General features: G+C 43.4%; 43 protein-coding genes, 12 tRNA genes and 4 rRNA genes (2 of these 59 only partly in view). 20 read left to right on the forward strand and 39 right to left on the reverse strand.

Going from position 1 to position 57,671, the window contains the following annotated elements:
• The 21 genes from JSY38_RS00840 to JSY38_RS00940 form a co-directional block, all read right to left on the reverse strand.
• A protein-coding gene (locus JSY38_RS00840) for an AraC family transcriptional regulator (RefSeq protein WP_181858547.1) crosses the window boundary here: on the reverse strand, positions 1–105 show its beginning. Its footprint begins 963 nt before the window's first position; the window shows 105 of its 1,068 coding nt (coding positions 1–105); it begins with the start codon at positions 103–105; its stop codon lies beyond the left edge, outside the window.
• A 128-nt stretch (positions 106–233) separates the two neighbouring features.
• Entirely contained in the window at positions 234–587 is a 354-nt protein-coding gene (locus tag JSY38_RS00845; protein ID WP_114412524.1) for a hypothetical protein, read from the reverse strand.
• Positions 588–648: 61 nt separating this feature from the next.
• Entirely contained in the window at positions 649–1,074 is a 426-nt protein-coding gene (locus JSY38_RS00850) for a cytochrome b562 (RefSeq protein WP_205114785.1), read from the reverse strand.
• A 539-nt stretch (positions 1,075–1,613) separates the two neighbouring features.
• Positions 1,614–4,085, reverse strand: a complete 2,472-nt coding sequence (locus JSY38_RS00855; protein ID WP_205114786.1) for a Lon protease family protein — start codon at positions 4,083–4,085, stop codon at positions 1,614–1,616.
• A 179-nt stretch (positions 4,086–4,264) separates the two neighbouring features.
• Positions 4,265–5,074 carry a TatD family hydrolase gene (locus JSY38_RS00860; RefSeq protein ID WP_205114787.1) on the reverse strand — a complete coding sequence of 270 codons (810 nt, stop codon included), beginning with the start codon at positions 5,072–5,074 and terminating at the stop codon, positions 4,265–4,267.
• Positions 5,075–5,081: 7 nt separating this feature from the next.
• On the reverse strand, positions 5,082–6,020 hold the full coding sequence (gene holB, locus JSY38_RS00865) for a DNA polymerase III subunit delta' (RefSeq protein WP_205114788.1): 939 nt from the start codon (positions 6,018–6,020) through the stop codon (positions 5,082–5,084).
• Positions 6,021–6,659 carry a dTMP kinase gene (gene tmk / locus JSY38_RS00870; protein ID WP_205114789.1) on the reverse strand — a complete coding sequence of 213 codons (639 nt, stop codon included), beginning with the start codon at positions 6,657–6,659 and terminating at the stop codon, positions 6,021–6,023.
• Between the two features lie 12 nt (positions 6,660–6,671).
• On the reverse strand, positions 6,672–7,703 hold the full coding sequence (mltG, locus tag JSY38_RS00875) for an endolytic transglycosylase MltG (protein ID WP_205114791.1): 1,032 nt from the start codon (positions 7,701–7,703) through the stop codon (positions 6,672–6,674).
• Positions 7,690–8,517, reverse strand: coding sequence for an aminodeoxychorismate lyase (pabC, locus tag JSY38_RS00880; protein ID WP_205114793.1), 828 nt, complete (start codon positions 8,515–8,517; stop codon positions 7,690–7,692). Before pabC ends, mltG begins: the two co-directional genes overlap by 14 nt.
• A gap of 48 nt (positions 8,518–8,565) precedes the next feature.
• Positions 8,566–8,641: transfer RNA gene (locus JSY38_RS00885), tRNA-Glu, on the reverse strand.
• A 29-nt stretch (positions 8,642–8,670) separates the two neighbouring features.
• Positions 8,671–8,745 (reverse strand) — tRNA-Gly (locus JSY38_RS00890).
• 15 nt (positions 8,746–8,760) lie between these two features.
• Positions 8,761–8,836, reverse strand: a tRNA-Glu gene (locus tag JSY38_RS00895).
• Positions 8,837–8,883: 47 nt separating this feature from the next.
• Positions 8,884–8,958 (reverse strand) — tRNA-Gly (locus JSY38_RS00900).
• 80 nt (positions 8,959–9,038) lie between these two features.
• Positions 9,039–9,114 (reverse strand) — tRNA-Glu (locus JSY38_RS00905).
• A gap of 54 nt (positions 9,115–9,168) precedes the next feature.
• Positions 9,169–9,244, reverse strand: a tRNA-Glu gene (locus JSY38_RS00910).
• A 47-nt stretch (positions 9,245–9,291) separates the two neighbouring features.
• Positions 9,292–9,366, reverse strand: a tRNA-Gly gene (locus JSY38_RS00915).
• A gap of 80 nt (positions 9,367–9,446) precedes the next feature.
• Positions 9,447–9,522, reverse strand: a tRNA-Glu gene (locus JSY38_RS00920).
• Between the two features lie 48 nt (positions 9,523–9,570).
• Positions 9,571–9,645: transfer RNA gene (locus JSY38_RS00925), tRNA-Gly, on the reverse strand.
• A gap of 99 nt (positions 9,646–9,744) precedes the next feature.
• Positions 9,745–9,820: transfer RNA gene (locus JSY38_RS00930), tRNA-Glu, on the reverse strand.
• A 54-nt stretch (positions 9,821–9,874) separates the two neighbouring features.
• Positions 9,875–9,949: transfer RNA gene (locus tag JSY38_RS00935), tRNA-Gly, on the reverse strand.
• A gap of 60 nt (positions 9,950–10,009) precedes the next feature.
• A tRNA-Glu gene (locus JSY38_RS00940) sits at positions 10,010–10,085 on the reverse strand.
• Positions 10,086–10,216: 131 nt separating this feature from the next.
• On the opposite strand from JSY38_RS00940, the gene JSY38_RS00945 reads away from it, so the two are divergent.
• The 3 genes from JSY38_RS00945 (at position 10,217) to htpX (ending at position 13,126) form a co-directional block, all read left to right on the forward strand.
• Complete coding sequence (locus tag JSY38_RS00945; protein ID WP_114412515.1) at positions 10,217–10,786, forward strand: YajG family lipoprotein; 570 nt, start codon at positions 10,217–10,219, stop codon at positions 10,784–10,786.
• A 176-nt stretch (positions 10,787–10,962) separates the two neighbouring features.
• Positions 10,963–12,180 carry a pyridoxal phosphate-dependent aminotransferase gene (locus JSY38_RS00950; RefSeq protein WP_114412514.1) on the forward strand — a complete coding sequence of 406 codons (1,218 nt, stop codon included), beginning with the start codon at positions 10,963–10,965 and terminating at the stop codon, positions 12,178–12,180.
• 67 nt (positions 12,181–12,247) lie between these two features.
• A complete protein-coding gene (gene htpX / locus JSY38_RS00955) occupies positions 12,248–13,126 on the forward strand; it encodes a protease HtpX (protein ID WP_114412513.1) in 879 nt (292 codons plus the stop codon).
• 55 nt (positions 13,127–13,181) lie between these two features.
• Here htpX and JSY38_RS00960 read toward each other — a convergent pair whose 3' ends face one another.
• The 4 genes from JSY38_RS00960 to gcvT form a co-directional block, all read right to left on the reverse strand.
• The gene (locus JSY38_RS00960) at positions 13,182–13,904 is read right to left on the reverse strand and encodes a flagellar brake protein (protein ID WP_114412512.1); all 723 of its coding nucleotides are present in this window, start codon (positions 13,902–13,904) and stop codon (positions 13,182–13,184) included.
• A 22-nt stretch (positions 13,905–13,926) separates the two neighbouring features.
• Entirely contained in the window at positions 13,927–15,063 is a 1,137-nt protein-coding gene (locus JSY38_RS00965) for a 4-phosphoerythronate dehydrogenase (RefSeq protein ID WP_205114795.1), read from the reverse strand.
• Entirely contained in the window at positions 15,044–15,583 is a 540-nt protein-coding gene (locus tag JSY38_RS00970) for an elongation factor P hydroxylase (protein WP_114412510.1), read from the reverse strand. Before JSY38_RS00970 ends, JSY38_RS00965 begins: the two co-directional genes overlap by 20 nt.
• Before the next feature lie 132 nt (positions 15,584–15,715).
• Complete coding sequence (gcvT, locus tag JSY38_RS00975; protein WP_114412509.1) at positions 15,716–16,816, reverse strand: glycine cleavage system aminomethyltransferase GcvT; 1,101 nt, start codon at positions 16,814–16,816, stop codon at positions 15,716–15,718.
• 372 nt (positions 16,817–17,188) lie between these two features.
• Between gcvT and glyA the strand changes: the two genes are divergently transcribed.
• The 3 genes from glyA to gcvP all read left to right on the forward strand — a co-directional run bounded on the left by glyA (position 17,189) and on the right by gcvP (position 21,848).
• On the forward strand, positions 17,189–18,466 hold the full coding sequence (gene glyA / locus JSY38_RS00980; protein WP_114412508.1) for a serine hydroxymethyltransferase: 1,278 nt from the start codon (positions 17,189–17,191) through the stop codon (positions 18,464–18,466).
• A gap of 58 nt (positions 18,467–18,524) precedes the next feature.
• Positions 18,525–18,908, forward strand: coding sequence for a glycine cleavage system protein GcvH (gene gcvH / locus JSY38_RS00985; protein ID WP_114412507.1), 384 nt, complete (start codon positions 18,525–18,527; stop codon positions 18,906–18,908).
• A gap of 75 nt (positions 18,909–18,983) precedes the next feature.
• Positions 18,984–21,848, forward strand: coding sequence for an aminomethyl-transferring glycine dehydrogenase (gene gcvP, locus JSY38_RS00990; protein ID WP_205114796.1), 2,865 nt, complete (start codon positions 18,984–18,986; stop codon positions 21,846–21,848).
• A gap of 150 nt (positions 21,849–21,998) precedes the next feature.
• On the opposite strand, the gene JSY38_RS00995 is transcribed toward gcvP, so the two are convergent.
• The 3 genes from JSY38_RS00995 to rluC all read right to left on the reverse strand — a co-directional run bounded on the left by JSY38_RS00995 (position 21,999) and on the right by rluC (position 24,570).
• Positions 21,999–22,754, reverse strand: coding sequence for a CLCA_X family protein (locus JSY38_RS00995; RefSeq protein ID WP_205114797.1), 756 nt, complete (start codon positions 22,752–22,754; stop codon positions 21,999–22,001).
• Between the two features lie 46 nt (positions 22,755–22,800).
• A complete protein-coding gene (locus JSY38_RS01000; RefSeq protein ID WP_114412504.1) occupies positions 22,801–23,259 on the reverse strand; it encodes a hypothetical protein in 459 nt (152 codons plus the stop codon).
• Between the two features lie 339 nt (positions 23,260–23,598).
• Positions 23,599–24,570 (reverse strand): 23S rRNA pseudouridine(955/2504/2580) synthase RluC, encoded by a 972-nt coding sequence (rluC, locus tag JSY38_RS01005; protein ID WP_205114798.1) that lies wholly within the window; start codon positions 24,568–24,570, stop codon positions 23,599–23,601.
• 470 nt (positions 24,571–25,040) lie between these two features.
• Here rluC and rne point away from each other — a divergent pair, with 470 nt between their 5' ends.
• Positions 25,041–28,205, forward strand: coding sequence for a ribonuclease E (gene rne / locus JSY38_RS01010; protein WP_205114799.1), 3,165 nt, complete (start codon positions 25,041–25,043; stop codon positions 28,203–28,205).
• 124 nt (positions 28,206–28,329) lie between these two features.
• Positions 28,330–29,982, forward strand: a complete 1,653-nt coding sequence (locus JSY38_RS01015; RefSeq protein WP_114412501.1) for a SulP family inorganic anion transporter — start codon at positions 28,330–28,332, stop codon at positions 29,980–29,982.
• Between the two features lie 85 nt (positions 29,983–30,067).
• Here the strand turns inward: JSY38_RS01015 and aceF are convergent, their stop codons facing one another.
• Both aceF and aceE read right to left on the reverse strand, forming a co-directional pair.
• Entirely contained in the window at positions 30,068–31,990 is a 1,923-nt protein-coding gene (gene aceF / locus JSY38_RS01020; protein ID WP_205114800.1) for a dihydrolipoyllysine-residue acetyltransferase, read from the reverse strand.
• 96 nt (positions 31,991–32,086) lie between these two features.
• Positions 32,087–34,753 carry a pyruvate dehydrogenase (acetyl-transferring), homodimeric type gene (aceE, locus tag JSY38_RS01025; RefSeq protein WP_205114801.1) on the reverse strand — a complete coding sequence of 889 codons (2,667 nt, stop codon included), beginning with the start codon at positions 34,751–34,753 and terminating at the stop codon, positions 32,087–32,089.
• A 950-nt stretch (positions 34,754–35,703) separates the two neighbouring features.
• On the opposite strand from aceE, the gene nadC reads away from it, so the two are divergent.
• The 12 genes from nadC to JSY38_RS01085 all read left to right on the forward strand — a co-directional run bounded on the left by nadC (position 35,704) and on the right by JSY38_RS01085 (position 46,442).
• Positions 35,704–36,552 (forward strand): carboxylating nicotinate-nucleotide diphosphorylase, encoded by an 849-nt coding sequence (gene nadC, locus JSY38_RS01030; protein ID WP_114412498.1) that lies wholly within the window; start codon positions 35,704–35,706, stop codon positions 36,550–36,552.
• A gap of 2 nt (positions 36,553–36,554) precedes the next feature.
• Positions 36,555–37,745 carry an acetate/propionate family kinase gene (locus tag JSY38_RS01035; RefSeq protein ID WP_205114803.1) on the forward strand — a complete coding sequence of 397 codons (1,191 nt, stop codon included), beginning with the start codon at positions 36,555–36,557 and terminating at the stop codon, positions 37,743–37,745.
• A 46-nt stretch (positions 37,746–37,791) separates the two neighbouring features.
• The gene (gene pta / locus JSY38_RS01040) at positions 37,792–39,891 is read left to right on the forward strand and encodes a phosphate acetyltransferase (protein ID WP_205114805.1); all 2,100 of its coding nucleotides are present in this window, start codon (positions 37,792–37,794) and stop codon (positions 39,889–39,891) included.
• A 126-nt stretch (positions 39,892–40,017) separates the two neighbouring features.
• A complete protein-coding gene (locus tag JSY38_RS01045; protein WP_114412495.1) occupies positions 40,018–40,380 on the forward strand; it encodes a hypothetical protein in 363 nt (120 codons plus the stop codon).
• A gap of 69 nt (positions 40,381–40,449) precedes the next feature.
• Positions 40,450–40,902 carry a pilin gene (locus JSY38_RS01050; protein WP_205114807.1) on the forward strand — a complete coding sequence of 151 codons (453 nt, stop codon included), beginning with the start codon at positions 40,450–40,452 and terminating at the stop codon, positions 40,900–40,902.
• Positions 40,899–41,849 carry a GspE/PulE family protein gene (locus tag JSY38_RS01055; protein ID WP_114413733.1) on the forward strand — a complete coding sequence of 317 codons (951 nt, stop codon included), beginning with the start codon at positions 40,899–40,901 and terminating at the stop codon, positions 41,847–41,849. Before JSY38_RS01050 ends, JSY38_RS01055 begins: the two co-directional genes overlap by 4 nt.
• Positions 41,836–42,900, forward strand: coding sequence for a type II secretion system F family protein (locus tag JSY38_RS01060; RefSeq protein WP_205114814.1), 1,065 nt, complete (start codon positions 41,836–41,838; stop codon positions 42,898–42,900). Before JSY38_RS01055 ends, JSY38_RS01060 begins: the two co-directional genes overlap by 14 nt.
• Positions 42,901–43,692 carry a prepilin peptidase gene (locus JSY38_RS01065; protein WP_205114816.1) on the forward strand — a complete coding sequence of 264 codons (792 nt, stop codon included), beginning with the start codon at positions 42,901–42,903 and terminating at the stop codon, positions 43,690–43,692.
• Entirely contained in the window at positions 43,689–44,294 is a 606-nt protein-coding gene (gene coaE, locus JSY38_RS01070; RefSeq protein ID WP_114413735.1) for a dephospho-CoA kinase, read from the forward strand. The genes JSY38_RS01065 and coaE overlap by 4 nt, the downstream gene beginning before the upstream one ends.
• A 16-nt stretch (positions 44,295–44,310) precedes the next feature.
• Entirely contained in the window at positions 44,311–44,535 is a 225-nt protein-coding gene (locus JSY38_RS01075; RefSeq protein ID WP_114413736.1) for a DNA gyrase inhibitor YacG, read from the forward strand.
• A gap of 26 nt (positions 44,536–44,561) precedes the next feature.
• Positions 44,562–45,773 (forward strand): response regulator, encoded by a 1,212-nt coding sequence (locus JSY38_RS01080; RefSeq protein ID WP_114413737.1) that lies wholly within the window; start codon positions 44,562–44,564, stop codon positions 45,771–45,773.
• A 3-nt stretch (positions 45,774–45,776) separates the two neighbouring features.
• Positions 45,777–46,442 carry a sensor histidine kinase gene (locus JSY38_RS01085; protein WP_205114818.1) on the forward strand — a complete coding sequence of 222 codons (666 nt, stop codon included), beginning with the start codon at positions 45,777–45,779 and terminating at the stop codon, positions 46,440–46,442.
• Between the two features lie 3 nt (positions 46,443–46,445).
• Here JSY38_RS01085 and JSY38_RS01090 read toward each other — a convergent pair whose 3' ends face one another.
• The 9 genes from JSY38_RS01090 to JSY38_RS01130 all read right to left on the reverse strand — a co-directional run.
• Complete coding sequence (locus JSY38_RS01090; protein ID WP_205114820.1) at positions 46,446–47,072, reverse strand: GntR family transcriptional regulator; 627 nt, start codon at positions 47,070–47,072, stop codon at positions 46,446–46,448.
• An 11-nt stretch (positions 47,073–47,083) separates the two neighbouring features.
• A complete protein-coding gene (locus JSY38_RS01095; RefSeq protein WP_205114822.1) occupies positions 47,084–48,256 on the reverse strand; it encodes a benzoate/H(+) symporter BenE family transporter in 1,173 nt (390 codons plus the stop codon).
• A 75-nt stretch (positions 48,257–48,331) separates the two neighbouring features.
• Positions 48,332–49,045, reverse strand: a complete 714-nt coding sequence (locus JSY38_RS01100; RefSeq protein ID WP_205114823.1) for a ZIP family metal transporter — start codon at positions 49,043–49,045, stop codon at positions 48,332–48,334.
• 586 nt (positions 49,046–49,631) lie between these two features.
• Positions 49,632–49,746, reverse strand: a 5S ribosomal RNA gene (gene rrf, locus JSY38_RS01105).
• A gap of 84 nt (positions 49,747–49,830) precedes the next feature.
• Positions 49,831–49,945: ribosomal RNA gene (rrf, locus tag JSY38_RS01110) — 5S ribosomal RNA — on the reverse strand.
• A gap of 229 nt (positions 49,946–50,174) precedes the next feature.
• Positions 50,175–53,064, reverse strand: a 23S ribosomal RNA gene (locus JSY38_RS01115).
• Between the two features lie 443 nt (positions 53,065–53,507).
• Positions 53,508–55,047: ribosomal RNA gene (locus JSY38_RS01120) — 16S ribosomal RNA — on the reverse strand.
• Together the 16S, 23S and 5S rRNA genes form the textbook arrangement of a ribosomal RNA operon.
• A 357-nt stretch (positions 55,048–55,404) precedes the next feature.
• The gene (locus JSY38_RS01125) at positions 55,405–56,922 is read right to left on the reverse strand and encodes a fumarate hydratase (protein WP_114413044.1); all 1,518 of its coding nucleotides are present in this window, start codon (positions 56,920–56,922) and stop codon (positions 55,405–55,407) included.
• A 161-nt stretch (positions 56,923–57,083) separates the two neighbouring features.
• On the reverse strand, positions 57,084–57,671 hold the end of the coding sequence (locus JSY38_RS01130; protein WP_114413045.1) for a DUF2786 domain-containing protein. 1,041 nt of this gene lie beyond the right edge of the window; only the last 588 of its 1,629 coding nucleotides appear in the window; the start codon falls outside the window, past its right edge; the stop codon is at positions 57,084–57,086.

The following is a 57,671-nucleotide window of genomic DNA, read 5'->3' on the forward strand; positions in this document are numbered from 1 at the left end:
TATTTCTAAGCTGTCTAGTACTGCTTGGCGATCTAACCCTTGACCTTCAACAGCCTTCAAAAGATAACGAACACTCGACATAGGAACAGAAGCTTTCACACACATCACCTTATTTCACAAATGAACTTAATAAATTTTTATTTTACGGTGTTTTTTTAACATAAAAAAAGGCTGCATCTGCAGCCTTTTTTATTTTACCTTCACTTATTAATTTTTTGCTTCTCTTTATGAGCTTATTTTTTCTCATTAAAGGCTGATAGCAATTCGTCTAATGACAGATCTTCACTATCTGTATCGACATTAGCAGTCTGTTCCAATGCTTCTGCCTGCTCTGCTTTTTCATCAGCAGGCTTAACAAAAACAAAACGACGTGGACGTACAGGTGCCGCCCCAGTTTCTTTTTCTGGTAGCAAACCTAAACGATCAAGTTTTTTGTGCGCTTGTTCTTTGCGCTCCTTGGATTTCTTTGTTACATAACGGCGAGTTGAGGAAGACTTACGAGCTTTATTTTGCTCTTTCATCATCTCTTTTGAACCAGTTTTTCCAAGTTTCCCACGCATACTGCGCGATTTTTTAACACGAGCCATAATATCCTCTCTTTATCGCGCGCATTGTAACAGTGAATTCACGCTAGGTCATCCAACAGTATTAGCAATCTTTAAAAGAACTGTGGCCTAAGTTTCTTTGCTCTCCAATTGCACCAAATAATTCTCTAACCTTGGAGGAGTCACCAGATTGCAAAGCACCTTTTAGGTCTTTCAGTATGGTGATTGTACTATCAACGACTTTTTGGTACTCAGCAGTTTGAATCTTTAACTCTTCACCTTTCAAATCATCATGATTGAATTTATGAGGAACCTCGCTTCGTGATTTCTCAAAATATGTAATAAGGGCTTCAACATGCCCTACTGCAGATTGGCTGTCTCCCGCTTTTACATCAGATGACATTGCACGCATTTCATCTTTGATGTTTATCATGTAGCCATGTAATTCTGTATCACATGAACCATGAGCAAATACGGTAGACGAACAAACCATAGACATAATCGCAGCGGCAAGAAGACTTTTTTTCATAATTACACCCTTTAAAGTTCCTAATTTCTTAAGAAAATGACTTAGTTTAATTGGCTAAACACTGTATTTAAAATAACATGCTTGCTAAAAATAACATCCAAAATATTGTAAACAGCAACCTTCTTTTTTGATTGCACCTACATCGAATGGCACAAAAGCGTTTTGATGTGTATCGTTCAACAATTCGACACCAAATAGTATAGGAGTTCATTATTTTAAAGGTTAAATATCTATTGCTGATAATAGCAGCTTTCTCGATAAGCAGCTTTACTCTAGCAGAATGCAGTGACTTTGATGCGAAATTAGCGGCTGATAAACTGGCTCAGGATTACATTGATGGGAAAACCTTTAAACCCGCTTTGGTTTTAAAAAAACACTTACCCAGCAAAAGGAAAGAGGTCGCCAGCTATGTAAAAACGGACGACCTTTTTTATACAGTATATACTTTGGTTAACTCTAAATGCACAGCACAAGTCATAAAAAGAACCAACGGCAAACACTAATCTTCCGTTGGTTCAATAATTTCTTGTCCGCCTTACTTATTTCTTTTCTTTTTCTACGTCTTTCGTTTTATTTAATTTTTTATCGCCTGTAGATTCTTCCTCGGAGCCATCCTCCTCCTCGTCGTCGTCCTCTTCTTCACCAAGCTTAGAAATTTCTTCAAGTCGCTCAATAACTTTGGCCGACACACTGCCTTCGGGGTATTCACCCTCCTCATTCGCGACACCAGGTTCAATTCCCGTCAGTAAATGCAAGGCTTCATCCGCTGTTGATACAGCATAAATATGGAACATCCCAGCCTTAACCGCGTCAACAATCTCATCGCTTAACATTAAGTTAATAGCGTTGGATTTTGGAATAATAACCCCTTGCGCACCCGTAAGCTCACGAGCCTTACAAACATTAAAAAAGCCTTCGATTTTTTCATTCACACCACCGATAGCTTGAATTTCACCATACTGGTTTAATGAGCCTGTTATAGCAAGATCTTGACGAAGCGGCACCTGAATCAGCGCAGATAACAAACAGCAAAGCTCCGCAGTAGAAGCACTGTCACCATCTATATAGCCATAACTCTGCTCCATCGCAATAGAAGCCGAAATATCCAGCGGGAAGCGCTGAGCGTATTTGTTGCCAAGATAACCAGATAATATCAACACACCTTTAGAGTGGATGTTTTGACCTAGGTTGGACTCTCTCTCAATATCAATGATTCCCTTTCCACCAGGATAAACCGTTGTAGAAATTCGAGCTGGCGCACCAAAACTGCTATCACCTATCTGCATTACTGTTAAGCCATTAATCTTACCAACCGCATACCCATCGCTTTCTAGCAATACAGTACCCTCAATGATCTCTTCAATAATTTTTTCACTAACTCGGCCTGTTCTGTGCTTTTTGGCTTTTAAAGCACGTGCGATGTGTTCAGCAGTAATCTCTGTGTCTTTGGCCATCTGACGAACAAAATCCGCTTCACCCAATAATTCAAATACATCGCCAATCTTTGCTGCCATCTCACGCTGATGCTCAGCCAAACGACTACTGTATTCGATTAAAGCGGCAACACCGTCTCTGGTTACATTAGCGTATTCTTCTTTGTCCACTCTGTCTTTCATGAGGCGAGCAAAAGACAGCTCAGATTCTTTAGAGCGTTTTAGCGTGTCATCAAAATCCACTAGAACACGAAACATTTCTTGAAAATCAGGGTCAGCATCTTGCAACAAGTAATAAATATCACGGGCGCCAATCAACACAACCTTCACCTGCAAAGGCAAATCCTGCGGAGACAAAGTCATGGTATTCATCAACCCCATATCAGCATAAGGGTGCTCAATCTTAATCGTTTTACTTTTAAGTGCGCGTTTTAGGGCTTCCCAAAGATAATGGTCCGTTAACAACTTTTCAGCGTCTAAGATTAAGTACCCGCCATTAGCAGCATGCAAACTACCAGAGCGAATCAAACGATAGTTCGTTACTAGCATACCTTGGTCGCTACTGTGTTCTACTTGACCAAATAGATTGCGGTAGGTTGGGTGCGGCTCATACACAACTGGCTGACCACCATTGGGTTTATGAGTCATCGCAATATTTGGTAAATACAGCTCCTCATAAAACTGACGACGACCAATTTCGTCTCGGTTTTCAGACGCTTTATCATCAGCCATTTGATCAATGATGGTTTTATCTAGATCCTCACGCAACGCATGGAGGTGTGCCGTAATATCTTCATTACTTTCATATTTTTCGAACAAGCCAGACATTAATGGATCCAGCGCTTCTTTGACAGTATCTAGATTTAACTGACGAATTTGTTCGTAGGTTGCACGTTTCCATTGTGGCAAACCCAATAGCTCTTCATTCAACAAACCTTCCAAAGTGGACACACCTTCCTGAAAGGCATCCCGCTCGTCATCAGTCAACGCTGCGAATTCATTTTCCTCTAGCGCTTTACCATCTTTCATAGGAGCAAAACTTACAGAGGACGCATCGCGAAACATGGCAACGCCTATCTTTCCGGAAATACGCTCAACTTTGTTAATAGCGGCTTCATATTGATCGTTAAATGCTCTATCAATAATACTTTTCTGCTGTTGATAAGATGGGTTCTCAAAAGCGGCAGGGAAGGTAACCATGAGGCCGTCAATTAATGAACGAATCTCTTTTTCAAACTCAGACGCTTGACCAGGAGAAAATTCAAGTGCTTTTGGTCGATGACTTTCAGTAAAATTATTGATGTAGGCCCATTCATTAGGTGCTGGGCGGCGTTTAGCTTCACTTTTCAAGTAATTTAATACATACGAAGAGCGGCCTGTTCCAGAGTCCCCCATGGCAAAAATGTTGTAACCAGGACGTTGCATTGCGACACCAAACTGAATGGCTTCAACTGCACGCTCCTGACCTAAAATACCACTTAGAGGCTCAATATCATTTAACGTTTTAAAAGCGAGATGATCATTTGGCACTTTCGCTGCAAGTGCTTGGTGAGGTAGAGAGGTAACCATACTGGACATCAATGGGTTTCCTTGTGTGTTACAAGCCCTATTAAGATAGGCTTGCGAAAGAAGAAGGCTCTTCTTTCGAATATGTTATGTAAATACAGTAGCTTGAGACTAACACTCTGATTCCACTTCGCCTATATGATGGAATAAAATATCCTTCTCACCTGCATCGTAATTAAAGCACTTTAAAACTAACGAGAACCAAGCTGAAGCTGGTTTTGGGGGGTTGTTTTTGAAAATACGCGATGAAAGTTTTGCGCTGTGGCTTCTAATAAAGCCTCGTATCTAATTCCTTTTAAATCGGCAACATATTGCGCCACTTCAGACACGTACTGTGGCTCATTTTTCCTACCTCGATAAGGAACTGGCGCAAGGTATGGCGAATCTGTTTCAATAATTAATGATTCTAAGGGCAACTTTCGTACAGTTTCTTTCAAGTCCTGGGCTGTTTTGAAAGTAACAATTCCAGATATGGAAATCAGGTAGTTCTCATCCAATGCGGCTTTCGCCATATCGTAATCTTCCGTGAAGCAATGCAGCACACCAGCGCTTTCACGATTGCCATATTGCTTTATCAAGGACAAGGTGTCCTCTTTCGCATTTCTGGTATGAACGATGACTGGAAGACCTAAATCACCTGCTGCTTTAAGGTGGTGCATAAAACTTATTTTCTGCGCTTCACGCGCCTCTGTTGAAGCTTCATAAAAATAATCTAGACCCGTTTCACCAATAGCAACGACTTTAGGGTCTGCAGCGTGCTGACGCAAAAGTACCTCATCTGTAACGAGGCCCTTATTCTGTAATGGATGAACTCCACAACTTGCATAAACCCCTTCTCGCTGGGTGAAACCAAGTACAGTATCCATTTTATTTAGGTCAACTGAAATAGTCAGCAGTTGCCTAACACCCTTCTGGTACGCTGCATCGATGACAGAGTTTATGTCGTTGTTGTGTGGTGCCAGATCAAGCATATCAAGATGGCAATGGGTATCAATTAACATAGTTGGTTTACCACTGATTCAATTCGTGTGTGAGTTGCATAATGGGGTTTAAATTCGTCTTTTGAAGGTCTGACTTTAATTTTTGCAATGATTGATAACGTAACATAAGCGTTTGAATACCCAAGCGAGCAATGAGCGTGTCATATATTGCTTGTAATGCAGAATCAATCGGAGCGCCAGTCGAATGGCAAATACATTGATGTAGAATCGCAGCCAAGCCATTGCAGTAATCTTCAATATTACTATTATCCAACCCCTTCAATATTGCACTGACTGAGGCCGATCCGCGCAATAGATCAGTCAATTGATCTGGCAGCGAGGCGTATAATTGCGCTTTCCCTTGCTTCTGAACCGCCAGTAAACGAAAAGGCTGAGTCGTTAACCAGAATAATGAACTTAAAGCATCACCATCAGCTTGCTTCATCAACCATTGCCTTACCTCAGCCTCATTTGGGGTCGGCACATTCACTAAAAGGCAACGACTACGAATGGTAGGCAACAAACTGGTTGATTGTGAACTGGTAAGAACAAAGTAAGTTCGATCAGCTGGCTCTTCAAGTGCTTTAAGCACAGCGTTCGCCGCATTAATATTCATTGCCTGAGCATGAGTAATTAATACTACTTTATTTTGACCGACTTGAGGTTTTTGGCTAATTTGACGAACCAGTAATCGAACTTGATCGACTTTGATTGTTGCGGCCTGTCCATCCAAAACGCGAAAATCTGGATGAGTATCGGCACGCATCAGCTGACAAGAATGACAATGCCCGCATGCCGCCGCCTGATCACTTTCGCACATCAGATCTTTTACCATTTCATGAGCAAGCTCTTCTTGCCCAACACCATCAGCACCAGTAATTAATAAAGCATGAGAAAGGCTATTGGCCTGTCTCAATACTTGGACCTGTCTTAAACACGGCATCAACCAGTCTGCAATAGTGGACATTTAGGAATCACCAGCCCAAGAGCTATTAAGTTTAACAAGCTGCTCTTCTATTTGTTGCTTAACCGAGTCTAGTGATTGACTAGCATCGACGACTCTAACCCTTTCAGGATCAGCTGTTGCTCGCTCAAGAAAACCGTCCCTAACTTTTTGATGGAAAGCTAAAGACTCTTTATCTAAGCGATCTTGATGCTGACGCTGAACAACGCGTTCTTGACCCAATTCGACAGGAACATCCAACAGCAAAGTAGCATCAGGTTTATTATTGCCTACAACCCACGACGCAAGTTGATCAAGCATAGCAACATCGCCACCTCGTGCTTTACCTTGATATACGTAGCTGGAATCCAAGAAACGATCACTGATCACCCAGGTACCATTTTCTAAAGCCGGCTGAATTTTTTCAGCTAAATGTTGAGCCCTTGCTGCAAAAACCAGCAGCAGCTCTGTAACATCGTTTACCGCCTCATCGCGAGGACTCAGTATAAGCTCGCGTATCTCTTCCGCAAGTGGTGTTCCGCCTGGCTCTCGAGTCATTGTATAAGGGATACAATTATCATCGAGCCATTGACGAATAAATTGGATTGCAGTGGTCTTACCACTACCTTCTCCCCCTTCTAGCGAAATAAACTTACCTCTCATGCACTACCCTCTCTATTTCGTAACTTCTGGGGTCGACCGATAATCTTCTCGGCGCTTATACTGATATTCCCTTACTGCGCGGTTATGCTCTCTTAATGTATTAGAAAAAGCATGCGTACCATCCCCTTTAGCCACAAAGTACAAAGCCTTTGTCTGCTCAGGATTAAGTGCCGCTTCAACCGCCTCTCTGCCAACATTCGCAATAGGTGATGGTGGTAAACCGTAAATTCGATACGTATTATAAGGAGATAAATCTTGTAAGCCTTTACGGGTCAAATTGCCTTTAAACTTGTCACCAAGGCCATAAATAACCGTCGGATCTGTTTGCAGTCGCATCCCCTTTTCAAGTCGACTTATAAAGACCTGAGCAATAAGTGGACGCTCATAAGGAACGCCTGTTTCTTTCTCAATAATAGATGCCATAATAAGAGCCTCATACGGCGTCTTATAGGGTAAATTTTCTGCTTTTTTCGCCCATAATTCAGCCAACGTCTGCGTCATTAATGTATGAGCGTGCCTCAGTATACTAACGTCTGTATCACCATCATGATAACGATATGTATTTGCAAAAAATTGCCCTTCAGGATGATCTACATTGAGGCCAAGCTTTTCAGCAATTTCTTCATCTGAAGCATCAAGCAATGTCATAGTAATATTGCCTTTTGCCTGCATCGCGAGCAAAAATTCTTTTGTCGTTTTACCTTCTAAAAGAGTAATCGAATAAAATATGGACTCGCCTGAATCGAACAACATCATGATATCAAGTAAATTCATGTGAGGCTTAATAGCGTACTTGCCTACTTTAGGCACCCATTCTGGATGAAGCTTAGCCACCACCCGTGTTAAATAAGGGTTAGCAATCAACCCCTTATCACTCAAGCTATTGCCCAGGCTGTAAGAAGAATCACCAGCCTGCACTACGAATATTTCGTCATCCTCTATCGTCACCGAATCAGTAATAGAATAATAAAGATAGCCAGCCAGAACAGCCAATAGAGTAATAGACAAAAAAGCAACGCGATAAAACCATTTAATGAGTGCCATGCATATCCTTAGCTTGCATTAAAATTTGTAATTTTCGGGTATGACACCCTATAGGAAAAGACATACCTGTTACACCAACAACAGGTACAATCCCCATCAAACTGTTAGTGATAAAAACTTCATCTGCAGCCATAAGATCACTCAGCAAATAGCGCCCGACCTGAACAATGTACTCAGCTTGCTGCTCAATAATGGCTTTTCGATAGGTACCTTGAACACCCGTTTTTTCAAGCGATGGCGTATATAAAACACCTTGTTTATACCAAAAAAGATTACTCTGAATGCACTCAACCAACTCTTTATCAGCATTCAACATTATGGCCTCAAAATCAAAGGGCATTAAAAACCGCTTCGCAATCACATTCTCAAGACGGTTTAAATGCTTAATCCCCGCCAAAAAACGGTTGGAGCTAACAGGTACGGGGGAAACAGAGAGTGATACCCCCTTTTCTTGATGAACTTTATAATTGGGCGCAGGTAGGATACCGATAACAATCGACTGAATACAATTTTCTGGTGCCAAATAACCTCGGCCACCTTCACCACGGGTCACTATAATTTTCACCACAGACTCTTCATTAATTAAAGGCAGAACTTGAAAATTCAGAAAACTCTTCAGAGTGTTTTGTTGGTCGATGGAAAAAGGCATAGCAAGCTTGGATAGCCCACGAAAAAGGCGAGAAAGATGATCTTCAGTTTGTAGCAAACTGTGAGGGAGCGCGCGAATGGTTTCAAAAACACCATCACCGTAAGCCAAACCACGATCAGCAACAGAAACCGAATTGTCTAATCTGTAATTGACGAACCAAGTCATGGCTAAAAACTCAAAAATTAAGGTTAGCTATGATAGCGCAAAAAAGGATGGCGTCCCATAGGGGGTTCGAACCCCTGTTACCGCCGTGAAAGGGCGGTGTCCTAGGCCTCTAGACGAATGGGACATACAAATAAACTTTCTCTTTAAAGAAAGTGGAGCGGGAAACGAGGCTCGAACTCGCGACCCCAACCTTGGCAAGGTTGTGCTCTACCACTGAGCTATTCCCGCAGATACATAAAATAGTGGCGTCCCGTAGGGGGTTCGAACCCCTGTTACTGCCGTGAAAGGGCAGTGTCCTAGGCCTCTAGACGAACGGGACGCATTCTAGCTTTTATAGTGCTATAACTATATTCCCCCGAAAGGAAATGGAGCGGGAAACGAGGCTCGAACTCGCGACCCCAACCTTGGCAAGGTTGTGCTCTACCACTGAGCTATTCCCGCATTTCAACCACCCTACTCTCTATTCGCATAAAGCAGTGGGCAATCAATTATCAATCCGCCACAACGAATCATAATGATAGTGGCGTCCCGTAGGGGGTTCGAACCCCTGTTACTGCCGTGAAAGGGCAGTGTCCTAGGCCTCTAGACGAACGGGACACAAAAACTCTTCAAACTTTTTTAACTTAACTACTACTCACTTATACAAATGAGTGGCGTCCCGTAGGGGGTTCGAACCCCTGTTACTGCCGTGAAAGGGCAGTGTCCTAGGCCTCTAGACGAACGGGACGCATTCTAGCTTTTATAGTGCTATAACTATATTCCCCCGAAAGGAAATGGAGCGGGAAACGAGGCTCGAACTCGCGACCCCAACCTTGGCAAGGTTGTGCTCTACCACTGAGCTATTCCCGCATTTCAACTACCCTACTCTCTATTCGCATAAAGCAGTGGGCAATCAATTATCAATCCGCCACAACGAATCATAATAATAGTGGCGTCCCGTAGGGGGTTCGAACCCCTGTTACTGCCGTGAAAGGGCAGTGTCCTAGGCCTCTAGACGAACGGGACACAATTTAGCTTTTATAGTGCTATAACTAGCTTCTCCCTTAGGAAGAATGGAGCGGGAAACGAGGCTCGAACTCGCGACCCCAACCTTGGCAAGGTTGTGCTCTACCACTGAGCTATTCCCGCATTTCAACTACCCTACTCTCTATTCGCATAAAGCAGTGGGTAATTTAATCTATGATCCGCCTTAGCCAATCACATTACTATTCAACAATAGTAAAATAGTGGCGTCCCGTAGGGGGTTCGAACCCCTGTTACTGCCGTGAAAGGGCAGTGTCCTAGGCCTCTAGACGAACGGGACACAATTCAGTTTTAATAAACTGATAACACATCACGCTATCGCTAACGTCGATGCTGGAGCGGGAAACGAGGCTCGAACTCGCGACCCCAACCTTGGCAAGGTTGTGCTCTACCACTGAGCTATTCCCGCAAACACTTCTCAACAAACAACAAAAACAAGTAGACTATATAGACAACCTTGTGAAAAGATTGGCGTCCCGTAGGGGGTTCGAACCCCTGTTACTGCCGTGAAAGGGCAGTGTCCTAGGCCTCTAGACGAACGGGACAACGTTATAATCTTGCTGTGTGAGCGGGTGCGTATATTACTGTTACCAATCTTAAAATCAACAGTTTTTTTCATTAATTTAAGCGACTTAGGTAAAAAGTCGCTTTAGAAATCAATCTGATCGGAGCTCTTATGCTGAATAAACACTTCTTTTTGACCTTATCCCTTTCAACAATTTTATTAGCTGGTTGCTCCACAACCCACTATATAAGCATAACGCCAGAAGCTGACGTACAAACTGCAAGCCTGACAAACGACCGTGTAATCAACGTTTCAACCAATACTCAACTTAACAATTCCATCGGCTCTATTAAAACAGGCATTAATGAACGAGCAGACATATTTACAACGAATGACATTAAGTTAAGTGTAAAAGAAAGCGTACTTAAAGGATTGCGTGAACTTGGCTTCACTCCTGACCAAGGCCTCATGCCAGCTGCAGATCTACAAATCGAAATCAGTAAGATGAGTTACACTACTGAGGTTGAGACCTTAAAAACCATTGCCACTCTAGAATTTGAACTAAAGGCCACCCTCGCAGCAAAGGGGCAGACCTATAAAGCAAATTATGGCTCCCAGAAAGTAAGAGAGTACGGCACAATGCCATATCAGCAGGCAGTACAAGATGATATGAATGCACTTGCCAGCCAAACTGTGAATCGACTATTAAGCGACCCCAACATTATCACCCTACTTAAATAAACCGCAAAATAACCAGCCTCCTTTTCTACTTATGAATTAGGTGGCTGGTTTTTCTAGCTCATTCCTCTCGCCCCCTCATCATTTTATAATGACTTTTTTCTTTGCCTATCTTGATCACCTATAAGTTAGGTGTAAAGTGGACACACCTCCCACACAGCTTTAGTAAGGATAATGTGGTGCAAATTCGTAAATCCAACAAACTCGCTAATATATGCTATGAAATTCGCGGCCCAATTTTAAAAGAAGCCGTTCGAATGGAAGAAGAAGGTCAAAGGATTCTAAAGCTCAATATTGGCAACCCTGCCCCGTTCGGCTTTGAAGCTCCCGATGAAATTCTAGTCGACGTCATTCGTAACTTGCCAACATCGCAAGGCTACTGCGATTCAAAAGGTCTTTTTTCTGCCCGCAAAGCCGTTATGCAAAAATACCAAGCCATGGGCATCAAATCTGCTGATGTTAATCATGTATGGATGGGGAATGGCGTTAGTGAGCTAATTGTTCTCGCTATGCAAGGCCTACTTAATGATGGAGATGAAATACTTATCCCTGCCCCCGACTACCCTCTTTGGACAGCCGCAGCAACGCTCTCAGGCGGCTACGTAAAACACTACCTATGCGATGAAGGTTCTGGATGGCAACCAGACGTTGATGACATTCGCTCTAAGATATCAAACAAGACAAAAGCGATTGTTATTATTAACCCAAATAACCCAACGGGTGCTGTCTACGAAAAAGGCATACTCGAATCCATAGTCAATCTTGCCGAAGAACACAATTTACTCATCTTCTCCGACGAAATTTATGACAAAATTCTTTATGACGAAGCCAAGCACATTCCAACAGCCACTCTCACAGAAGGGCGCGCACCCTGCATTACCTTTGGTGGACTTTCGAAAGTGTACCGCACCGCAGGCTTTCGTTCAGGCTGGATGGCTATAACCGGTGACAGGAGTGGCATTCAAGACTATATAGAAGGCTTAGATATACTCAGCTCTATGCGCTTATGCGCCAACGTTCCAGCCCAGCACGCCGTTCAGACAGCACTTGGAGGCTACCAAAGCATCAATGAGCTAATCATACCTGGCGGACGCCTATACGAACAACGCAAGGTGGCATGGGAAGCATTGGACTCAATTCCAGGGGTCCACTGCCACAAACCTGATGGGGCGTTATATCTATTCCCTCGTTTAGACCCGAAAGTCTACGATATTAAAAATGACATAGACCTGGTTTTACAATTCTTACGCGAAGAAAAGGTGCTGATCGTTCAGGGCACAGGATTCAACTGGCCAACCCCCGACCATGTTAGGTTCGTATTTCTTCCACATGTTGAAGAACTAGCTCCCGCTATGGAAAGATTCGCTGCTTTTTTAGGCCGATTAAGAAAGCGCTAACTCCTCTCTTGAAATAATCCTATAAAACCCTACTATGCTCCTTAACAGTTTCTTAAGGAGCATAGTAATGCGCATTATTCTGTTTTTACTGACGAACTTAGCAGTCATGGTGGTTGCAGGGATCGTTCTGAGTCTTTTAGGCGTTAATGGTTACATGTCCAGTAATGGCCTAGATTTCACCTCGCTGCTTATTTTCTGCGGTGTGTTTGGCTTTGCCGGCAGTCTAGTGTCACTTCTTCTGTCAAAATTCATGGCAAAGCGAGGGTCTGGTGCTGTTGTTATTAAGCAACCAAGCAACCACAAAGAAGCATGGTTACTTGATACAGTAAAAGCACTTTCACACCAAGCAGGAATAAAAATGCCAGAAGTGGCAATATTCCCAACCCATGAAGCAAACGCGTTCGCAACAGGCTGGAACAAAAACGATGCCTTAGTCGCCGTATCAAGTGGCATGCTAGATAGATTCTCTCCTGATGAAATAAAAGCAGTACTTGGTCACGAGATTGGTCACGTGGCCAATGGCGACATGATTACTCTGTCTCTTATTCAGGGCGTTGTTAACACTTTCGTAATGTTTTTTGCTCGAATTGCAGCTTACGCTGTAGATCAATTCCTACGCAGAAACGACAACGAAGGCTCCGTGGGCTGGGGCTACTATATCGCCACTTTTGTATTTGAAATTATCTTTGGCGTTTTAGCCTCTATCATTGTTATGTGGTTCTCTCGTTACAGAGAGTTCAGAGCAGACGAAGCAGGCGCTCGATTAGCAGGCAAAGGCGCTATGATTGCAGCCCTTGCTCGTTTGCAGCAAGAACACGAAGAAAGCCGCATGCCAGACTCCATGCTTGCCTTCGGCATACGCCGCGGCAAGAAACCAACAATGGGACAGCTATTTTCTAGCCACCCCCCTATTGAAGATCGTATTAAAGCACTACAAGCACTTTAATATTTAACAAAAAACGCCAGCAAAATGCTGGCGTTTTTTTTCAAAGTATATAACTTCATTTAGATTTATTGCGCTGAGTCTCGAAAATAAACGCCATCAGCGGAATACCTACATCTTTCCCAGAATCAACAAATCGCACACCGTAAACATAAAAATATTCCACACCCATTCTTGCTAGAAAATCATTATCTACTAAGCTCGCTTGAACTTGCTCTAACATTTGAATTTCTTGAGAACGGATTTCACAATCTAGCTTTAAAAGGTGATTATATGGGCCCACTTTAATATTACAGTTAAGCTTCATTGTTTGATTAACAGAGCCAAAATCTTCTTTTGAGATCAGCTTAGCCCCACCAAGACTTAAATCAATAATCACAGCAGAGGATGAATCTGAAATAGACAACGAAGAACCGTTTGGCTCTAAATTAGAAATCAAACGAGTCTCTACACGAACCGCCTGACGCACTTCAGATGTTTCAACATATTCTGGGTAAGCAATATGGAGATGTGCTGCCGGCTCCAAATAGCTTTTCGCCACCTTACTAGAAAAGGCACAAACGTGAGTACTCAGCATTAGTCGAGCATTTACTACCTGACCATCTCTAACCAAAATATTTTTACCATTTATTTTAGGTGTAGAAAGTATCAATGATCTGCCCGGAATATTTCCAAGAACTTTCACCATATAACGACCAGGAGGAGAAATAAATTCTATTTGAACGTTTGTACCTATAGGTACATCAAGATCCCCCAAATCAACCTGCATAACTCCAGCCATTCTTTTACCTTAGCTTTATTATTTATTGTCTCGAGAAACCAACGGCATCTATTAAACTAGAGACTCCATTACTATTCGCACGCACAGTACAAGTATTTAATTCATCTCTTTCTACATAATGCTTTCTCAACCAATCAAAAACATTACTTTCTTTATTTTCTCGGTATTTAAAGCGCAACCGAACATCATCCCTAGCCACATCATAAATTGCTTGCACACTTCGAGCCAGCATTTCTTCTTGCGAGACACCGGCAGCAACATCAATAAAAGAAAGCCAACCTGAACTAATAGCGTCTTTTTTATTAATTACGTGTGAATTTAGCCCTAAATGGCGACACAAAGCCTGATAAACCATCCAGGTACCTTTTTCACGACCTTGCTTACTGTAGCCCGCGATATGTGGTGTGGCAATATCGACAATAGAGACAAGATTCTGGTTAATTTCTGGCTCAGCATCCCAGACATCTATCACCAGATGAATATTACCGTCTAATTGCTTATAGCGTTCAAGCAGTGCATTTTCTTCAATAACACCACCTCGTCCAGCCGAAATAATAGTAACACCAGCGGACACCCTAGCAAGCTCCTCGCTGCCGATCATCCCCATAGTTGGACAAGGGCCTGAGTTTGTTAAAGGCGCATGCAGAGAAATTACATCACAACAAAGAATTTCATCCAAAGAAACAAAGTTCGCTGAACCACCCTCTTTTTCCTTAATAGGATCATGAATGCATACATGACAGCCTAAATCAGCAAAACGGTCATATACAGCTTTACCAACATTACCATAGCCAATCACGCCGATTTTCTTACTCAACCAGCTAAGTTTTTTTGTCATATAAAGATGACTCAAACCACTAAACACATAATCCGCGACTGCTTCTGCGTTGCAACCGGGCGCACTACTAAATGCAATACCCACTTCAGCCAGATAATCTAGATCGATATGATCGACACCTATGGTAGCGCTGCCCACAAAACAAACAGAACTACCCTCAAGCAACTCCCGCGTCACTTTCGTCACAGAACGAACCAAAAGCACATCTGCGTCTTTTATTTGGTTGTTTGTTATTGTCCGGCCATTTACCAATTCCACATCACCCAAATGCGAAAAAAGAGCTTTCGCATTTGGCATATTCTCATCTGCAATAATTTTCATACTGTTGCTTTAAAAACTCACTAAAAACTAAATCTGGATGGCGTTGTGCCAATAAATAGGTTGAAAAAGCCTCAGCCCTTCTCGGCAAGCCAGTAACTATATAGCTACCTACCTGCTTCATTACAGCTTGTTCAAAGTGCTTAGCGTCATAATCAGGCATAGACAAATTATCAACACTTACACGAAATGGCAGCCCTGCCGACCAATGCAAAACACACTCAACAGCCTGAGGCTTAACCTCGACACACTCAAACTCTTGCTGGGTTTTCAAATCTCGCGTATCGGATTCATACCAATAACCATAATCCTCCAGCAAACGCCTTTCTGAGCCTGCAATACACCAATGGCTCACTTCATGTAGCGCACTTGAGCAGTAATCGAAGCGAAAATATATAGTCGCCGGAGCACCAACCTCAGCAGGCAAATATAAGGGTTCATCTGCACCACCTACAAGGCGGGTATTAAAACTTGAGAGAAAACAGGCGCTAAAGGCTTCAACAAGCTGCGTTACACTTGCCAACGTATAGACTCCAAAAGCAAAGAATTATCACATAAGAAAGAAAAATGCGCCACGCAAAGAAAATAACTTCACGCAGCGCATTTTATGCAATCCCGCCAAACTCATGAGCGGGCTAAAAAAACACTCTAAACATTAGCCTCGATAATATCGAGAAGGTACAAACGGCATAGACGTCTGAGCCAAAGGAATACTCTTACCCCTAACGCTAGCAAATAAATCTTCGCCGCCATCAAGCGCCTGGACTGCCACATAAGCCATCACGATAGGCTTAGCAAGAGTTGGAGAGAAACCACCACTAGTCACAACACCTTTAACCTCACCAGAAGCATCCACTATCTCCACACCTTCACGAACCGGGGCACGACCATCAACTAGAAAACCAACACGCTTTCTTGCTGGTTTATTGACAAATTGCGGTAAAATGATATCAGCACCCGGAAAGCCACCAGCACGCGCCCCATCTAAACGACGCACTTTTTGTATCGCCCAATTAAGAGAAGCCTCCACTGGTGTTGTTGTCGCGTCAATATCATGACCATACAAGCACAAACCAGCCTCTAAGCGTAATGAGTCACGCGCACCAAGACCAATCCACTCCACCTCGTCAAACGCCAATAAAGCATTAGCAAAAACTTCAGCTTTGTCATTTGGCACAGAAACTTCGTAACCGTCTTCACCAGTATAACCAGAACAACTCACCCATAGCTCCACGCCCTGCCATTCTAGCTTCAAGCTTTGCATGAATGTCATACTGGAAGCATCAGGAACCATACGCGCAAACACTTCACGCGCTTTTGGCCCTTGAATTGCTAGCAATGACCTATCTTCTATAACGTCAACATCACAATCAACCAACGTAGCTTTTAAATAAGCAAAGTCTTGGTCTTTACAGCCAGCATTCACAACCATAAATACTTCATCGCCCCAATTGGCGAACATTAAGTCGTCCGTAATACCGCCCTTATCAGTCGTAAACATACCGTAACGCTGTGTACCTTCAGGCAATCCAATTACATCAACAGGCAAAATAGCTTCAAGCGCAGCTTTTACATTTTTACCTCGTAGCATTACCTGCCCCATGTGCGACACATCAAATAACCCCGCGTTTTCACGAGCCCATAAATGTTCTTTCATCACACCTAACGGATATTGAACTGGCATCTCATAACCAGCAAATTCAACCATCCTAGCGCCTGAAGCGACATGTAAATCACATAGAGCAGTACGTTTCATAACGAAAACCTTTAATTAAAGTAGTAACAATGTTTGTTTCCAATTGGAAACAGAGTATCCAAATTCAGCCAGACTTGACAAGCCCCAAGCAGCATTTAATCGAAGAACATCCAACCTAAACTCAATATTTTCAATGCAAAATATTAAACGAACGGTCAAGTATATTAATAAACAAACTTGAAAAATCCACCCCAATTACTGTTTCCAATTGGAAACTTTTTCATTATCATAGTCAAAAATGACGTAAACCGAACAATGACTGACGCTCCTAGAAAGATGATCTTTTTTCATCATCATAGACTGCCTTAGTGTTATTATACGCACGACTCATTGTCTTTTTGGCATACATGTTTATTTAAGAGGAATTTCCCCATGGCGAATACCGAAGCTTTTTTCAGCCAAACTTTAGCTGAGCGAGATCAAGAACTTTTTGCAACAATCGTTGAAGAGCAAGAACGCCAAGAAACCGGCATTGAATTGATTGCTTCTGAAAACATCACTTCAAAAGCGGTTTTAGAAGCTCAGGGCTCAGTACTAACCAACAAATATGCAGAAGGTTACCCACATCGTCGCTACTATGGTGGCTGTGAAGCAGTTGACGTAACGGAACAGCTTGCCATTGACCGTGCTAAAAAACTTTTCAACTGTGAGTTTGTAAACGTTCAGCCTCATTCTGGCGCACAAGCTAACGGTGCAGTAATGCTAGCACTGCTTCAGCCTGGCGACACTATTATGGGTATGTCATTGTCTTCTGGTGGTCACTTAACTCACGGCGCGGCACCAGCTCAATCTGGCAAATGGTTTAACGCTGTTCAGTACGAAGTTAGCCCAGAAACATTATTAATTGATTACGATGCTATCGAAGCACAAGCACTAGAGTGCAAGCCAAAGATGATTATCGCGGGTGGCTCAGCCATTCCACGTCAAATCGACTTCAAGCGCTTCCGTGAAATTGCAGACAAAGTTGGTGCTTACCTTTTCGTTGACATGGCTCACATTGCTGGACTTGTTGCGACGGGTGTTCACCCATCTCCACTTCCACATGCACACGTTGTTACAACAACAACACACAAAACACTTCGCGGCCCACGTGGTGGTATGATTCTTTCCAATGACCTAGATCTTGGCAAAAAAATCAACTCTGCGGTATTCCCTGGCTACCAAGGTGGTCCATTGATGCACGTTATTGCTGGTAAAGCAGTCGCTTTCGGCGAAGCATTGAAGCCAGAGTTTACTGATTACATTAAACAAGTCGTTGCTAACGCTAAAGCGCTTGCTGAAGTAATGGTTGAACGTGGTTGTGACATCGTTACTGGTGGTACCGATACACACCTAATGCTAGTTGACCTTCGTCCAAAAGGACTAAAAGGTAACGCAGCAGATGCCGCCCTTGAACGCGCTGGCATTACCTGTAACAAAAATGGCATTCCATTCGACACAGAAAAACCGATGGTAACTTCTGGTATCCGCCTAGGTACACCGGCAGCAACATCTCGTGGATTTGGTATTGAAGAATTCCAAAAAGTGGGTCATCTTATCAGCGATGTACTTGATGGCTTGGTAGCAATGCCAGAAGGAAACCCAGAAGTAGAGGCTCGCGTACTTGCAGAAGTTAAAGAGCTTTGCAAACGCTTCCCACTTTACCGCTAAGATCACGTACCCAAGGGGCAACCCTCCTTGGGTATTTTTTTAAAGAGGCATAAATACTATGAGCACTATCCCAGAAAACCTAAAATACGCTGACTCCCATGAATGGGTGTTGGATAACGGCGATGGAACAGTTACTGTTGGCATTACCGATCACGCACAAGACCTACTAGGCGATGTAGTTTACGTTGAACTACCTGAAGTTGGCGCCGACGTAACTGCTACAGAGCAATTTTCTTTAGTTGAGTCTGTGAAAGCGGCTTCTGATATTTATGCCCCTGTTAATGGCGAAGTAATTGAAGTTAATGAAGCTCTAAATGACTCACCAGAGCTAATCAATGAAGCACCTTTTAAAGACGCATGGATTGCTAAAATCAAGCTCAGCGACCCTGCTGATCTTGACAAACTACTTGATGCTGCAGGCTATTCAGCCACAATCGAATAACCTCAAATCTAGGCTCTCCCTCTATCCGTATTGAGAGCCTAACTCCTCGATCTAATCTTAATAGGTAATTAAACCATGACCTCGTGCATTCGCGATTTGTTAAACAGTGATGAATTTATTGCTCGCCACATTGGCCCTGACGCATCAGAGCAGGCAAAAATGCTATCTACAATTGGCATCAACAGCCTTCCAGAACTAATCGAAAAAACAGTCCCGGAAGCCATTCGTCAAGCAAATCTAGATCTTTCAGCTAACCCTGTTAGTGAAAACGAAGCACTTGTTCAACTAAAGACCATCGCCAATCAAAACAAAGTTGCGCGCTCTTTTATCGGCATGGGTTACCACGACACACATGTGCCCTCTCCGATTCTGCGCAACCTACTAGAAAACCCAGGCTGGTATACGGCTTACACGCCTTACCAACCAGAAATATCTCAAGGTCGCTTGGAAGCACTATTAAACTTCCAACAAGTCATTATCGACCTAACTGGCATGGAAATTTCCAACGCCTCTTTATTAGATGAAGCGACGGCCGCAGCCGAAGCGATGACACTAATGAAACGCTCCAACCGCAAGAAGAGCGATAAATTATTCGTTGCAAGCCACTGCTTGCCACAAACAATAGACGTCGTTAAAACTCGAGCAGAACTACTTGAAATTGAAGTCATCGTTGATGATATCGCAAATTTCGCACAACACGATGTATTCGGCGCCATTATTCAATACCCAGGCATTGATGGCACAGTGACTGATTTAACCCCTGTTATTGCCCAAGCACATGAGCAAGGCGCACTTGTCAGCATTGCCGTCGACCTACTGTCTCTTGTTCTATTGAAATCACCAGGTGATATGGGTGCAGACATCGTGTTCGGCTCCGCTCAGCGCTTTGGTGTGCCAATGGGCTTTGGTGGCCCACACGCTGCATTCTTAGCAACCAAAGATGCATTCAAACGCTCTATGCCAGGTCGTGTTATCGGCGTATCGAAAGACAGTCATGGCAAACCAGCATTACGCATGGCAATGCAAACACGTGAACAACATATTCGCCGTGAAAAAGCGACATCGAACATTTGTACCGCTCAAGCACTACTAGCAATGATGGCTGGCTTCTACGCAGTTTATCACGGCCCTGCTGGCCTTAAAAAGATAGCGAACCGCGTTGCGGCGCTTACCAACTGCTTTGCCAATACCATCCAATCAAAAGGCTTCACCACTAACTCAAGTTACTTTGATACCGTTATCGTTAACACTGGTGAAAAAACTGATAGCATCATGGCAAAAGGTGCTGAGAAGTTAATGAACTTCCATAAAGCGTCTGACAGCCAAGTGTCTATCGCACTAAACGAAACAATCACCCCGAATGATCTTATCGACTTGGCTGAATGCTTCGGCGCAGAACTATCACTAGAAGACATCACAAACGCTGAAAGCACTTATGGCTTTGATGCTACCCTATTGCGTCAAGATGATATTCTGACTCACCCAGTATTTAATAGTCATCACAGCGAAACCGAATTGATGCGCTACATGCACCAACTGGAAGTCAAAGACATTGCACTGAACCAAAGCATGATCCCTCTTGGATCTTGTACAATGAAACTAAATGCGGCATCCGAAATGATTCCGGTTACTTGGGCTGAATTTGGTCGCATCCATCCATTTGCACCAAGCACTCAAGTTGCTGGCTATCATGCATTATTGCAAGAACTTATCGACATGCTTTCTAAAGCAACGGGATATGACACTGTTTCTTTGCAACCAAACTCTGGCGCACAAGGTGAGTACGCTGGTCTTATCGCTATCGATAAGTACCACAAGTCTCGCGGCGACCATGATCGTGATGTGTGCTTGATTCCAAGCTCAGCTCATGGAACAAACCCAGCTTCTGCTGCGTTAGCCGGCATGAAAGTTGTCATCGTGAAATGCGACGAAGACGGCAACATTGATTTAGTTGACCTTGCTGAAAAAGCTGAAAAGCATGCTGCTGAACTGAGTTGCATCATGGCAACATACCCATCTACTCACGGTGTATTTGAAGAACACATTCGTGAAGTCTGCGACATTGTTCACAAATTTGGTGGTCAAGTGTACATTGATGGCGCCAACCTAAACGCTCTAGTGGGTGTTGCGCCTCCTGGCTCATTTGGTGGTGACGTTTCGCATCTTAACCTACATAAAACATTCTGCATCCCACATGGTGGTGGCGGTCCAGGCATGGGCCCAATCGGTGTTAAATCTCACCTTGCGCCTTTCTTACCTGGCCACGCGGTTTCACCTGTGATGGGCATGCTTGAGCAACACGGCGCGGTTTCAGCTGCACCATACGGTAGTGCAAGTATTCTTGTGATCACTTGGATGTACATCAAAATGATGGGCGACAAAGGCTTGCGCGATGCCACCTTCAACGCAATCTTGAATGCCAACTACATTGCTAAGCGCTTAGGCGAACATTACCCAGTTCTTTACACAGGTAAAAACGGCACAGTGGCACACGAGTGCATTATCGACATTCGTCCACTAAAAGCAGAATCAGGCATCAGTGAAGAAGACATCGCTAAGCGTTTGATGGACTTTGGCTTCCATGCACCAACCATGTCTTTCCCTGTTGCTGGAACACTAATGATCGAGCCAACAGAATCAGAAAACCTAGAAGAGCTAGACCGCTTCTGTGATTCAATGATTCAAATTCGCAAAGAAATCAGCAAGGTGCAAGCCGGCGAATGGCCTCTAGAAGACAACCCGCTAGTCAATGCACCACACACAGCAGACAGCCTTTTAGATATGGAGTGGAACCACGCTTACTCACGCAAAGAAGGCGCCTATCCTTTAAATTGGATCAAAGCACGTAAATACTGGCCACCCGTTGGTCGTATTGACAATGTCTACGGTGACCGCAACCTATTCTGCGAATGCCCACCAATAGACAGCTACGAAGACTAATATTCGAAGCTACTAAAAAGTACTAGAACCAAAAAAGGCGAATCAGCAATGATTCGCCTTTTTTTGTTTCATTGATCTCTGATCCTTTACAGCATCGAACCCATAGGATAATTAAAATATAAATGGTATTTTATTTATTAAATATAAGTATTACGCTTTACTTAACGCGTGACCAAGCAAACTAAAATAATTCTGAAAGGCTTGATTAATACGAAGTCGCTGCTCACCTTGAGGGTAAAGGCCCATTTTGGCCTCTTCAGAATGGCGACTTCCTTTTACTAAGAAGGTGCTGGTAGGTTTTGTGTCCTCAACGAACGCCTCGAAAGCGCGTGCTGCCATCTCTTCTGGTTTAGCGTAATAGATGACTTTTAACTTTTGATCTGTAAGGCGGGATATTTGAAACATGTCGCTTGGCTCATCACCTTGCTCGTTCAGCATAATGGCTTTGAAACACTCGGCTAATAATAAGCTCAATGGATGAGGTTGCTTGTTACGAGACAGTTGTAATTGGGCACTGTTTAGCCAGCATGCAGAAGCAAAATGAGAAGTCGATACATGCTGGAACATTTTTTCACCCATGTAATGGTCGAAGGCATGAAACCATTCGTGAGCGAGACTACCAGCTCCCGCATTTTTTGCTAATGATAGCTGCCGCGTTGCAGGCACATAGTGAGCGGCTACGCCTGGTCTTCCGCCCTTTCCATATTGAAGCCCAAGAGTACCTCGCAATGATATTAATAGCTCCGGCCCTTGCAATACGAACATTAAATCCTCTAATGCTCGATAGAAGTTCACCGCGGCTCGATCTCTTTCTTCTGGCGTTACCCAACGCCCCATTTCAATACCTCGAAAATCAAATTGTCGACGTATCATGACAAAGTTTATTGGGGCTTGACTGAAAGACATGCAAACTCTCTAATTAACTAGACGAAACTTAATGCAATAGTGAGTTCTACGTAATACCAAATTGCCGATCAAACTCTGCGATTTTTGTACCACGCATAACCTTTAAATCCTGCAGTTGCTCTTTAACTCTATTCTTTGCTGTCATTCTACCGTTTGCATCAGTGACATTTTCCAATTCGAGCTCATACTGATCCAATAAAGTATCATAATCATCTTGATACGCCTCCTCCACCAAAGCTAAAGCGACTTGATGCTGATAAGTCGCTGCTTTTTTTGAGTGTTTTTGTATATAGGTCAGTGAGTTGTCAAAATATAGCTGCTTTAATGTATCTTTCTGATAATGAACACTCTTAAGCGCATTTCTTTTGTCATCAACCAACACCCTAGCTTGCAGTACCTCTGCCTCATAGCTAATGTTGCTCGCTTGCGCAAAACTAACAGGAACAGTGTTCAATACAAGAATCGCAGTGAGAGACTGCAGTTTTTTCAGTAAAACTTTCTTCATGCGTACCTTCTTGCTCAATGTAGATGCAATGAAACTAATACTTGATTCTATTGAGGCAAAACGACAAGAACAACACTCCAAGAGCACATGCACATTTTAATCTTATCTTTTCGCTTTCAAGCACTACAGGTGTGACGCTCTATTTCCTTTCAAAAAAGCCTAATTTAAATCCATTATTGGTGGCTATTTTTTACATAATAAATCTGAACCCAATCGCCAATACCGTAAAGTCCGCGTCACCCATAAGGAAAGCAAAGGCCGTACCTACTAACAATAAGCCAAAAAAAAGACCTGCCTCAGCAAGTCTTTTGAACTAACGATTCAAAAACGACAATATAGTTACGAGAAAATCCCGGTCAATTTTTCATTCATCAAGTTTTGCCACTCTTTATCCAGTGGCGCTTCAAATAACATACGCTCTCCATTCAACATAATGTCTAGTCGTGTTGCATGGAGACATAAGCGCTTAAAGCCCAGGGCTTTTGTTTCTTTTAAAGATTCCATTGGCGCGTATTTGTCATCACTAACAATTGGATAGCCCGCATGAAGCGTATGAACGCGAATCTGATGCGTACGCCCTGTTACTGGCTCACACTGAACCAAACTATATCCCTCAAACTGACGAACTAACTTAAAGCGAGTTAAACTTTCTTTCCCATCTGTATGAACCTTCACCACGCGCTCGCCAGATTTCAGCTCATTCTTTAACAAAGGCGCATTAACTTGTAATTTCCGCTTAGGCCAGCTGCCATAGACCAAAGCCAGATACGTTTTTTGTACGCCTTCTTTTTCACGTAACGCAGTATGCAGTTCTTTTAACACTGCACGTTTTTTTGCGATCATGATAAGACCCGAAGTATCACGGTCGAGTCGATGAACAAGCTCAACAAACTTCTCTAACGGCCGCATTTGGCGGATCACCTCAACCAAACCAAAACTCAAGCCACTGCCACCATGAACAGCTAGGCCTGACGGTTTATTAACAACGATCAACCCTTTGTCCTCATAGACAATGCGTGATTCTATCTCGCTTTTTAAACGATCAGACAAGACAGGCTTGTCTGATTCTGGCGCAATCACAATCGGCGCAATACGCACAACATCTTCATTCTGAAGACGGTAATCAGGCTTAGTTCGCTTCTTATTAACGCGTATTTCACCTTTCCTAAGTAAGTTGTAAATCTTGCCTTTCGGAACACCCTTTAAAAAGGTAACCAAAAAATTATCGATTCGCTGCCCCGTATTATTGTCGTCAATCGTGACGTAACGAACCGCGGGACGCTCTGTTGAATTTAGTTCTGAGTCCGACATAAGCTAAGATTGGTTTCCTTTATAATTGAAGCACTTAGTTTTTACTGTTATATTCACATTCGCAAAGGGTAAGAGGCAACAAAACACCTCGAAGATAAGATGCAAGAATTGAATGACAATTGCCGAAGCGACACTTTGGCCCCCTATCTTACCTCTGTAACAGTTAATCTTAAATAATAAACCGCATGATTCGGAAAAATCCGCTTCAGTGGAAGGAACTCTCATTAAATTGCTAGGCCACGCGTTCGCGTTGTTTCGTAAAAGCAAAGAAACGAGACCGGTTAAAGAGACTATTTGGTATTGATCACGGCAGCGACCGCATAAAAGCGTTTAACATAAATAAACGAATCGCGTACTCCTCTCGCCAGAGAACACTGAATGACTTGCTCTAATTCTGAGTCAGATTTATTAATGGTTACCCTATCACTGTTGTGACTCTTTCGTATCAGCCCACAGAGTTCACACATATAATGATTAGAATGCTTATTAATGCAACTCAACAAGAAGAGTTGCGCGTCGCCCTAGTAGACGGACAACGTCTATATGATCTAGACATCGAATCCGGTTCTCGCGAACAGAAGAAGTCAAATATATATAAAGGTCGCATCACTCGCATTGAGCCGAGTCTAGAAGCAGCTTTTGTTGACTTCGGAGCAGATCGCCACGGCTTCCTACCTCTAAAAGAAATCTCCAAGACCTATTTTTCCAAAAAATCGAACCACGAAGGCCGAATTAACATCAAAGATGTGTTAAGTGAAGGTCAAGAAGTGATTGTTCAAGTGGACAAAGAGGAACGTGGTAATAAAGGCGCAGCCTTGACCACCTTCGTTAGTTTAGCGGGTCGTTATTTGGTTTTGATGCCAAACAACCCTCGCGCTGGTGGTATTTCTCGTCGCATCGACGGTGATGACAGATCGCACCTTAAAGAAGCCATGTCAGGCCTGAACACACCAGAAAACGGCGGCCTTATTGTTCGTACCGCTGGCGTTGGTCGTTCAACTGAAGAGTTGCAGTGGGATTTGGATTACCTTGATACTTTATGGTCATCCATCACCAAAGCAGCATCTGAAAAACCTGCCCCTTTCTTAATCTATCAAGAAAGCAACATCGTCATCCGTGCCATTCGCGATTATCTACGCGAAGACATTGGCGAAGTGTTGATTGATGAGAAAAGCGCTTACCAAGACGCTATAAACTTCGTTATGCAAGTAATGCCGCACTTTAAGTCGCGCATTAAAATGTATACTGACTCCACACCACTGTTTAACCGTTTCCAGATCGAAACTCAGATCGAAACGGCTTTCCAGCGTGAAGTTCGCCTACCTTCTGGCGGTTCAATTGTTATTGACCCAACAGAAGCACTAGTGTCTATCGATATCAACTCAGCCCGCGCGACGAAAGGCGGAGATATCGAAGAAACAGCACTACAAACCAACTTAGAAGCGGCTGATGAAATAGCTCGTCAATTACGTCTTCGCGACATCGGTGGGTTGGTTGTTATCGATTTCATCGATATGACACCAGTACGCAACCAAAAAGAAGTTGAAAACCGCATGAAAAACGCTCTAGAGGCGGATCGTGCTCGCGTTCAACTTGGTCGTATTTCTCGCTTCGGTCTATTAGAAATGTCACGTCAACGTTTGCGCCCTTCTCTTGGCGAAACCAGCGGCATCGTTTGCCCTCGCTGTAATGGCCAAGGCTTTATCCGTGACGTTGAGTCTCTAGCGCTTTCTGTACTTCGCCTTATCGAAGAAGAATGCTCTAAAGAACGCACAGCCCAAATTCGAGCAGTTTTACCTGTTTCAGTTGCGACCTTTTTGCTAAACGAGAAGCGCACCAATATTGCTAAAATTGAAAAGCGTAACAGCGTTCACATCATCCTTGTGCCAAATCCTCATATGGAAACACCGCACTTTGAAGTAGAACGTATTCGTGATGACAGCACAGTCGTTACACAAAACGAAAACAGTTACTCACTTGTAGAAACACCAGAGCAGCCTCCTTACGAGCCACGCAAAGCAAATGAAAATGTTCGCCCACAAGCGGCAGTAACAAGCATTGCACCAAAGGCACCAGCACCTGAGCACACCGCACCAACAAGCATCCCTAAAGCCGCCAAAAAGTCGCCGAGCAAACCAAGTTTGTTGAAACGCATAATGACAGCGCTATTTGGTGAACCACAAACTAATGCAAAACCAAAGAGCACAAGTAAAGCACCAACAAATACGAACACGCAGAGCAACAGAAATACATCCAGCAAAAACACAAACAGTCGCCCAAATAGAAATAACAAGCGTAATGTTAAACATCAGAACTCAGATAAAGATGACAGCACTGCAGAAAACGCACGCTCAACTCGTCAGTCTCGTCGTGAGCAAGCTGAAGCTGGCAGCAAAAATAACGGTCGTCGTAATAACCGCAATAACAAGCAAGAAACTCAAGATACTCGAGTTGAAAAGCAAGAAGCGGCGGTAAAAGCACCTCGCCAGCAACCGAAAGCAAAAGACGTTCCTGAAGTGAAAGAGCGCAAACGCGACCGTAACGACAATCGCCGTCGCAACGGAAAATTAAAGGATGAAGCGTTAGAAGCAAGCAAACTACAAGAGCAAGAAGATGCAGCTTTAGTAGAGGCAGCTCAAAATGCGGTAACAGAGAAAAGTGAAAATGGTGATGAGCCTCAACGCCGCTCTCGTCGCTCTCGTCGCTCTCGTCGCCCTCAGAAAGAAGAAAACAATGAACAGCAGGAAAGCAATGAATCTAGCATCACCGATGAAGCTCAAGCAGCTGAGACCTTAGAAAATACTGAAGCTCAAAAGCCTGCAACACAAAAAGAAAGCAAGGCTAAAGAAGCAAAACAAGACAGAGCGGAAGCTGTAGTTTCTAAAGACACAACTGAAGAGGTATCTAAGGAAACGACTGAAGTTGACACAAATAACGAAGTGACTGAAGAAGCTCCTAAAGAAACGACTGAAGTTGACACAACTAACGACGTGACTGAAGAAACTCCTAAAGAAACAACTGAAGCAACTACTGCTAAAGACGTAACTGAAGAGGCCCCTAAAGAAACAACTGAAGCAACTACTGCTAAAGGCGTAACGGAAGAAGCTCCTAAAGAAAAAACTGAAGAAACCTCTAAGGAAGCATCTGAAAATGAAGTTGATACTAAACCTACGAAGCCTAAGATGTCAGTAAAAGCTCAAATGAGAAAAATTGAGCAAGAAAATTATGACAATGCCTTAGTAGTGACAGAGCCAACTGAAAGCACGCTAGCAAAAGAAGATACTCAACCTGAAGCAGTTATCGAGTCGACTCCTCCAGAAGCCGAAACAGTGCAGATTACCACCGAAGAAGAGACAACAGAAGAGAAGCCTGACAATATAGGCCGCTCGACTCGAACTCCTCGTCGTGGGCGCGGTAAGCCAGTAGCGAAAGCGGCCAACACTGAAGTCAAAGCACCGGTAGAATTACCAGCCGCTATTTTAGCTCAGCAAGAAAAGCTTCGTTTAGAGCAAGAAGAAAAGCGTAACGCTGCAACATCGCGCCGTCGCGCTTCTTCTGGTCGGGTAAAAAATGACCCAAGAGTCTCACGAGAAGAAACAAGCCCTGAGCCTGCCTCAGAGACTAATGCAGAGTAAAAACTGCATGAAATTTTCGTGAAATAACAAAGAGCCCGCATTATGCGGGCTCTTTTGCAACAAGAGCAATATGGATTATTTCAAAGGATTGATTTGAACATGAATAACGGACAGGTAAAAAACAATGATCATTGATTTTTCTCGCTTTAAAGATTGGACTCTTGTAGGCGATTTATTTGGTGGCGCAACGACTGCCATTGTTTCGCTACCACTCGCACTAGCATTTGGAGTAGCATCAGGAGCTGGTGCAGAAGCCGGTCTATGGGGAGCAATACTCGTTGGGCTTTTTGCTGCACTATTTGGCGGCTCAACCAGCTTAATCTCAGAACCAACCGGCCCAATGACAGTTATCATGACAGCTGTTCTTACCAGCATGCTTGCCAGCAGCCCAGAAGGAGGGGTTGCCATGGCATTTACTGTTGTCATGATCGCCGGCCTATTCCAAATTACATTAGGCTATCTGAAACTCGGTAAATACATCACCCTTATGCCATATAGCGTAATATCAGGCTTTATGTCTGGTATTGGCATTATTTTAATTATCTTACAAATAGCACCCTTCTTGGGACATTCATCACCATCAGGCGGTGTGATCGGTACACTAAGCGCCCTCCCCAACCTAATTGTTAACCTTAAGTTTTCTGAATTATTTTTGGGCTTACTAACGCTGGGCGTATTGTTTTATCTCCCTAAACACTGGCGCCGGTACGTTCCTCCTCAACTGGTTGCTTTGGTCGCAATCACGCTTATTTCCATTCTATTATTTAACGATTCAGATGTGCGCCGAATAGGTATTATCCCGTCTGGTCTACCATCCATTCATTGGCCCACCTTTGAACAGTCTGTGTTTATAGAAATGATCATTAACGGCCTTGTACTGGGGACTTTGGGCTGCATAGACACCTTACTTACAGCAGTTATTGCAGACAGCCTTACGCGCAAAGAGCATGACTCCAATCGCGAACTTATTGGGCAAGGCACCGCTAATTTTTTCTCCGGCCTTCTTGGTGGACTTCCTGGCGCTGGCGCAACCATGGGAACCGTCGTTAATATACAATCTGGCGGCAAATCACCGCTTGCAGGCATAACAAGAGCGTTAATTCTTTTATTGGTTGTACTTGGTGCATCTGACTTAATTAGCCCAATTCCAATGGCTGTACTGGCTGGTATTGCCTTGTATGTGGGGATTAATATACTCGACTGGAGCTTCTTGAAACGAGCACACAAAGTCGCCCTTTCTCCCACCATTATAATGTACGGAGTGATGGCGCTAACCGTATTTGTTGACCTAATGGTTGCGGTTGGAATTGGAGTGTTTATAGCCAATATCATGACAATAGAAAAACTCAGCCGATTACAGTCAGGGAATGTAAAAGCCATCAGTGATGCTGACGACGATATTCCACTATCAGAAGAGGAAAAATCATTACTAGACCAGGCTGATGGAAACGTATTGCTTTTCTATCTATCTGGCCCAATGATTTTTGGTGCAAGCAAAGCCATCGCAAAGCATCACAACCGCATACACAACTACAAAGCTGTAGTGCTAGATCTGAGCGCCGTTCCTATGATGGACCTCACCATAGGGCTTGCACTAGAAAACGCCATAAAAGACGCGATAGAAGCTAACTGTGCCGTTTATATCTTTAGCCCTAATGGACAAACCACAGAACGACTTGAAAAGCTGGGCGTTTCAAATAGACTGCCACACAATGCGTTTTGTGATTCTCGTAAATCCGCTTTGCAGCAAGCGGTTAAAAACTTACCCACTTCGTAATAAAGCAATGCAAAAACATTAGATAAAAAAAGCCGCTTATAAAAGCGGCTTTTTTATTTGCTTAGCTGTTAATCAAAGAATCTGATTAAAGAGACAAGCGACGTACATCACTCAGCAAGGAGTTTAAGAAGGTCATAAAGCGACCTGCATCACCACCATTCACAGCTCTGTGATCGTAAGACAAGCACAATGGCAACATTGTACGAGGCTCAAACTCTTTACCATTCCAGCGTGGCTCAACGTCCGCTTTAGAAACACCCAAAATACCCACTTCAGGACAGTTAACGATAGGAGTAAATCCTGTTCCGCCAATTGCACCCAAACTAGAAATAGTGAAACAACCACCCTGCATGTCAGCTGGCTTAAGTTGTTTATCTAGTGCTTTCTTAATTAGCTCTCCCGCTTCTTTTGCAATTTGAACGACAGATTTCTTATCTGCGTCACGCAAAACAGGAACAACCAAACCAGCAGGCGAATCCACAGCAATACCAATGTGTACATAATGCTTTTGAACGTAGCTTTCGCCATCGGCCATTAGCGACACATTAAAGCTTGGATTAGCAACCATTGCTTGCGCAACTGCTTTAATCAGGAATGGAAGCGGCGTTAATTTAACACCTTGTTTCTCCATTTCGCCTTTTAAGCCTTTACGGAATGCTTCAAGATCAGAAATATCAGCTTTATCAAACTGAGTAACTTGAGGCACAACAAGCGCGTTGCGAACCATGTTCTGAGCAGTTAGACGCTGGATCTTGCTCATCTTAACAACGTCAACTTCACCAAACTTGCTAAAGTCTTGATCTGGCACAGTTGGCAGACCGGAACCTGTTGCAACACCACCAGCCGGAGCAGAAGCCACCTTTTGCACAGCTGCTTTCACATAAGCATGCAAATCTTCTTTCGTAATACGACCACGAGGGCCAGTAGGACGAACAAGAGACAGATCAACACCTAACTCGCGAGCGAGCATACGAACAGCTGGACCAGCATGAACTTTCTTAGAAGGTTCAGACAGTACAGCAGATTGATCTACTGCAGGAGCTGACTTTTCGGCACTTGCTTTAGGCTTTTCAGTTGGTGCAGAAGTTGCTTTTTCAGCAGCCGGCGCAGGCGCAGGCACTTCAGAACCACCTTCTACTTCAAGCTCAAGAACAAGATCACCTTCAGAAACCTTATCACCAACCTTAATAGAAACAGACTTCACTGTTCCTGATTTCGGCGCAGGAATTTCCATAGAGGCCTTATCAGTCTCAAGAACAATGATAGAATCACCTTCTTGAACTTTATCTCCGGCTGCAACAGCAACCTCGATAACTTCAACGCCTTCAGCACCACCAATGTCAGGCACTTTAACCGACTCAACACCACCAGAAGCTGATGCTGCAGCAGGAGCTGATGATTTTGGCTCTTCAGCTTTTTCTTCTTTAGCAGCAGGCGCCACTGAAGATGACTCAGTTGTCAGCACAAGAATATCAGCACCTTCGGATACAGTGTCACCAACTTTAATAGAAATCTTGGCGATCTTACCTGTAAATGGTGAAGGTATGTCCATAGAAGCCTTATCAGTTTCAAGAACGATAATTGAATCACCCTCTTCAACCATATCACCTTCAGCAACACAAACCTCTATAACTTCAACGTCAGTTGCACCACCAATATCTGGCACTGAAACTTTTTCTTCGCTGGAAGATGAAGAAGCTGGAGCTTTCTCAGCGGACTTCTCTGGTGCAGGATCTTCTACAGGTGCCTCAGGAGCAGACTCTTCCGCACCTTCAACCTCAATAATAAGAATCTCATCACCTTCAGAAACTTTTTCGCCTTCTTTCACAGAAATACTTTTTACTTTACCTGCCATGGAAGATGGAACATCCATAGAAGCTTTATCTGTTTCTAAAACAATAATTGATTGATCCACTTCAATTGTGTCACCAACCGCAATACTGATCTCGATAATTTCGACATCAGTCGCACCACCAATATCCGGTACTCGAATGATTTCAGTACTCACAGAAATCTCCTTTGTCTTATAGACGCATCAAACTTAAAAACTTATCTGACTTAGATAAAAACATACACTAAGCCAGATACCTAGCTTGTCAGGTAATTAGCACATTACAGGGTTTGGCTTCTCAGGATCTAGACCAAACTTAGCAATTGCCTCACTAACTACAGATGCATCAATTACACCGTCTTTTGCCAGTGCACTTAAAGCAGAAACCACTACCCAATAACGGTTAACTTCAAAGAAGTGACGCAATTGAGCGCGAGTATCACTGCGGCCAAAACCATCAGTACCAAGTACATTGTAAGTACCTTTTACGAATGGGCGAATTTGATCTGCGAACAATTTAATATGGTCGGTAGATGCAATCACAGGGCCATTGTCATTCAGGCAAGACTCTACGTAAGAAAGGCGCGCTTCTGATTCAGGGTGAAGCATGTTCCAGCGACTTGCATCAAGACCTTCACGACGCAATTCATTGAAAGACGTTACACTCCATATATCAGAGTTAACACCGAAATCATTAAATAGAATCTCTGCAGCGGCTTCCACTTCACGCAGAATAACGCCAGAACCAAGCAATTGAACTTGTTTCTTATTGGCTTTCTTAGCATGAGACTTAAGCTTATACATCCCCTTGATAATACCTTCTTCAACACCTTCAGGCATATCTTCGTGCGTATAGTTTTCATTCATTACAGTTAAGTAATAGAAAACACTTTCTTTCTCTTTATACATACGACGTAAGCCATCTTGCATGATAACAGCGACTTCGTATGAATAAGTAGGGTCATAAGACACACAGTTAGGAATTAGACCTGCTTGAATATGGGAATGACCATCTTCGTGCTGCAAACCTTCACCATTTAGCGTAGTACGACCTGCAGTAGCACCAATCAAGAATCCACGAGCCTGAGAATCACCTGCCGCCCAAGCTAAGTCACCAATTCGCTGGAAACCAAACATTGAGTAATAAATGTAAACAGGAATCATTGGAAGAGCGCTGTTTGCATAAGATGTAGCCAATGCTAACCAAGCAGAGAATGCCCCTGGCTCATTGATGCCTTCTTGAAGGATTTGACCATCAGCAGATTCTTTGTAATACATAATCTGAGTATGGTCATGAGGCGTATAACGCTGACCTTCAGATGAGTATATACCCAGCTGGCGGAACATACCTTCCATACCAAAGGTACGAGCTTCATCGGCAACAATTGGCACAACACGTTTACCAATTTCTTTATCTTTAACCATAACATTCAGTGCACGCACAAACGCCATAGTCGTAGAGATTTCACGGCCATTCGTTCCCGCGATTTGAGACTTAAAGGCTTCCAAAGAAGGAACTTCAAGCGCTTCGCAATCATGGTTACGGATAGGGAAAGCGCCATGCAATTCTTTGCGACGAGAGCGCATGTATTGCATTTCTGGGCTATCTTCAGCCGGTTTATAGTACGGTAAATCTTTTAGCTCTTCATCGCTAATTGGGATACCGAATTTATCACGGAACTGAGCAAGGGATTCTTCATCCAACTTCTTCGTCTGGTGCGCCGTGTTTTGCGCTTCAGCCGCTTTAAACATGCCGTAACCTTTAACGGTTTGCGCCAAGATAACAGTCGGTTGACCTTTATGAGAAGTTGCTTCGGAGTACGCCGCGTAAACTTTGTAAGGATCATGTCCGCCACGATTAAGATTCATAATCTCATCGTCAGTCATGTCTTTAACCATTTCTAGCAATTCTGGATATTTGCCGAAGAAATGTTCACGAGTATAAGCACCACCATTTGCTTTGTAGTTCTGTAGTTCGCCATCGCAAACTTCATTCATACGTTTAACTAGCAAACCGTTGTGATCTTTCGCAAAAAGAGGATCCCAATGACGACCCCATAGGCACTTAATGACATTCCAGCCAGCACCACGGAAGACACCTTCAAGTTCCTGAACAATTTTACTGTTACCACGAACAGGACCATCAAGGCGCTGTAGGTTACAGTTGATAACAAAAATAAGGTTATCTAGATTTTCGCGACCAGCAAGAGCAATAGCTCCTAAAGATTCTGGCTCATCACACTCACCATCACCTAGGAAAGCCCACACCTTACGATCACCTTGATCAATAAGACCACGGCTATGCTGATACTTCATTACGTGTGCTTGGTAAATCGCTTGCAAAGGCCCAAGACCCATAGACACTGTTGGGAACTGCCAGTAATCAGGCATCAACCAAGGGTGCGGGTAAGAAGAAATACCTTTGCCATCGACTTCACGGCGGAAGTTATCTAGCTGCTCGTCTGTCAAGCGCCCTTCAATGTATGAACGAGCGTAAATACCTGGGGATATATGACCTTGGAAAAAGACCATATCCGCTTGTTGTTTACCGTCATTACCACGGAAAAAGTGGTTAAAGCCGATATCATAAAGCGTTGCTGCAGAAGAAAAGCTTGTAATGTGGCCACCAAGTGTTGAATCAACACGGTTTGCCTTCATTACCATAGCCAATGCATTCCAACGAATTATAGAGCGTATACGACGCTCCATAAATACATCACCCGGCAATGGCTTCTCATTTTCAGGAGCAATTGTATTCCGGTATGCCGTCGTAATGGATGACGGTAATGACGTACCAGCTTTTGAAGCCTCATTCGTCAAACGATTTAAAATGTATTGCGCGCGATCAGGACCTTCCTCGCGAAGGACAGACTCAAGCGCATCGACCCACTCTTTAGTTTCAATTGGATCGATGTCTTCGAGAATATGCTGCTCAGTCATCGTGTTAATAACTCCCGCTATTAGAACAGATACTAACCTACCAAGGACATTATGTGTATTTAAGCCTTGGAGGCTACTTAAACGAACCGTCGGAACTTATATGAATAGCCACAAAGTTCCAGCCGACCTAGGATAAAACGACACACTGTTTAATAAGCTTTAAAACGCGTCGTTTTTATCCGTTCCAATGGTAATTATTATTGTTTTAATTTTATTTCCATTGCATCGACCACTAAAAATCTAGTCAGTTCGCTTCCAATTTGGGTTTGGTTCATCAAACCCAACATTAAATTTCCACATGCATATAGCCTTACTAATGCATGTAAAAAATCAAAGCCATTTACTTAGAAACCGCATAGATAGACTGTTTCTAAGGATTTTGCATTCTAGGTATTTTACTAAACCCTTACATTAAAAAGGGCTTTTTTAAATATCAGAAGCATCTAATTTGGGCGTTAGATTAACACCTAATCAAGAGATCGCCTAGCCACCCACATGAAGATTGAGACACTCACAGAACTTTTGAAGCTTTTAAATACCCTAAAATTAATTTAAAAGTAGTCGAAAAGCCTAAGACAAAAGCGTTAAAGACTCAGTCGGCACCACCAAAATTCACAGCATACATGAGACGTATAAGCACCGTGAATCCACAGCCACACTTCAATCCATAAAGAATACACAGCATCTGCTCCAAAGTACCATTCAAAAATCGATGATTAGTATCATTTTATTCGCTTATCAAAATTCAAATGATACAGCTATCAAAATAATCAACGATTGTAAGTCAATCTAACGTGGAAGGCTGATCGTGTGTGCTAAAAAGCAAAACTGTCGCACTTTTTCATATAGAAAGATCATGCAAATCAATGAATATAAAAAAATCAACACTGACGCACTACCAATATAGCGCTACAATATCCGTAATTTACTTAGCAAGATTAGGATAGTACATGACTCTTTTGAACGCTCTATTAACTGAGCACATTCAATCGCAAGTGGCGTTTGCATTAAAAGAAGATATTGGATCAGGAGACATAACCGCTCAACTTATTCCTGATGATCAAGAAATAACAGCCACCGTAATTAGTCGGGAACCTGCAGTCTTATGCGGTCAAGCTTGGGTAAACGAAGTATTCTCTCAATTAGGCAATCAAGTTACGCTCTCATGGCACAACAATGAAGGTGATATGCTGGAAAGCAACAAGCCTTTTTTAACGATCAATGGCCATGCAAGAACAATATTAACGGGGGAGCGTACTGCCCTAAATTTTTTACAATCCCTTTCTTATACTGCGACTGTAACTAATCAATACAGTCAAATTGTAGCGAACACACAACTCACCATTTTGGACACTAGAAAAACCATACCAGGTATGCGCCGTGCGCAGAAATATGCGGTGGCTATTGGTGGAGGAAAGAACCACAGGATGGGGTTATACGATGCGTTTCTAATCAAAGAAAATCACATCATGGCGGCAGGGTCGATTGCTAATGCTGTAAGCATGGCGAAAAATATTGCCCCTGGAAAAACCATTGAAGTTGAAACAGAAAACTTAGAAGAAGTTTCCATGGCTGTTGCTGCAGGTGCCGACATTATCATGTTAGATAATTTCTCTTACGAAGACATGAGCAAAGCGGTTACTGATTTTAAAGGTCAGGTCAAGTTTGAAGCATCTGGAAACATGGACAAAGACCGTTTGTTACTAGTGGCTGAAACTGGCGTTGATTACGTCTCCATCGGCGCCCTAACAAAACATATTCAGGCAATTGACCTTTCTTTGCGAGTATCTCAGGAATAACTATGAAAGACAGTATTTTAGTCATCAACTGTGGAAGCTCTTCGTTGAAGTTTGCGATTCTTGCTAATGCTGGGCAAGAAACCTTAGTAGAAGGTATTGCAGATAGATTAGGGACAGATGAAAGTAGTATCACGTTTAAATTTGAAGGCAAAAAAAACGAAATACAATTAGACGTTGGTAGCCATAAAAATGCTGTGGATCAGATCAAAAGCTGGCTTAACAGCCACCCTACCATTGAGCATTCACTAGCAGGTATTGGTCACCGAGTGGTTCACGGTGGTGAAACCTTCAGCAAATCCGTCTTGATTAATCAAGATGTTGTTACTGGGATTAAAAAGTATTCTCAATTTGCACCATTGCATAACCCTGCACATGTTAAAGGTATAGAAGTGGCTTTTGAGCTTTTCCCAGGGCTTCCACAAGTTGCTGTATTTGATACCGCGTTTCATCAGACACTGGCACCAGAACAGTATCTTTACCCGATTCCAATGCACTTTTATCGAGAGCATCATTTTCGGAAGTATGGTTTCCATGGCACAAGTTATCGATATATAAGTCAGCGCTTAGCACAAATAGCGAACGGTAGCGATCAACAGGGCGTGCTTGTCGCTCACCTTGGTAACGGAGCAAGTACCTGCGCCATTAATAAAGGCAAGTCTTCCGATACTAGTATGGGCATCACGCCATTAGAAGGCTTAATGATGGGCACCCGCTCTGGCAGCCTTGACCCAAGCCTACTGTCATTTATTAGCCAAGCTGAAAATATCTCTTTTGAATCCACACTTGATATTCTGAACAAACAAAGTGGTTTGCTTGGTGTATCAGAAATTTCAAATGACTGCCGAACATTAGAAGAGGCAATGGAATCAGGCGACCTGAGAGCTAAACTGGCTTTAGACATGTTTGCAGCCCGAACAGCGAAGCACTTAGCAAGTGTAGCAACCACTTTAGAAAGTATTGATCATTTGGTATTTACCGGTGGCATCGGTGAAAATTCAAGCTATTTACGTCAAGCTATCTGCAATCATTTGAAAGCACTGAATATCCGTATAGACTCAGATATAAATGATAATGCTCCTCGTGGTGAGACTTTAAACATTAGTGCAAAAGACAGTAATACTAATGTTTGGGTTATACCTACTAATGAAGAGTTGATGATTGCACTGGATACAATAAGTTTAATTCAGCATTAATCGAAACCATGCACCCCATAATGGACTAATTTAGGATTCATCAGATATGTCAATAAATGTACTTATGACCGTTCCCACAGGCCCTGGTGTAGGACTAACATCTGTTTCTGTCGGTCTTGTCCGTGCGCTTGAGCAGCAAGGTTTAAAGGCCAGTTTTTTCAAGCCAATCGCCCAGCCTCAACCGGGTGACAAGGGACCTGACAAGTCAACTGCCATGGTTGCACAAGGCTCAACCCTTACACCAGCTGAGCCTATTCCGCTCCATGAAGCTGAGCGTTATTTGTATAACGACAATATTGATGAACTGATGGAAGAAATTGTTGGTCGATTCCAAGCCAGCGTAGAGCCAGATTCAACAGTTATCGTGGAAGGTCTTGCTCAAATTGCAGGCCACCCGTACGCAACAAGACTAAACAAAGCCATTGCTCGTACACTTGATGCTGGTTTAGTGTTGGTGACAGCACCGAACAACATGCGAGTTAACGAGCTTGAACACCATGTTGAAATTGCGGCAGGCTCTTATGGTGGCATTAAAGCCAACGATGTTATTGGCTGTATTTTAAACAAGACCACACCTGGGTCATTAGGCGTTAAATCCTATGGGGATTTGTTTGCTCAACGTGGCATTTTTAAACGCAATTTTAGCCTGCTTGGTCAAATACCAAAAGCCGATGAACTCACTTACCCTCGAGTAAAAGATGTTGCTGATTTCCTTGGTGCTCGCATCATTAATGCAGGCGACATCGAATCTCGTCGCGTACAGTCTTACACTCTTTGTGCTCGTGGTGTCGAGAATATGCTTGAAGCCTTGCGACCTGGCGTGTTGGTTTTCACTCCAGGCGATCGTACCGACATCATCATGGCGACAGCTATTGCTGCACTGAACGATATCAAGATCGCAGCCTTGGTTGTAACTGGTGGTTACCAACCAAGCGAAGCTTTAATGGGTCTTTGCGGCAAAGCAATGGCCAAAGGCTTACCCGTTCTCTCTGTAGAGTCGAACAGCTGGGAGACAGTCATTAATATGCAATCTTTTAACCAAGAAATACCGCTTGACGATAAAGAACGCGTATTGATGGTAAAAGAGCACATCGCCCGTTGTATCGATCACGACTGGATAAACTCTTTCGCCTTAAACCAAGAAGAGAGAAAACTCTCTCCACCAGCCTTCCGATTCCGTTTAATTGAGCTTGCTCGCTCTCTGAACAAACGAATCATTCTTCCTGAAGGCGAAGAAATTCGCACCATTCAAGCCGCTTCAATTTGTGCCGAACGCGGTATCGCCCGCTGCACATTGCTGGGCAACGAAACTGAAATTTTGAGAATCGCACAAAACAATGGCATTGAATTAAGCCATGGTGTTGAAATACTCGACCCTAGCAGCATTCGTGAACGCTATGTTGCGCCAATGGTAGAGCTAAGAAAAAGTCGAGGGCTAACTGACATCGTTGCTCGCGAGCAACTAGAAGACAATGTTGTGCTAGGCACTATGATGCTGCAAGTTGGTGATGTGGATGGTCTGGTTTCTGGCGCTGTACATACAACGGCTAACACCATTCGGCCGGCTCTGCAGTTAATCAAAACATCCGCGAACGCGAGCATTGTATCTTCAGTCTTCTTCATGTGCTTACCTGACCAAGTGCTGGTCTATGGTGATTGCGCGATTAATCCGGATCCGACTGCTGTGCAACTTGCAGAAATTGCGATTCAAAGTGCGGACTCTGCAACAGCATTTGGCATCACTCCTAAAGTCGCCATGATCAGTTACAGCACTGGTGGCTCTGGCACAGGTAACGATGTAGATAAAGTCAGAGAAGCTACAGCAATTGCGCAAAAGCTACGTCCAGACCTTCTGATTGACGGCCCTTTGCAATACGACGCCGCCATCATGGAAAAAGTTGCCAAACAAAAAGCGCCTAATAGCAAAGTAGCCGGCAAAGCCACCGTGTTTATTTTCCCGGACTTAAATACTGGCAACACCACTTACAAAGCAGTTCAAAGAAGCGCAGACGTAGTCAGCATAGGACCTATGCTACAAGGAATTCGTAAACCTGTTAACGATCTGTCTCGTGGCGCTTTAGTTGATGACATTGTCTATACTATTGCAATTACAGCAATTCAAGCTGGTGACCCGAAAGACCTTTAAATTAATGCCACTTTCTAGGCAGTTCAACTGCCCTAGCACCTTTTTATTGCGACTATTGTCTAGAAAGTGGACATATTTAAAATTGCCGATTAATATTTGTTTATACTTTTTTAGCTGGTGGTTGTTATGTCTGGTAGCCTTCCTCACTCGATAGCCTTATCTGGCCAAGTGCCAAATAATACGACTACGCCCGGCTACACAACATTTGATATAAGGTCAGACGAAGATAAAAACTTAGCGGCTCTGAATGCGCGTAATGCGAAAGCATCAAGTGACCTAGTTGTCACCATTTCTGAAGAAGGTCAGGCGTTATCCCAGCATAATAAAAAAACAGCCGATGAAATTGATGCAAAAAAACAAAATGATATGCTTAGAGAGTTAGAAGAAGAGTTTGGTGAAGATGACCTTGTGCCCTTAGCTCAGAATCAGTCAACCGAAGGCTATGAAGAAAAATCGAATACCGGAGATTTCCTCGACCAGATTGTATAATCAAAAAAACATTAACATAAAACACTATTAGCAAGGACGCTAATATCAAAAATCTTCAAGGAGTGAAGAATGTTACTTTCTCGCCAATTAATGCGCGGATTTACCCTATTGGAACTTATGGTTGTTATCGCCATAATTTCCATCTTAGCAAGCCTTTCTGTACCAACGTTTACTCGGCAAATCGCAAAAGCGAAATTAATTGAAGCGCAAAACCTTGCCACACAACACCAATCAGTCATTGAAGAATTTATTCTTCTACATGGCTCATTTCCAAACAAAGCAGAATTCAACCTCATCAAAAATTCACTAGCAGACAAGTCTATCGCTAAGTCCATTACCGTTGATAGCGCTAATAAAATGACTGGAAGCCTAATCCTCACGCTTAATAGCAATACTGGCATTGATGAAAACCAGTACCTTAGATACTCCCGTGATAGTAGTAGGAACTGGACGTGCCTTTCGGACTTAGACCCTAACCTACTGCCTCTGCAATGTGATAGTTCAACGGAAGGTGTGCTATGACATTAGAGGAAATTATTTCTAACTCGGTTAACCAACATGCAACAGATGTTCATTTAGAGCACACCAATAGAGGCTTACATGTCTATCAACGCCGATATGGCACCTTGCATAAGGTTATCGATCTGCCAATTGGAACTAATTTGATCAATCGCATAAAAATGCGTTCAAATTTAGACCTTTCAGAAACAAGAAGAACACAAGAGGGACAGTTTTTATTTGAAGAAAGAAACCGCAGTACTTTTATTAGAGTAAGCATAATTTCAACTGTTAAAGGCGAAAAAGTCGCACTGCGTTTATTGCCAGATAAGAACCGTTTGTCACTAAATGAAATTGGCATACAACCCAACCTTCATTCTGCCTTGTCTTCTGCTTTAGATTATTCCAGCGGCTTGATTCTAGTGTGCGGCGCTACTGGTGCAGGAAAAAGCACCACTCTATATTCATGCCTAGATGTGTTGAATACTGGCAAAAAAACCATTTTCACCATTGAAGACCCTGTGGAATATGAAATCACTGGCTTGTTTCAATGCGAACCTAACCCTGCTATCGGGCTGGACTCTGCTACGCTGTTGAAATCATTTCTTAGGCAAGACCCAGATGTGATAATGGTGGGAGAAGTAAGGGATGCCATCACTGCAAATCTCGCGGTTAATGCCGCTCTAACTGGACACCTTGTACTGGCAACATTACATACAAACTCAGCATTAGACGCCATACATCGATGCCATGGCTGGCAGGTAGATTTTTTCTCTTTAGCAAGCTCGCTAAAACTTATAATTCACCAGTCGATGCATTATAAAAGCACATCTCAACACCCTGTATTTCATGGAATATCACCTCTTTGGGAAACATCTCTTCCAAAAGACTATGATACGCTTATTTCATCCCCTTCTTTATGGGAAGCATACCCTCACCTGAATAGTGAATCCAAATATGCCATGGTTTAAAATCACACATATCAATGGGAAGGTCGATTATAAATATGGAGACTCGGAACAAGAGATACTTTTTCACACTATAAGCAAAGGCTATTGGCAAATAGCCATATCCGAATGGACTCCTAAGAAATTTGATTACAAATCACTTCAAATTTTTTATGAAGAAATTCAAAGCGCCCTACAATCAGGACTACAGCTTAACCAAGCTATTGCGCATTTCGCTTTATCTTCTTCTAATTCCAGAATAGCTAGCATCAGTCAAGCCATATTAGGAGAGCTGGAGAGAGGCACAACTTTTAATGACGCATTAAGCAAATTAACTCAAAACTCAGCAGAGCCTTACACTCAGCTACTTAATTCTCAGGGCACAAGAGAGGACTGCGAGAAAAGCCTAAGCGTGTCAATACATCAACTCAAATCACTACTTGAATGGTCTCAACGATTACTGAAAACTGTTATCTATCCATTTAGTGTCATTCAAATTGCTTTCATCATCCTTATCGTTAATCGTATCTTGCAAGATCAGTCAACAGGCGCCTATCTAGCGAGCTTAAAAGTCAACCTTTCAATCTATGCAATTTTTAGCATTATCCAAATTGGCGTTATACGTAGCCTTCACCAAGGCCATGCATGCTATTGGCTAGAAAAATACAGCAACAATTTCCGTTTGACGAAATTATTTTCTTTGTTAAGCACCATCAGAAGAACAGGCCTAACATTACAACAGGCATTAAAAAACATGCCTGGATATTTCCAGCACCTCCCCACAAAGAACGAGATTTACACCGCCTACTACACCCTTCGTTTAGGCAAGAACTACGCAGAAACCTTCCCTCTCCACTGGTTCCCTAACGAATCTTCAATAGCCTTACACTCTGCAGAGCAGGATGGTGATATAGAAAGAGCATTAGTTTTAGCCGCTAAAGAGCACGAGAAACGCTGGCAAAAAAACATCTCAATTTTAGAGAAATTTATTCCTGCTCTGTGTCTTGTGATTGCAGGCAGTGTCGTTGCCACTGCACTTGTTTCTCTGTATACGCCTTTAATGGAGATTTCGTAAATGGATTTAACTCTATCGGTATGGGTTTTATATTGTATGATAGCACTTTGCATAGGGAGTTTTTCTGCTGCCTACACAATAAGATGGCCAGCAAAACAACACTATTTGTGGAAAAAAGAGGCACACCTTCTACTATATATACCGTTCACCAGCTCATCAACAATGCAGTTCAATAGAAGACGCTCTCATTGCACTCACTGTAAACAACCCCTGACCTATAAAGACCTCATACCTATCTTTAGTTTTGTCGCCCTAAAAGGTAAATGTCGCTACTGCAAACAGAAGATATCTTCTCGTTATATTATTATCGAAAGCATACACTTACTATGCTGCTTACCTCTCTTGTGGCTATTCGATGATTTTTACTCGCTGACCTTGTTAACCTTGCTAGTTAGCGCATTAATTACCGCGACCGTCATTGATATTGAACACAAGCTCATCCCTGATGAATGCAATACTTTGGCGCTTGCTTGCGCATTATTGCTTCATACATCTACAAATAATCTAAATTACAGCGTTCTAGGCATGATGGCAGGGTATGGTTTAGTTTATACTCTACACTGGCTCTATACAGTATTTAGAGGTAAAGAAGGTATTGGGCTAGGTGACGCTAAACTCTTAGCTGCTCTGGGTGCTTGGCTTGGACTCTTACATCTTCCAGTCTTGCTACTTTGTGCAAGTTTAAGTGGAATCCTATACACTGTGATCTCAAAAAGAAGCAACCTAGACTACATCGCCTTTGGTCCTTTTTTAACTATTTCATCCCTATTAGTATTCTATTTAACTCTATGACAGATCATACCATTCCTATCATTGGCCTTGCTGGCGGCATTGGTTCAGGCAAAAGTACAATAGCGAAATGCTTTAATGAGCTTGGTATTCAAAGCGTTGACGCAGATGATGTTGCAAGATCAGTTGTATTACCAGGTTCATACTGCCTCAAGCAAATTGAACAACGCTACGGTAGCCAAATTCTATCAAATGATGGAACCCTAAACCGACGAGCGTTACGCGAGATTATTTTTGATGCTCCGTTAGAGCGATCATGGCTGGAGTCATTAACACACCCGGCAATTAGAAATGAAGTAGCAGCTCAGCTTCATGCCGCCACTTCAGAATACGTACTTCTTGTTCACCCTTTATTATTTGAAACAAAGCAAGATGCTATCTGCAAAAAGGTTATCGTCATTGATGTTCCTAAAACCGTTCAAATACAAAGAGTCATCAATCGCGATCAAGTAGATAAAGAAAGTGCACAAAAAATAATCTCTGCACAACTAAGCAATAGTGAACGACTTATGAAGGCGGACTTCATCTTGGAAAACGCTGGCAATCTTAATGATATGAATGCTAAAGTCTTAAAATTGCACCAAAAAATTCTAGAGTCATTATAAATTTAGAGTCTCATTCATGCCAGATACCAATAAATCTTCGTTAGTTGCTTGCCCAACTTGCCAAAAAAAATCCCCTTGGTCGAAAGAGAATCCAGACCGTCCTTTTTGCAGCCCTAGATGCAAGTTAATTGATTTGGGTGCATGGGCAAGTGAATCCTACTCCATTCCTCAGCAAACATCGGAAGAAGACGAAATTTTTTCAGAAGATCTGATTATTAATCCAAACAAGTCCTTTTTATAATTGCTCGATATGGAATGTAATTTTTTATGGCCCAACAAGACTTTTCAAAGAAAAAAGCTCTACTCATAGAAGATATGGCAGAAGCTCGAATAATGCAGCGCAAAATGCTGACAGACTTCGGCTTCACTTCCATAGACATAGCCATGAAAGCGGAAACAGCCATAGAACTCCTAAAGAATAAAAGTTTCGATGTGATTTTGTCTGATTACAATCTTGGCAATGGCAAAGACGGGCAACAACTTCTAGAAGAAGTTAGACATTCAAAACTGATACCAAATACGGCCACTTACTTAATGGTAACAGCTGAAACATCGATTGAAATGGTGATGGGCGCGATTGAGTATCAACCTGATGGATATATCACCAAACCATTCTCTCAGGCAGGCTTGCAGCGTCGACTTAGCAAGTTATTAGAAACAAAAGAGAGATTATATGACGTCAATGTTGCACTGGATAAAGGCGATTATGAAAGCGCCATATCCTCAGCAAAAACCGTTATGGAAAAGCATCCCTCTTTGACAGGGAAATGCGAACGTATCATTGGTGAAAGTTTTTTAGAAATACAAGAATACAATAAAGCACTGTCTTTATTTAACAAAACAGTTAAAAGCCGAAAGATGCCATGGGCGTTATTTGGTAAAGGTAAATCTTATTTTTTAATGGGCGAATTTGAAAAAGCAGAACAAAGCTTTCGTCAGCTGATGCTTGATAATCGTTTTTTCGTCAGCGCTTATGATTGGTTAGCAAAGATCCAAGTTGCAGAAGGAAAACTAGAAGAAGCGCAAGCAACTTTAGTTGAAGCTATTGCACGATCCCCAAAAAATATTCTACGTCAAATGGAACTAGGCAAAATAAGTTTATTACTCAATGACAGCATAACGGCAGAGATGTCGTATAGACGAGCTGTTTTCTTAGCGAAGTATTCTTGTTATAACACCGCAGAAGTTTACCTAAATCATCTAGAGTCCCTTGCTCGTATCTCTGATAATGGCCCATTACTACCTAGGCAAAGGGACAACTTTGACAGCACACTAAAAAAAGTACACGAATCTTTCTTTGAAGACCCTAATAACAAGGCAAAAGCATACAGTTGTGAGATCGATGTATTTTTAGCCGATAAGGACATACTTACAGCGAAGCAAATTTTTGAAGCATGGCTGAGTGAAGTCAAAGGAGGAGCAGCAACAGCTCCAACCAAACAACAAAGTTCGACCTACGCAGAATCTTTTGGAATTTAAAAGATGAAAAAAATCGATATCAGCACAATCTTGGCAAGCGCAATCCACGAAAGCAAAAATCAGGTGGGGACTTTGCTTTACCAACTACAAAGCCTGAAAGATTCGATGGTAAGCAAAGATGTAAACCAAAAGAAAATCGTTTTAATTGAAGAGTCTCTCAAAAAACTTAATGATGAGTGGGTTGAGTACTTATATTTATATAGACTCGCATCTGACGGCTATGATCTACATGTCGATACTTTTTTACTTGATGAGTTCTTAGACGACCAAGTATTTGCCCTACAACCATCCGCTAATGCAAGAAGCCTAGAACTAAACTATCATTGTGATGCAGGCCTGACAGGCACTTTTGATGAACGGCTAATGACGGCCGTTGTAAGTACTGCGGTCTACAATGCATTTCGATTTGCCAAATCAAAAATTTCCATCAATGCAAAACAAGAAAATAACTTCCTAATCATTTCAATTGAAGACGATGGTCAAGGTTTTAAACCAATAGAGGAAGAACCAGATGAGTTTCTTGAAGGCAATACAGGGCTAGGGCTGTATTTTGCCGAATTATCAGCTTCAGCACATAGAACCAATGACACTCAAGGCTATATCAAAAAAGAATCTTCTCTTAGCTTAGGTGGGGCCAGCCTGATCGTATATTTACCTCAAGAACACTAACACTTAGCCACTAGCCAGCTTTTTCAGGTAGCCAGTGAGCAAAACACCAGCCTTTTCAATATGCTGCCTTAATAAAATAAGTGCAGCATTTTTATCTCTAGCTTCAATCAAAGCAATGAGCTCTTCATGCTGATCTTGGCTTTTCGCTTGATATCCTAAAGGCCCAAATTGAAACCCGAGATAACGCACCGCCTGTTTGTTCAATCCTTCAACCACTCGCAGTAATGTAGGTCGATTGGCAGGCATATACAAAGCACTGTGAAAGCACCAATTCAGCTCACCACGACTAACCAAACTAACATATTCTTGATCCAACTCTAATAAAAATAACCTTGCCTTAGCGACATCTTTATCATGGATACACTCAAATGCCATTTCGAATAAAAGGCATTCTAATTCAGCTCGCATTAAATAAAGATCCTCAGCCTCCTGCCAATTTAAATCAGGAATCATCACTCCAGCTTTGCCGTGCAGAACAAGCCAACCTTCAGATTTTAAGGCCTGCAATGCGTCCCTAATAGGAATTCTACTCACACCATATCGGGTAGATAGATATGCCTGCCTTAATGGGATACCTCTTGGTAAATGATTGTTTAAGATGTCTTCTTTAATACTTTGGATTATATCCATAAAAATTCTTCTTATTTGAACTTAATGTTAGATATCAAAAGACAAATAACGCCAAACAAAATCCCCCAAAAAGCGGATGCAACACCACCAAAGGACACACCAGATACCGTCACTAAAAAAGTTATTAATGCCGCTTCTCGATTAGAGTCATCCGCCATCGCATTTTTCAAATTCATACCGATAGTACCTAACAATGCAATACCCGCTAAAGCTGCAATCATAGTTACAGGAAAAATCGAAAATAGAGCAACCACAGACGTACCAGCTAAACCAGCTAACCAATAGAATACGCCTGCAGACAATCCAGCAATATAGCGTCGTTTAGGGTCTTTGTGACATTCATCGCCAGAACAAATGGCAGCCGTAATCGCGGCTAAATTAAAAGCAAAACCACCTAAAGGCGCCAGTATAATAGAAGTAAACCCGGTCCAACTAATTAGTGGAGAAACAGGAGTTTGGTAGCTACTACTGCGCATCACAGCTACACCTGGAATATTCTGAGAGGTCATAGTCACAATATATAACGGAATACCGATACCAATTAATGCACTAATATTCCATTCAGGCCAAACCCATACAAACGCGCCAAGAGAGAAAGGAACATCAGACATTAAGTTACCATCGGACCTCGCCAGTACAAATGCAATTCCAGCCACCAAAACAAACAACACAGCATAGCGAGGTAAAAGTCGTTTGCTCACTAAATACGTCATAAGCATGATTCCCACAAGGAAAACATCACTCATCATAGAATCGAAAATAGAAAGGCCAAACTTAAAAAGAACACCAGCCAACATGGCACAAGCTAGAGGCAAAGGAACCAAACGCATGACTTTATCAAATAGACCAGAAATGCCAGTTAGCAGAGTGAGTATGCCAGCAAAAACAAACACACCTATCGCTTCGGAATAACTGATTGTTCCTAGGCTCGTCGCTAACAATGCGGCGCCAGGCGTTGACCAAGCCGTAATAACAGGAGAACGATACCACAAAGAAAGGAAGAAGCAGGTTGCCCCCATACCAAGTCCTAACGCCATAATCCAAGACACTATGATACTAGAATCGGCGCCAGCCGCTTGAGCGGCCTGAAATACGATTGCCACGGAACTCGCAAAACCAATAAGCACTGCCACAAACCCTGCAACAAATGCACTTAAACTAAAATCTTTTAATATTCTGAGCACAACCCTACTACCTGTATTGGTTTAAAAAGAGCTCTAACTATATTTCAAAATATCCATTTTTGTATACATTTTTAACTAATGCACTAACATATAACCAAACAACCCCAGCACAAAACCCATTACAGCTCCCATTGGCGGCATCCAATGTTTTTCTAAAGCAACTCGCGGAGCAATATCTTGGAACACTGCATATAAAATACCGCCTGATGCGAACAACATCACACCAGATATGATAACTGGCCATTCGGCTAACCAAAGATGGGCAATAACACCCGCTATCGGGCCACACAAAGCAAGCAACACAAACAAAAAAATAATTGTCCATGAGCGATAAGGTGATGATGCCTTTAATTCACGAAAAGCATTAAAACCTTCTGGAAGGTTTTGCATAGCAATCAGACCAGCGAGTAACACGCCGTTAATGGTTCCTAACGCAAACGCGGCACCCAACGCCAGAGACTCAGGAATAAAATCTGCTAGCATAGCGACTAATTGGCTCATAGAAGTTTGTTGTTTAGATAACCAAATATCAAGCCACATAAACGCCATGCCACCCGATAAAAACAACACAGCTGCAGACCAAGGAGAAAAGTGAGGAATACCTTCTGGCACAAGAACCAAAGCAATCGCCGACAACAAAGCACCACCGCCAAAGGCCGTAACACCATGCATTAATTCTGTTTCTAGCCACTGAGGTTTTATGCGTTCGAAATTGGCTACCAAAGCCCCTAGAGGCATTGCCAAGCCGGCAAGAAGAGTTAATATAATAACACTATATATAGGCGACATATCGCAAACACTCCATTAAACATCACACTGCTATCTGTGTAGGGCTATAAGGTTAACAGAATTCATTCCCTCAATTATTAGATATCGACCAGAAAGTATATCTAACAGGCAACAATAAGCGCCCTTCTTTGTTAAATTTATTTTGAACAAAAAAAAACCTGACTACTTGCGTAATCAGAGTCTTCTTAATTAAATCTTGATAACGACCTACTCTCACATGGGATCCCCCACACCACCATTGGCGATGGCGAGCGCCTGTTGCTAATAAAGAGTCACTTCTGAGTTCGGGATGGGATCAGGTGGTTCAGCCTCTCATACTTTGTATCTGAAACTAGCTTTGGAATGCAAAAAGCCCTGATAACATTAGCTATCAGGGCCTTCATAAATAAATCTTGATAACGACCTACTCTCACATGGGATCTCCCACACTACCATTGGCGATGGCGAGCGCCTGTGGCTAATAAAGAGTCACTTCTGAGTTCGGGATGGAATCAGGTGGTTCAGCTTCTCATACTTTGTATCTGAAACTAGCTTTGAAATGCAAAAAGCCCTGATAACATCAGCTATCAGGGCCTTCATAAATAAATCTTGATAACGACCTACTCTCACATGGGATCTCCCACACTACCATCGGCGATGGCGCTTTTCACTTCTGAGTTCGGGATGGGATCAGGTGGTTCAACGCCTCTATGATCATCAAGAAAACTGGTTTGTTCTATTAGCAACTGTCTAATAAAACCAAATCTTCAACTGCCTAATAATGATTTAGGACTTTCAAATATAAAGCTTGACGACGACCTACTCTCACATGGGATCTCCCACACTACCATCGGCGATGGCGCTTTTCACTTCTGAGTTCGGGATGGGATCAGGTGGTTCAACGCCTCTATGATCGTCAAGCAATTCGTTTTGCGTATTGTTTTGAGCTATGCGTTGATTGCATTGTCTTTCGACTTGTCTCAAAACACGCGAATACGTGCTTGGATCTTTAACAATTCTGTTTTGAAATAACGTGGATCAAGTATTAAACCGATGCTCATCATTGCTGATGCTTTATCGTATCTGTGTCTTTGTCATTTTGATGAGATTGAGCTTTCACTTTTCTCATCCAAAACCACTTTGGTGTTATATGGTCAAGCCTCACGAGCAATTAGTATTGGTTAGCTCAATGCCTCACAGCACTTACACACCCAACCTATCAACGTCCTAGTCTCGAACGGCTCTTTAGGGGACTTATGTCCCAGTGAGATCTTATCTTAAGGGAGGCTTCCCGCTTAGATGCTTTCAGCGGTTATCCCGTCCGAACATAGCTACCCGGCAATGCCACTGGCGTGACAACCGGAACACCAGAGGTTCGTCCACTCCGGTCCTCTCGTACTAGGAGCAGCTCCTCTCAAATCTCAAACGTCCACGGCAGATAGGGACCGAACTGTCTCACGACGTTCTAAACCCAGCTCGCGTACCACTTTAAATGGCGAACAGCCATACCCTTGGGACCGGCTTCAGCCCCAGGATGTGATGAGCCGACATCGAGGTGCCAAACACCGCCGTCGATGTGAACTCTTGGGCGGTATCAGCCTGTTATCCCCGGAGTACCTTTTATCCGTTGAGCGATGGCCCTTCCATACAGAACCACCGGATCACTAAGACCTACTTTCGTACCTGCTCGACGTGTCTGTCTCGCAGTTAAGCGTGCTTTTGCCTTTACACTCTATGCATGATTTCCGACCATGCTGAGCACACCTTCGTGCTCCTCCGTTACTCTTTGGGAGGAGACCGCCCCAGTCAAACTACCCACCACACAGTGTCCTCGATCCCGATAAGGGACCTGAGTTAGAACCTCAAACATACCAGGGTGGTATTTCAAGAGTGGCTCCATGCAAACTGGCGTCTGCACTTCAAAGCCTCCCACCTATCCTACACAAGTAGGTTCAAAGTTCACTGTGAAGCTATAGTAAAGGTTCACGGGGTCTTTCCGTCTAGCCGCGGATACACAGCATCTTCACTGCGATTTCAATTTCACTGAGTCTCGGGTGGAGACAGTGTGGCCATCGTTACGCCATTCGTGCAGGTCGGAACTTACCCGACAAGGAATTTCGCTACCTTAGGACCGTTATAGTTACGGCCGCCGTTTACTTGGGCTTCGATCAAGAGCTTCGCTTGCGCTAACCCCATCAATTAACCTTCAAGCACCGGGCAGGCGTCACACCCTATACGTCCACTTTCGTGTTTGCAGAGTGCTGTGTTTTTAATAAACAGTCGCAGCCACCTGGTATCTTCGACCGACTAGTGCTTACGGAGCAAGTCCTTCACACCGGCCGGCGTACCTTCTCCCGAAGTTACGGTACCATTTTGCCTAGTTCCTTCACCCGAGTTCTCTCAAGCGCCTTGGTATTCTCTACCTGACCACCTGTGTCGGTTTGGGGTACGGTTCGATCATATCTGAAGCTTAGAAGTTTTTCCTGGAAGCATGGCATCAACCACTTCGCCCAAAAGAGGGCTCGTCGTCAGTTCTCGGTCTTAAAGGGACCCGGATTTGCCTAAGTCCCAAACCTACCGCCTTAAACACAGACAACCATCGCTGTGCTGGCCTAGCCTTCTCCGTCTCTCCATCGCAATATGTACGAGTACAGGAATATTAACCTGTTTCCCATCGACTACGCATTTCTGCCTCGCCTTAGGGGCCGACTCACCCTGCCCTGATTAACATGGGACAGGAAACCTTGGTCTTCCGGCGGGGGAGTTTTTCACTCCCCTTATCGTTACTCATGTCAACATTCGCACTTCTGATACCTCCAGCCTGCCTTACAGCTTGACCTTCAACGGCTTACAGAACGCTCCTCTACCATGCCTAGTAAACTAAGCATCCGTAGCTTCGGTGTACAGTTTGAGCCCCGTTATATCTTCCGCGCAGGCCGACTCGACTAGTGAGCTATTACGCTTTCTTTAAAGGATGGCTGCTTCTAAGCCAACCTCCTAGCTGTCTAAGCCTTCCCACATCGTTTCCCACTTAACTGTAACTTTGGGACCTTAGCTGACGGTCTGGGTTGTTTCCCTTTCCACGACGGACGTTAGCACCCGCCGTGTGTCTCCCGTAATTGCACTCATTGGTATTCGGAGTTTGCATGGGGTTGGTAAGTCGGGATGACCCCCTAGCCCAAACAGTGCTCTACCCCCAATGGTGAGATACGAGGCGCTACCTAAATAGCTTTCGAGGAGAACCAGCTATCTCCGAGCTTGATTAGCCTTTCACTCCTATCCACAAGTCATCCCCAGCCTTTTCAACGGATGTGGGTTCGGTCCTCCAGTTGATGTTACTCAACCTTCAACCTGCTCATGGATAGATCGCCCGGTTTCGGGTCTATTCCCAGCAACTAAACGCCCTATTAAGACTCGGTTTCCCTACGGCTCCACTATGTGCTTAACCTTGCTACTGAAAATAAGTCGTTGACCCATTATACAAAAGGTACGCAGTCACGGAACAAGTCCGCTCCCACTGCTTGTACGTACACGGTTTCAGGATCTATTTCACTCCCCTCACAGGGGTTCTTTTCGCCTTTCCCTCACGGTACTGGTTCACTATCGGTCAGTCAGGAGTATTTAGCCTTGGAGGATGGTCCCCCCATATTCAGACAGGATAACACGTGTCCCGTCCTACTCGTTTTCATGATTAAGGTGTTTTCGTATACGGGGCTATCACCCTCTATCGCGGCACTTTCCAGAGCCTTCTACTAACACCAAAACCACTTAAGGGCTAATCCCCTTTCGCTCGCCGCTACTTAGGGAATCTCGGTTGATTTCTTTTCCTCCGGGTACTTAGATGTTTCAGTTCCCCGGGTTCGCCTCCACACAGCTATGTATTCACTGTGGGATACTCTACAAGTAGAGTGGGTTTCCCCATTCGGACATGTTCGGATCAAAGTCTGTTTATCGACTCCCCGAACCTTTTCGCAGATTACCACGTCCTTCATCGCCTCTGACTGCCAAGGCATCCACCGTGCACGCTTGGTCACTTGACCATATAACCCAAAATAGTTTTTTACGATTCCAAAAGGAAAAGTAGAAACATAAATCAGACCACATACCAAAGAGCTTTTGTGTCTCTTTGGATTTACGATAATAGAAGTCACTAGGTTAAAGTGAACTTCCACCGGTTTAACGCTTGATTCATCGTTATTTCAAAATTCGAATTGTTAAAGAGCAAGCTTAAACACTAAGTTTAAAGCTGGAAAGAAGGCTAATAGCAAAGCTTCCCTCAAATCGTGGTGGCGTATTATAGAGATAACCATAACAAGGTCAACACAATTATTTCATTTGTTTGAAATTTTTTATCGTTAGCCAAAAGACTAAAAACAGAAAGTTAAAAACAAAAAAACCGCTAAGAAGCGGCTTTTCAAGCTCTCTTTATAAAAGAGATATATCAGATAATTTGTGTGAACGCTCACCAGAGGTTTCTATCGTTTAAGGAGGTGATCCAGCCCCAGGTTCCCCTAGGGCTACCTTGTTACGACTTCACCCCAGTCATTGACCACTCCGTGGTAACCGCCATCCCCGAAGGGTTAAGCTAGCTACTTCTGGAGCAATCAACTCCCATGGTGTGACGGGCGGTGTGTACAAGGCCCGGGAACGTATTCACCGTGACATTCTGATTCACGATTACTAGCGATTCCGACTTCATGGAGTCGAGTTGCAGACTCCAATCCGGACTACGACGTACTTTCTGGGATTCGCTTACTATCGCTAGTTCGCAGCCCTCTGTATACGCCATTGTAGCACGTGTGTAGCCCTACTCGTAAGGGCCATGATGACTTGACGTCGTCCCCACCTTCCTCCGGTTTGTCACCGGCAGTCTCCTTAAAGTTCCCACCCGAAGTGCTGGCAAATAAGGATAAGGGTTGCGCTCGTTACGGGACTTAACCCAACATTTCACAACACGAGCTGACGACAGCCATGCAGCACCTGTCTCAGTGTTCCCGAAGGCACCAAAGCATCTCTGCTAAGTTCACTGGATGTCAAGAGTAGGTAAGGTTCTTCGCGTTGCTTCGAATTAAACCACATGCTCCACCGCTTGTGCGGGCCCCCGTCAATTCATTTGAGTTTTAACCTTGCGGCCGTACTCCCCAGGCGGTCTACTTATTGCGTTAGCTGCGCCACTAAGTCATTACAACCCAACGGCTAGTAGACATCGTTTACGGCGTGGACTACCAGGGTATCTAATCCTGTTTGCTCCCCACGCTTTCGCACCTCAGTGTCAGTATCAGTCCAGGGTGTCGCCTTCGCCACTGATGTTCCTTCCTATATCTACGCATTTCACCGCTACACAGGAAATTCCACACCCCTCTACCGTACTCTAGCCTGCCAGTATCGGGTGCCATTCCAAGGTTGAGCCCTGGGATTTCACATCCGACTTAACAAACCACCTACGCGCGCTTTACGCCCAGTAATTCCGATTAACGCTTGCACCCTCTGTATTACCGCGGCTGCTGGCACAGAGTTAGCCGGTGCTTCTTCTGGGGCTAACGTCAAAATAACTAGGTATTAACTAGCTACCCTTCCTCACCCCTGAAAGTGCTTTACAACCCTAAGGCCTTCTTCACACACGCGGCATGGCTGGATCAGGCTTTCGCCCATTGTCCAATATTCCCCACTGCTGCCTCCCGTAGGAGTCTGGGCCGTGTCTCAGTCCCAGTGTGACTGGTCATCCTCTCAGACCAGTTAAAGATCGTCGCCTTGGTAGGCCTTTACCCTACCAACTAGCTAATCTTACGCAGGCTCATCTAATAGCGGAAGGCTCCGAAGAGTCCCCTCCTTTCCCCCTTAGGGCGTATGCGGTATTAGCATGCGTTTCCACATGTTGTCCCCCTCTACTAGGCAGATTCCTACGCGTTACTCACCCGTCCGCCGCTCGTCAGCAGGAGCAAGCTCCCCTGTTACCGCTCGACTTGCATGTGTTAAGCCTGCCGCCAGCGTTCAATCTGAGCCATGATCAAACTCTTCAGTTAAAAAGTTTGCTTACTCAAAATCTATTACACTAACAATAACTTAATCGACTCATCATCCCTAAGAACAATAAGCCAACATAAAGCGAATTGACGTGTTAGACGTTTCGCAAGACTTCAATTTTTTTGATCATCTCGAATCAGTTAAAAACCAATCCGGACAATCTTCTGAAGCCTCTAGCGAGCGCCCACACAAATTATCTGATTATCTATTTTAAAGAGCATCACCACACATGCCGTGTGGCTGAGGTCGTGTATAATACAGATAATTCAGCCCCATGCAACCACTTTTAAATAAAAAAGCCACTGCGCGCATTACGCAGTGGCTTTAGCATTTAGTAATAACTACCTAACCTAGCACTATTTTATCTCGAGTGCCTGAGCTTCAATTCTCGCTTTCCATTCAGCAGGGCCCGTAATATGAACTGATGTACCGGCAGAATCTACAGCGACCGTTACTGGCATATCTACAACATCAAACTCATAGATAGCTTCCATACCCAGCTCTGGGAAAGCAATAACATCAGCTTTTTTGATCGCTTTCGAGACAAGATAAGCGGCACCACCAACTGCCATTAGATAAACAGCACCAAACTCTTTAATAGCTTCAATAGCAACGGGACCACGCTCAGACTTACCAATCATGCCAAGCAAACCAGTTTTATCAAGAATTGTTCGGGTAAATTTATCCATTCGAGTCGCCGTGGTTGGACCTGCAGGACCAACAGCCTCATCTCTTACTGGATCCACAGGACCTACGTAGTAAATAAAGCGACCTTTTAGATCGACTGGAAGCTCTTCGCCATTAGCCATCATCTCGACCATTTTCTTATGAGCAGCATCACGACCCGTCAGCATCTTACCATTCAATAAAACAGTTTCGCCCGGCTTCCAGTCTTTTACTTGCTCTGGAGTGATGGTATTCAAATCAACTCGACGAACACTCTCACCTACTTCCCAAGTAATTTCCGGCCAATCATCCAAAGATGGTGGAACCAAGTCCGCTGGACCAGAACCATCAAGCACAAAGTGTGCGTGACGTGTGGCGGCACAGTTTGGAATCATAGCAACCGGCAAAGATGCAGCGTGCGTTGGGTAATCCATGATTTTTACATCAAGAACCGTTGTCAAACCGCCAAGTCCCTGAGCACCGATACCAAGATTATTAACCTCTTCAAAGATTGCGAGACGGAGCTCTTCAACACGCGTTTTCGGACCACGAGCCTTCAACTCATGAATATCAATTGGCTCCATCAAAGATTCTTTAGCCATAACCATGGCCTTCTCTGCCGTGCCACCAATACCTATACCTAACATCCCTGGAGGACACCAGCCCGCACCCATTGTAGGAACCGTTTTCTTAACCCACTCAACAATATCATCAGAAGGGTTAAGCATAGCTAATTTGGATTTATTCTCAGAACCACCGCCTTTAGCGGCAACATGCACCTCAACCGTATCGCCCGGAACAACTTCCATATGGATAACAGCAGGCGTATTGTCTTTGGTGTTTTTACGAGCACCAGCAGGATCAGCTAGAATAGAGGCACGCAACACATTATCTGGATGAAGATAAGCACGACGCACACCTTCATTTATCATATCAGTAACGCTTTTTGTACTTTCCCACTGAACATTCATACCAATTTTAACGAAAACAGTAACAATACCTGTATCTTGGCAAATTGGGCGCTTACCTTCTGCACACATACGAGAGTTAATAAGAATCTGCGCCATCGAATCTTTCGCAGCCTTACTTTCTTCTCGCTCATAGGCTTCATGTACCGCCTTCACAAAGTCCAGAGGGTGATAATAAGAGATAAACTGCAGCGCGTCAGCAACGCTATCAATCAGATCATCTTCTTTAATAATACTCATGCTTCTCTCCTGCTGAGAATTACGATTCAATTAAAGATGAAATGGTAAAAGATGCAGCCCCGCAAAGAAAGCGTTAAGGTGGATTTAAAACAAATATAGCCCTCATCAATGAAATGAATGAGGGCTATATAACAAGTTAGTGCAATAAGAGATATCAAAATCTAGCGATTGGCTTTTTGCTCTCTATCTGTTTTTGGTTTTTGAACAGAATGTTGAATATACTCTTCCAGTATTTGAGCGGTGAACTTCTCACGCTCTGGCAAGGATGTAATACGCTCCGCCTCCCAGTTAATCAAACGAATAAAAACCGAATACTTTTTAATAAAGCCATAACCAATATCCCTGACGCCAATGTCATTGGCGTCCATCAGATAGATCACCTGCTCTAGATTTTTTTGCGTCTCAAATTGGCCACCTTCATTAGCAGCCACTAGCAAGCGCTGAATATGTTGAATAGGATTTTCTGAAGAGCGAGATTCCTTCTTGGTCAGACTGGATGTTAAGAACTTATCTAGCATCTCCTCAGTGTGAACTTCTCTTTCATGTACATCAGAAATCAATGCAGACTCTCTCTCTAACAGACGAATAAATAAACTCTTGTTTTTAATGTCTGAAAACTCAAGATCTTTAAGAGAAAGACCATTACTCCCCATAATCTCAATCACTTTTTCATAGGAAGCTGTCGCTTCTTCCCCAACAGAAACCGCCAACACAAGATGCATGCGCAACTCGTGCATGATTTTAGCCGC

The organism is Marinomonas foliarum (assembly GCF_016906065.1).
In the GTDB taxonomy this organism is placed as follows: Bacteria; Pseudomonadota; Gammaproteobacteria; order Pseudomonadales; family Marinomonadaceae; genus Marinomonas; species Marinomonas foliarum.

Coding starts and splice junctions, on each gene's coding strand:
- holB (WP_205114788.1), bottom strand. CDS start 6,020: ATGTCCACTATTGCAGACTGGTTGATGCCGTGTTTAAGACAGGTCCAA.
- pta (WP_205114805.1), top strand. CDS start 37,792: ATGTCAATAAATGTACTTATGACCGTTCCCACAGGCCCTGGTGTAGGA.
- JSY38_RS01000 (WP_114412504.1), bottom strand. CDS start 23,259: ATGAAGAAAGTTTTACTGAAAAAACTGCAGTCTCTCACTGCGATTCTT.
- rluC (WP_205114798.1), bottom strand. CDS start 24,570: ATGTCGGACTCAGAACTAAATTCAACAGAGCGTCCCGCGGTTCGTTAC.
- JSY38_RS01090 (WP_205114820.1), bottom strand. CDS start 47,072: ATGGATATAATCCAAAGTATTAAAGAAGACATCTTAAACAATCATTTA.
- gcvT (WP_114412509.1), bottom strand. CDS start 16,816: ATGAAACGTACTGCTCTATGTGATTTACATGTCGCTTCAGGCGCTAGG.
- rne (WP_205114799.1), top strand. CDS start 25,041: ATGATTAGAATGCTTATTAATGCAACTCAACAAGAAGAGTTGCGCGTC.
- JSY38_RS01125 (WP_114413044.1), bottom strand. CDS start 56,922: ATGAGTATTATTAAAGAAGATGATCTGATTGATAGCGTTGCTGACGCG.
- JSY38_RS01065 (WP_205114816.1), top strand. CDS start 42,901: ATGGATTTAACTCTATCGGTATGGGTTTTATATTGTATGATAGCACTT.
- tmk (WP_205114789.1), bottom strand. CDS start 6,659: ATGAGAGGTAAGTTTATTTCGCTAGAAGGGGGAGAAGGTAGTGGTAAG.
- JSY38_RS01035 (WP_205114803.1), top strand. CDS start 36,555: ATGAAAGACAGTATTTTAGTCATCAACTGTGGAAGCTCTTCGTTGAAG.
- JSY38_RS01060 (WP_205114814.1), top strand. CDS start 41,836: ATGCCATGGTTTAAAATCACACATATCAATGGGAAGGTCGATTATAAA.
- JSY38_RS01015 (WP_114412501.1), top strand. CDS start 28,330: ATGATCATTGATTTTTCTCGCTTTAAAGATTGGACTCTTGTAGGCGAT.
- nadC (WP_114412498.1), top strand. CDS start 35,704: ATGACTCTTTTGAACGCTCTATTAACTGAGCACATTCAATCGCAAGTG.
- JSY38_RS01045 (WP_114412495.1), top strand. CDS start 40,018: ATGTCTGGTAGCCTTCCTCACTCGATAGCCTTATCTGGCCAAGTGCCA.
- JSY38_RS00855 (WP_205114786.1), bottom strand. CDS start 4,085: ATGTCCAGTATGGTTACCTCTCTACCTCACCAAGCACTTGCAGCGAAA.
- mltG (WP_205114791.1), bottom strand. CDS start 7,703: ATGGCACTCATTAAATGGTTTTATCGCGTTGCTTTTTTGTCTATTACT.
- gcvP (WP_205114796.1), top strand. CDS start 18,984: ATGACCTCGTGCATTCGCGATTTGTTAAACAGTGATGAATTTATTGCT.
- JSY38_RS00995 (WP_205114797.1), bottom strand. CDS start 22,754: ATGTCTTTCAGTCAAGCCCCAATAAACTTTGTCATGATACGTCGACAA.
- pabC (WP_205114793.1), bottom strand. CDS start 8,517: ATGACTTGGTTCGTCAATTACAGATTAGACAATTCGGTTTCTGTTGCT.
- JSY38_RS01075 (WP_114413736.1), top strand. CDS start 44,311: ATGCCAGATACCAATAAATCTTCGTTAGTTGCTTGCCCAACTTGCCAA.
- JSY38_RS00965 (WP_205114795.1), bottom strand. CDS start 15,063: ATGAAAATTATTGCAGATGAGAATATGCCAAATGCGAAAGCTCTTTTT.
- JSY38_RS01080 (WP_114413737.1), top strand. CDS start 44,562: ATGGCCCAACAAGACTTTTCAAAGAAAAAAGCTCTACTCATAGAAGAT.
- JSY38_RS00860 (WP_205114787.1), bottom strand. CDS start 5,074: ATGTTAATTGATACCCATTGCCATCTTGATATGCTTGATCTGGCACCA.
- gcvH (WP_114412507.1), top strand. CDS start 18,525: ATGAGCACTATCCCAGAAAACCTAAAATACGCTGACTCCCATGAATGG.
- aceE (WP_205114801.1), bottom strand. CDS start 34,753: ATGACTGAGCAGCATATTCTCGAAGACATCGATCCAATTGAAACTAAA.
- JSY38_RS01100 (WP_205114823.1), bottom strand. CDS start 49,045: ATGTCGCCTATATATAGTGTTATTATATTAACTCTTCTTGCCGGCTTG.
- htpX (WP_114412513.1), top strand. CDS start 12,248: ATGCGCATTATTCTGTTTTTACTGACGAACTTAGCAGTCATGGTGGTT.
- JSY38_RS01050 (WP_205114807.1), top strand. CDS start 40,450: ATGTTACTTTCTCGCCAATTAATGCGCGGATTTACCCTATTGGAACTT.
- glyA (WP_114412508.1), top strand. CDS start 17,189: ATGGCGAATACCGAAGCTTTTTTCAGCCAAACTTTAGCTGAGCGAGAT.
- JSY38_RS00945 (WP_114412515.1), top strand. CDS start 10,217: ATGCTGAATAAACACTTCTTTTTGACCTTATCCCTTTCAACAATTTTA.
- JSY38_RS00845 (WP_114412524.1), bottom strand. CDS start 587: ATGGCTCGTGTTAAAAAATCGCGCAGTATGCGTGGGAAACTTGGAAAA.
- JSY38_RS01085 (WP_205114818.1), top strand. CDS start 45,777: ATGAAAAAAATCGATATCAGCACAATCTTGGCAAGCGCAATCCACGAA.
- coaE (WP_114413735.1), top strand. CDS start 43,689: ATGACAGATCATACCATTCCTATCATTGGCCTTGCTGGCGGCATTGGT.
- JSY38_RS00850 (WP_205114785.1), bottom strand. CDS start 1,074: ATGAAAAAAAGTCTTCTTGCCGCTGCGATTATGTCTATGGTTTGTTCG.
- JSY38_RS00960 (WP_114412512.1), bottom strand. CDS start 13,904: ATGGCTGGAGTTATGCAGGTTGATTTGGGGGATCTTGATGTACCTATA.
- JSY38_RS01055 (WP_114413733.1), top strand. CDS start 40,899: ATGACATTAGAGGAAATTATTTCTAACTCGGTTAACCAACATGCAACA.